This is a genomic window from Streptomyces sp. NBC_01591 (genome assembly GCF_035918155.1).
Classification (GTDB): domain Bacteria; phylum Actinomycetota; class Actinomycetes; order Streptomycetales; family Streptomycetaceae; genus Streptomyces.
Genome location: NZ_CP109328.1, coordinates 286,013 through 342,005 on the forward strand (window position 1 = coordinate 286,013; position 55,993 = coordinate 342,005).

At 68.8% G+C, this 55,993-nt stretch carries 53 protein-coding genes and 3 pseudogenes (2 of these 56 cut by a window edge); 23 read left to right on the forward strand and 33 right to left on the reverse strand.

Going from position 1 to position 55,993, the window contains the following annotated elements:
• Both OG978_RS42260 and OG978_RS42265 read left to right on the forward strand, forming a co-directional pair.
• A protein-coding gene (locus tag OG978_RS42260) for an IS5 family transposase (RefSeq protein WP_442817877.1) occupies positions 1-720 on the forward strand; the annotation gives its coding sequence in 2 pieces (ribosomal slippage) (positions 1-149 and positions 149-720; 933 coding nt in all); it begins 212 nt to the left of the window's first position.
• The gene (locus OG978_RS42265) at positions 717-1,106 is read left to right on the forward strand and encodes a hypothetical protein (protein WP_326770400.1); all 390 of its coding nucleotides are present in this window, start codon (positions 717-719) and stop codon (positions 1,104-1,106) included. The genes OG978_RS42260 and OG978_RS42265 overlap by 4 nt, the downstream gene beginning before the upstream one ends.
• Positions 1,107-1,620: 514 nt before the next feature.
• Here OG978_RS42265 and OG978_RS42270 read toward each other — a convergent pair.
• The 3 genes from OG978_RS42270 to OG978_RS42280 all read right to left on the reverse strand — a co-directional run bounded on the left by OG978_RS42270 (position 1,621) and on the right by OG978_RS42280 (position 5,876).
• On the reverse strand, positions 1,621-4,902 hold the full coding sequence (locus OG978_RS42270) for a hypothetical protein (RefSeq protein WP_326770401.1): 3,282 nt from the start codon (positions 4,900-4,902) through the stop codon (positions 1,621-1,623).
• Positions 4,899-5,357 carry a hypothetical protein gene (locus OG978_RS42275; protein ID WP_326770402.1) on the reverse strand — a complete coding sequence of 153 codons (459 nt, stop codon included), beginning with the start codon at positions 5,355-5,357 and terminating at the stop codon, positions 4,899-4,901. The genes OG978_RS42270 and OG978_RS42275 overlap by 4 nt, the downstream gene beginning before the upstream one ends.
• 282 nt (positions 5,358-5,639) lie before the next feature.
• Positions 5,640-5,876, reverse strand: a complete 237-nt coding sequence (locus OG978_RS42280; protein ID WP_442817905.1) for a transposase — start codon at positions 5,874-5,876, stop codon at positions 5,640-5,642.
• Positions 5,877-6,201: 325 nt separating this feature from the next.
• Between OG978_RS42280 and OG978_RS42285 the strand changes: the two genes are divergently transcribed.
• Positions 6,202-6,564, forward strand: a complete 363-nt coding sequence (locus OG978_RS42285) for a peptidase inhibitor family I36 protein (protein ID WP_326770403.1) — start codon at positions 6,202-6,204, stop codon at positions 6,562-6,564.
• 244 nt (positions 6,565-6,808) lie between these two features.
• On the opposite strand, the gene OG978_RS42290 is transcribed toward OG978_RS42285, so the two are convergent.
• The 3 genes and pseudogenes from OG978_RS42290 to OG978_RS42305 all read right to left on the reverse strand — a co-directional run bounded on the left by OG978_RS42290 (position 6,809) and on the right by OG978_RS42305 (position 9,669).
• Positions 6,809-7,129: a DUF3703 domain-containing protein gene (locus OG978_RS42290; RefSeq protein WP_326770404.1), complete on the reverse strand. Its 321-nt coding sequence runs from the start codon at positions 7,127-7,129 to the stop codon at positions 6,809-6,811.
• Positions 7,130-7,508: 379 nt separating this feature from the next.
• Positions 7,509-7,877: a hypothetical protein gene (locus OG978_RS42300; protein WP_326770405.1), complete on the reverse strand. Its 369-nt coding sequence runs from the start codon at positions 7,875-7,877 to the stop codon at positions 7,509-7,511.
• Between the two features lie 104 nt (positions 7,878-7,981).
• A pseudogene (locus tag OG978_RS42305) lies at positions 7,982-9,669 on the reverse strand (ISAzo13 family transposase).
• A gap of 697 nt (positions 9,670-10,366) precedes the next feature.
• Here OG978_RS42305 and OG978_RS42310 point away from each other — a divergent pair.
• Positions 10,367-10,939, forward strand: coding sequence for a hypothetical protein (locus OG978_RS42310; RefSeq protein ID WP_326770406.1), 573 nt, complete (start codon positions 10,367-10,369; stop codon positions 10,937-10,939).
• A gap of 273 nt (positions 10,940-11,212) precedes the next feature.
• On the opposite strand, the gene OG978_RS42315 is transcribed toward OG978_RS42310, so the two are convergent.
• The 5 genes from OG978_RS42315 to OG978_RS42335 all read right to left on the reverse strand — a co-directional run bounded on the left by OG978_RS42315 (position 11,213) and on the right by OG978_RS42335 (position 15,320).
• A complete protein-coding gene (locus OG978_RS42315) occupies positions 11,213-12,232 on the reverse strand; it encodes a Gfo/Idh/MocA family protein (RefSeq protein ID WP_326770407.1) in 1,020 nt (339 codons plus the stop codon).
• Positions 12,229-13,347, reverse strand: a complete 1,119-nt coding sequence (locus OG978_RS42320) for a DegT/DnrJ/EryC1/StrS family aminotransferase (RefSeq protein ID WP_326770408.1) — start codon at positions 13,345-13,347, stop codon at positions 12,229-12,231. Before OG978_RS42320 ends, OG978_RS42315 begins: the two co-directional genes overlap by 4 nt.
• A 57-nt stretch (positions 13,348-13,404) precedes the next feature.
• Complete coding sequence (locus tag OG978_RS42325; RefSeq protein WP_326770409.1) at positions 13,405-13,914, reverse strand: NUDIX hydrolase; 510 nt, start codon at positions 13,912-13,914, stop codon at positions 13,405-13,407.
• Between the two features lie 84 nt (positions 13,915-13,998).
• On the reverse strand, positions 13,999-14,853 hold the full coding sequence (locus OG978_RS42330) for a phosphopantetheine-binding protein (RefSeq protein WP_326770410.1): 855 nt from the start codon (positions 14,851-14,853) through the stop codon (positions 13,999-14,001).
• A complete protein-coding gene (locus tag OG978_RS42335; protein ID WP_326770411.1) occupies positions 14,850-15,320 on the reverse strand; it encodes an FAD-dependent oxidoreductase in 471 nt (156 codons plus the stop codon). Before OG978_RS42335 ends, OG978_RS42330 begins: the two co-directional genes overlap by 4 nt.
• A gap of 30 nt (positions 15,321-15,350) precedes the next feature.
• Here OG978_RS42335 and OG978_RS42340 point away from each other — a divergent pair.
• Both OG978_RS42340 and OG978_RS42345 read left to right on the forward strand, forming a co-directional pair.
• Positions 15,351-16,171 (forward strand): IS5 family transposase gene (locus tag OG978_RS42340; protein WP_442817906.1). Its coding sequence is split into 2 segments (ribosomal slippage): positions 15,351-15,696 and positions 15,696-16,171, totalling 822 coding nucleotides; the frame shifts between segments, so codons are not numbered across the junction.
• Positions 16,172-16,179: 8 nt separating this feature from the next.
• Positions 16,180-16,503, forward strand: coding sequence for a hypothetical protein (locus tag OG978_RS42345; RefSeq protein ID WP_326770412.1), 324 nt, complete (start codon positions 16,180-16,182; stop codon positions 16,501-16,503).
• A gap of 67 nt (positions 16,504-16,570) precedes the next feature.
• On the opposite strand, the pseudogene OG978_RS42350 reads toward OG978_RS42345, so the two are convergent.
• The 3 genes and pseudogenes from OG978_RS42350 to OG978_RS42360 form a co-directional block, all read right to left on the reverse strand.
• Positions 16,571-17,487: pseudogene (locus tag OG978_RS42350) on the reverse strand (transposase family protein).
• Between the two features lie 115 nt (positions 17,488-17,602).
• On the reverse strand, positions 17,603-18,499 hold the full coding sequence (locus OG978_RS42355) for an IS3 family transposase (RefSeq protein WP_326770413.1): 897 nt from the start codon (positions 18,497-18,499) through the stop codon (positions 17,603-17,605).
• Positions 18,496-18,801: a transposase gene (locus OG978_RS42360; protein WP_326763437.1), complete on the reverse strand. Its 306-nt coding sequence runs from the start codon at positions 18,799-18,801 to the stop codon at positions 18,496-18,498. Before OG978_RS42360 ends, OG978_RS42355 begins: the two co-directional genes overlap by 4 nt.
• Before the next feature lie 85 nt (positions 18,802-18,886).
• Here OG978_RS42360 and OG978_RS42365 point away from each other — a divergent pair, with 85 nt between their 5' ends.
• The gene (locus OG978_RS42365; protein WP_442817878.1) at positions 18,887-19,075 is read left to right on the forward strand and encodes a hypothetical protein; all 189 of its coding nucleotides are present in this window, start codon (positions 18,887-18,889) and stop codon (positions 19,073-19,075) included.
• 933 nt (positions 19,076-20,008) lie between these two features.
• On the opposite strand, the gene OG978_RS42370 is transcribed toward OG978_RS42365, so the two are convergent.
• Complete coding sequence (locus OG978_RS42370) at positions 20,009-20,599, reverse strand: helix-turn-helix domain-containing protein (RefSeq protein ID WP_326770414.1); 591 nt, start codon at positions 20,597-20,599, stop codon at positions 20,009-20,011.
• Positions 20,600-20,709: 110 nt separating this feature from the next.
• Here OG978_RS42370 and OG978_RS42375 point away from each other — a divergent pair, with 110 nt between their 5' ends.
• Together OG978_RS42375 and OG978_RS42380 are read left to right on the forward strand one after the other, a co-directional pair.
• On the forward strand, positions 20,710-21,642 hold the full coding sequence (locus OG978_RS42375) for an alpha/beta hydrolase family protein (RefSeq protein ID WP_326770415.1): 933 nt from the start codon (positions 20,710-20,712) through the stop codon (positions 21,640-21,642).
• 80 nt (positions 21,643-21,722) lie between these two features.
• Positions 21,723-22,370, forward strand: a complete 648-nt coding sequence (locus tag OG978_RS42380) for a class I SAM-dependent methyltransferase (protein ID WP_326770416.1) — start codon at positions 21,723-21,725, stop codon at positions 22,368-22,370.
• A gap of 110 nt (positions 22,371-22,480) precedes the next feature.
• Here OG978_RS42380 and OG978_RS42385 read toward each other — a convergent pair whose 3' ends face one another.
• The 4 genes from OG978_RS42385 to OG978_RS42400 form a co-directional block, all read right to left on the reverse strand.
• On the reverse strand, positions 22,481-22,867 hold the full coding sequence (locus OG978_RS42385) for a DUF6009 family protein (protein ID WP_326770417.1): 387 nt from the start codon (positions 22,865-22,867) through the stop codon (positions 22,481-22,483).
• A gap of 126 nt (positions 22,868-22,993) precedes the next feature.
• A complete protein-coding gene (locus OG978_RS42390) occupies positions 22,994-24,562 on the reverse strand; it encodes a DNA primase family protein (protein ID WP_326770418.1) in 1,569 nt (522 codons plus the stop codon).
• On the reverse strand, positions 24,559-25,635 hold the full coding sequence (locus tag OG978_RS42395) for a bifunctional DNA primase/polymerase (RefSeq protein ID WP_326770419.1): 1,077 nt from the start codon (positions 25,633-25,635) through the stop codon (positions 24,559-24,561). Before OG978_RS42395 ends, OG978_RS42390 begins: the two co-directional genes overlap by 4 nt.
• Positions 25,636-26,331: 696 nt before the next feature.
• Positions 26,332-27,747, reverse strand: coding sequence for an amidase (locus OG978_RS42400; protein ID WP_326770420.1), 1,416 nt, complete (start codon positions 27,745-27,747; stop codon positions 26,332-26,334).
• 126 nt (positions 27,748-27,873) lie between these two features.
• On the opposite strand from OG978_RS42400, the gene OG978_RS42405 reads away from it, so the two are divergent.
• The gene (locus tag OG978_RS42405) at positions 27,874-28,497 is read left to right on the forward strand and encodes a TetR/AcrR family transcriptional regulator (RefSeq protein ID WP_326770421.1); all 624 of its coding nucleotides are present in this window, start codon (positions 27,874-27,876) and stop codon (positions 28,495-28,497) included.
• A gap of 48 nt (positions 28,498-28,545) precedes the next feature.
• On the opposite strand, the gene OG978_RS42410 is transcribed toward OG978_RS42405, so the two are convergent.
• From OG978_RS42410 to OG978_RS42420, 3 genes are all read right to left on the reverse strand, one after another.
• Positions 28,546-30,045, reverse strand: a complete 1,500-nt coding sequence (locus tag OG978_RS42410) for an alpha/beta hydrolase (protein WP_326770422.1) — start codon at positions 30,043-30,045, stop codon at positions 28,546-28,548.
• A gap of 236 nt (positions 30,046-30,281) precedes the next feature.
• Positions 30,282-30,695 carry a hypothetical protein gene (locus OG978_RS42415; RefSeq protein WP_326770423.1) on the reverse strand — a complete coding sequence of 138 codons (414 nt, stop codon included), beginning with the start codon at positions 30,693-30,695 and terminating at the stop codon, positions 30,282-30,284.
• Positions 30,696-30,740: 45 nt separating this feature from the next.
• Positions 30,741-31,376, reverse strand: coding sequence for a hypothetical protein (locus tag OG978_RS42420; RefSeq protein WP_326770424.1), 636 nt, complete (start codon positions 31,374-31,376; stop codon positions 30,741-30,743).
• A gap of 1,092 nt (positions 31,377-32,468) precedes the next feature.
• On the opposite strand from OG978_RS42420, the gene OG978_RS42425 reads away from it, so the two are divergent.
• From OG978_RS42425 to OG978_RS42450, 6 genes are all read left to right on the forward strand, one after another.
• The gene (locus OG978_RS42425; protein ID WP_326770425.1) at positions 32,469-33,719 is read left to right on the forward strand and encodes a ParA family protein; all 1,251 of its coding nucleotides are present in this window, start codon (positions 32,469-32,471) and stop codon (positions 33,717-33,719) included.
• A complete protein-coding gene (locus tag OG978_RS42430; RefSeq protein WP_326770426.1) occupies positions 33,716-34,984 on the forward strand; it encodes a ParB/RepB/Spo0J family partition protein in 1,269 nt (422 codons plus the stop codon). Before OG978_RS42425 ends, OG978_RS42430 begins: the two co-directional genes overlap by 4 nt.
• A gap of 698 nt (positions 34,985-35,682) precedes the next feature.
• Positions 35,683-36,795, forward strand: a complete 1,113-nt coding sequence (locus OG978_RS42435; protein ID WP_326770427.1) for a bifunctional DNA primase/polymerase — start codon at positions 35,683-35,685, stop codon at positions 36,793-36,795.
• Between the two features lie 2 nt (positions 36,796-36,797).
• Positions 36,798-38,324, forward strand: a complete 1,527-nt coding sequence (locus OG978_RS42440) for a DNA primase family protein (RefSeq protein ID WP_326770428.1) — start codon at positions 36,798-36,800, stop codon at positions 38,322-38,324.
• Positions 38,321-38,710: a DUF6009 family protein gene (locus OG978_RS42445; RefSeq protein WP_326770429.1), complete on the forward strand. Its 390-nt coding sequence runs from the start codon at positions 38,321-38,323 to the stop codon at positions 38,708-38,710. Before OG978_RS42440 ends, OG978_RS42445 begins: the two co-directional genes overlap by 4 nt.
• Positions 38,711-38,887: 177 nt before the next feature.
• Complete coding sequence (locus OG978_RS42450) at positions 38,888-40,414, forward strand: FAD-dependent monooxygenase (RefSeq protein ID WP_326770430.1); 1,527 nt, start codon at positions 38,888-38,890, stop codon at positions 40,412-40,414.
• Positions 40,415-40,440: 26 nt separating this feature from the next.
• Here OG978_RS42450 and OG978_RS42455 read toward each other — a convergent pair whose 3' ends face one another.
• Positions 40,441-41,112 carry a ScbR family autoregulator-binding transcription factor gene (locus OG978_RS42455; protein ID WP_326770431.1) on the reverse strand — a complete coding sequence of 224 codons (672 nt, stop codon included), beginning with the start codon at positions 41,110-41,112 and terminating at the stop codon, positions 40,441-40,443.
• Positions 41,113-41,239: 127 nt separating this feature from the next.
• Between OG978_RS42455 and OG978_RS42460 the strand changes: the two genes are divergently transcribed.
• Entirely contained in the window at positions 41,240-42,085 is an 846-nt protein-coding gene (locus tag OG978_RS42460; protein WP_326770432.1) for an NAD(P)H-binding protein, read from the forward strand.
• A 175-nt stretch (positions 42,086-42,260) separates the two neighbouring features.
• Here the strand turns inward: OG978_RS42460 and OG978_RS42465 are convergent, their stop codons facing one another.
• Positions 42,261-43,214 carry a ScbA/BarX family gamma-butyrolactone biosynthesis protein gene (locus tag OG978_RS42465; RefSeq protein WP_326770433.1) on the reverse strand — a complete coding sequence of 318 codons (954 nt, stop codon included), beginning with the start codon at positions 43,212-43,214 and terminating at the stop codon, positions 42,261-42,263.
• Between the two features lie 454 nt (positions 43,215-43,668).
• Here OG978_RS42465 and OG978_RS42470 point away from each other — a divergent pair, with 454 nt between their 5' ends.
• Entirely contained in the window at positions 43,669-44,304 is a 636-nt protein-coding gene (locus tag OG978_RS42470; RefSeq protein ID WP_326770434.1) for a ScbR family autoregulator-binding transcription factor, read from the forward strand.
• Between the two features lie 308 nt (positions 44,305-44,612).
• Positions 44,613-44,816, forward strand: a complete 204-nt coding sequence (locus tag OG978_RS42475) for a hypothetical protein (RefSeq protein ID WP_326770435.1) — start codon at positions 44,613-44,615, stop codon at positions 44,814-44,816.
• Between the two features lie 305 nt (positions 44,817-45,121).
• On the opposite strand, the gene OG978_RS42480 is transcribed toward OG978_RS42475, so the two are convergent.
• From OG978_RS42480 to OG978_RS42490, 3 genes are read right to left on the reverse strand one after another with little or no spacing between them, the layout of a single operon-like run.
• Positions 45,122-46,912, reverse strand: coding sequence for a glycoside hydrolase family 3 protein (locus tag OG978_RS42480; protein WP_326770436.1), 1,791 nt, complete (start codon positions 46,910-46,912; stop codon positions 45,122-45,124).
• A 45-nt stretch (positions 46,913-46,957) separates the two neighbouring features.
• The gene (locus tag OG978_RS42485; protein WP_326770437.1) at positions 46,958-48,283 is read right to left on the reverse strand and encodes an MFS transporter; all 1,326 of its coding nucleotides are present in this window, start codon (positions 48,281-48,283) and stop codon (positions 46,958-46,960) included.
• Entirely contained in the window at positions 48,280-49,191 is a 912-nt protein-coding gene (locus OG978_RS42490) for a tyrosine-protein phosphatase (protein ID WP_326770438.1), read from the reverse strand. Before OG978_RS42490 ends, OG978_RS42485 begins: the two co-directional genes overlap by 4 nt.
• A 189-nt stretch (positions 49,192-49,380) precedes the next feature.
• Here OG978_RS42490 and OG978_RS42495 point away from each other — a divergent pair, with 189 nt between their 5' ends.
• Entirely contained in the window at positions 49,381-50,169 is a 789-nt protein-coding gene (locus OG978_RS42495) for a GntR family transcriptional regulator (protein WP_326770439.1), read from the forward strand.
• A 79-nt stretch (positions 50,170-50,248) separates the two neighbouring features.
• Here the strand turns inward: OG978_RS42495 and OG978_RS42500 are convergent, their stop codons facing one another.
• On the reverse strand, positions 50,249-50,404 hold the full coding sequence (locus OG978_RS42500; RefSeq protein ID WP_442817879.1) for a helix-turn-helix domain-containing protein: 156 nt from the start codon (positions 50,402-50,404) through the stop codon (positions 50,249-50,251).
• 49 nt (positions 50,405-50,453) lie between these two features.
• Here OG978_RS42500 and OG978_RS42505 point away from each other — a divergent pair, with 49 nt between their 5' ends.
• The 3 genes from OG978_RS42505 (at position 50,454) to OG978_RS42515 (ending at position 52,835) form a co-directional block, all read left to right on the forward strand.
• Positions 50,454-50,954 (forward strand): hypothetical protein, encoded by a 501-nt coding sequence (locus tag OG978_RS42505; protein ID WP_326770440.1) that lies wholly within the window; start codon positions 50,454-50,456, stop codon positions 50,952-50,954.
• A 118-nt stretch (positions 50,955-51,072) separates the two neighbouring features.
• The gene (locus OG978_RS42510) at positions 51,073-52,587 is read left to right on the forward strand and encodes an acyl-CoA carboxylase subunit beta (protein WP_326770441.1); all 1,515 of its coding nucleotides are present in this window, start codon (positions 51,073-51,075) and stop codon (positions 52,585-52,587) included.
• Positions 52,584-52,835: an acyl-CoA carboxylase epsilon subunit gene (locus OG978_RS42515; protein WP_326770442.1), complete on the forward strand. Its 252-nt coding sequence runs from the start codon at positions 52,584-52,586 to the stop codon at positions 52,833-52,835. The genes OG978_RS42510 and OG978_RS42515 overlap by 4 nt, the downstream gene beginning before the upstream one ends.
• Here OG978_RS42515 and OG978_RS42520 read toward each other — a convergent pair.
• From OG978_RS42520 to OG978_RS42540, 5 genes and pseudogenes are all read right to left on the reverse strand, one after another.
• Positions 52,807-53,151 carry a hypothetical protein gene (locus OG978_RS42520; RefSeq protein ID WP_326771090.1) on the reverse strand — a complete coding sequence of 115 codons (345 nt, stop codon included), beginning with the start codon at positions 53,149-53,151 and terminating at the stop codon, positions 52,807-52,809. The two genes, OG978_RS42515 and OG978_RS42520, sit on opposite strands and share 29 nt — an antisense overlap.
• A 24-nt stretch (positions 53,152-53,175) precedes the next feature.
• A pseudogene (locus OG978_RS42525) lies at positions 53,176-53,630 on the reverse strand (AfsR/SARP family transcriptional regulator); the annotation flags it as partial.
• Positions 53,537-54,103: a CGNR zinc finger domain-containing protein gene (locus OG978_RS42530; protein ID WP_326770443.1), complete on the reverse strand. Its 567-nt coding sequence runs from the start codon at positions 54,101-54,103 to the stop codon at positions 53,537-53,539. The pseudogene OG978_RS42525 and the gene OG978_RS42530, both read right to left, overlap by 94 nt.
• Positions 54,104-54,131: 28 nt before the next feature.
• Positions 54,132-55,814: an ABC-F family ATP-binding cassette domain-containing protein gene (locus OG978_RS42535; RefSeq protein ID WP_326770444.1), complete on the reverse strand. Its 1,683-nt coding sequence runs from the start codon at positions 55,812-55,814 to the stop codon at positions 54,132-54,134.
• An 83-nt stretch (positions 55,815-55,897) separates the two neighbouring features.
• Positions 55,898-55,993, reverse strand: partial view of an ABC-F family ATP-binding cassette domain-containing protein gene (locus OG978_RS42540; protein ID WP_326770445.1) — the end only. 1,539 nt of this gene lie beyond the right edge of the window; only the last 96 of its 1,635 coding nucleotides appear in the window; the start codon falls outside the window, past its right edge — the gene reads right to left on this strand; it ends in the stop codon at positions 55,898-55,900.

Consider the following 55,993-nt stretch of genomic DNA (forward strand, 5'->3'; position numbering starts at 1 on the left):
CGACGGAACCTGGGACCGGTTGCTTCAGCAGGTGCAGGCCCAGGCCGATGCCACCGGTCGGATCGACTGGGACGTCTCGGTTGACTCCACCTCGATCCGTGCCCACCAGCATGCGGCCGGAGCCCGGAAGGCCCCACCACCCGCCGTGTCAAAAGGGGCGGCGGCAATGAAACACCAGAGCGAAAGAGCATGGGTGAGATTGTGCGCCCGCCTGGTGAAGGTGGTGCAGGAGGTGAGGCGCTCGGTCGCTCCCGAGGAGGCTTCACCACCAAGATCCACCTGAGTGCCGACGGTCGTTGCCGTGTGCTTTCACTGTTGCTGACGGCGGGCCAACGGGCGGACTGCACGCAGTTTGAGCCGGTCATGGAGCGCATTCGGGTGCCTCGCCTCGGGCCGGGCCGCCCGCGCACCACACCGGACAGCGTGAGCGCCGATAAGGCCTACAGCAACCGCCGGACCCGCCGCTACCTGCGGCGGCGAGGCATCCGACACGTCATCCCCGAGAAGAGCGATCAGGCAGTGAACCGCGTACGCCGGGGCCGGGCAGGGGGTCGCCCATCCGGCTTCGACAAGGAGCGGTACAAGAAGCGCAACACCGTGGAACGGGCGATCAACAAGCTCAAGAACCACCGAGCCGTGTCCACGAGGTACGACAAGCGCGCATACGTCTACCTGGGTACCGTCACCGTCGCAGCAACCATCATCTGGCTCCGGACATGATCGACCGGACAGAACCTAGCCCGGGCAACGGGTGGGCTCACTACGAGCGCGCGGTGGCGTTGCACGCCCTGCACGACCCGGACGGCGAGCAAGTCCTCGTGCGTGCCGTTGAGGTCCTGGAGGCCCTGAGAGTGTCATCAGAGGCTCTGCCGCACGTCGTACCGGTGCTGGGCAACCTCTTCCTTGCCCATTGCCTGATGTCCCACCGGGACAAGACGGACTACTACCGGACTGCCTTTCTCGATGCTCAGCCAGCCCCCGGCCAGCTCTCCGAACTCCTCATCGCAATGAACACACTGGTGGACACGCGCCCTGGCATGAACGAGTTCCTAACGCCGTTCCGCCGCCTCCTAGCCGATGCTCTCATCAACGCTGCGGACCGGTAATCCCGCTGCTCCACCACGCTGAACGCTGCGACGTGCGAGCACTCGCAGCAAGCCAGGGGGTCCTGGCCGGCCTGGCCGTGGTCATGCACCGCCTGCCCGCGTTCACCTGGCGCCCGGCCCGACCGGCCGAATACATCCGGTCCAGGCCCTCCAGGTCGGCCCCGGAATCCCAGCATGTCAGGGGACAACTAACCGGCCGGTAGCTAGAGCGAATCGGACGTGAGGCCCCGACCGTCGCATGCCAACCTGCGGAAACGAGCCCTGGGGCCCGGGGATCCCAGGGCCTACAAGGGCCACCCGCTCTACTGCGGGTGGCCCCTGGAGAGAGGGCGCAGCCTGGACCGCCGGAAGGTCGAGCGCGCGTCCGTCGCCGGGCAGCTGCACATGCGGGACGCCGTCGCGAAGATCCTCGGCGTCGGCAGGCTACTACTACTGACGTCGAGCACCTGGTGCGCGCCGGTCTCCTCACCCACGCCGCCACCGCCATGGACTGGCACCGCACCACGGTGCTGCTCTACCGCCAGGGCGACCTGAACCGACTCCTCCACAGCCGACGCATCGACTGGGCCACCGCGCCGTTGCGGGCCTTCAAGGCGAGCATGCGGGCGCGGTGCAAGACGTCGAGGTGGAGGTTGCGCATCGGCCAGGCCGCCTCTCGCGCCAGGGCTGCCGCGCGGTCGCGGGCCCTCAGGGCGCGGATGAAGAAGAAGTCGCCTATCGACTCGATCGCCTCTCGTCTCCGGGAGGCTGCGATTCGTCTCTGGACTGCTGCGTACTCTGCCTCGATTTCCTGTTGGGTGGGCGCTATGGTGGCGGCCTCTTCCGCTTGGCCGGTGGCCGTCAGTTTGTCCGCGAGGCGGTGCAGGGCGATGGCGAGTTGCTCGCGGTGTTCGGCGGCACCGTCCCGGGCGGCGCAGCGCCGCCAGGTTCGGACCGATTCCCGGCCGAAGTCCACGGCTTCCTGCCACCGTCCCGTGTGCCACAGCGCCTCGGACAGGATCTTCGCCGTGACTGCCAGGCCGAGTTCGTGGACGGGGAGTTCGTCCTGCGCGAGGCGGCGATAAGTCTCGGCGATCCGCTCCAGCACACGCACAGCCTCGGGCCGGGCCATTTGATGGTAAGGATCGCCGTCCCAGTCCAGATCGAGGTCGGCGAGCATGGCGGTCATATTGACGAGCACGCTACCCAAGGCCGCATGGAGGGGGTCCGCTCCCTCGGACCAGACTGTCAGGGCCGCTTCGTCGAGGTAGGGCAGGGCTTCCTCCCACCGGCCATTTCTCGCCAGGAGGACGCTTGCGTAAGTCAGCACACCGTTGATATCGGAACGTCCGACGACGTCGTCCCCCACGTACGGGATCTCGTCCGACGTTTTGAGGAGGTGGATGATGGCGCGATACACGGCGAGCAGGTCGTCCGGACGTGCGGACGGATCGATCATGCCGGAGACGGACAGCAGGACTCTCAGTAGCGCGGACGCGCGACCAGAGGTGTCGCCGTAGGCCAGGCGGCTCAGCGCCTGTACGGCCATGCTTCGTCCTGTTGTCACCCCGGTGGCCCGCTCCTGCACCCACACGAAGCTGACCGCCTGGGCCATGACCTCGAACCAGGGATCCTTGTCCTGGTCGGCCTGTGGTCCTCGGCCGCTGAGTTCCGCGGCCTCGCTGAGCGCGTCGATGGCTTCCTCGGCCCGCTCCAGCCTCAGCAGCACCGACCCCTGGGTGGACAACATGAAGAGCAGGTGCTCCATGTGCTTCTCCGGGTCTTCGCGGACCATCCGCCGGGCGATGCCGACCGCCTCGTCGGCCAGAGCCTCTGCCTGCTCGGGGTGTGCTCCGGCCAAGGCAACGGCAGAGGCCGCGAGCGCATAGGACACGTTGAGGTCCTCGTGCGCCAGGTGGCGGACCATGTCGACCGCCTCCAGCGCCGTGGCCACCGCCAGGTCGGACGGTCCCAGCCGCGGCACGAGCAAGGAGGCCATAGACAGCGCCGCGACCAGGTCTTCCTGGTGCTCGGCGGGGTTCTCCGCTGCCAGCCGGCGGAAGATCTCAATGGCGTCCCGGAATGCTGCGGCTGCCTGATCGAGCCGTGCCGCATCGGCCGCGTGCAACTCGTGGAGCTCCCGCACGCGGAATTCCACGTCCGCGAACACCAGAGCCACAGCCAGTTCGAACGATGACTTGGCGAAGACGGATTCGAAGGCCTGTGGGTTCGAGGCGGCGAGCTCGCGATACAGCCGCACGGCTTCCGCGAATGCGGGAGTGGCCTTCTCCGCCCGGCTTGCCTGGTTGAGTCGCTGCCCCAACACGCGATTGATCCGGGCGCGTTCGGCTGGATCTGCGGCCGCCGACAGGCGCTGCGGAGCGAGGCGTTCGGCGAGGTCGGCCGCGGCCGCGGCGAGCTCGTTGGTTGTGCCGACGTCCTCCGGCAGGCGCGTGTCGAGGGTTTCCAACGTGGCCAGCACGTGGGGCCAGCGGTGGCTGGCGGAGACGAGGAAGGTGAGGGCCCGGGGAGCATAGGGCGGCAGGCCGCCGTCGTCGTGCCGGCCGTTGCCGTTTGCCGAGCCGACGGACTCGGCCGCAGGCAGTAGAAGTTCGGGGATGCCGGCGGCCCAGGGATCGGAGGCGTGGTCGGCGAGGTGGTGGCCCGGCAGGGAGAGCGCCAGGAAGTCCTCGGCAAGGCGGTCGGGATAGAGGGGTTCCAGGACGGTGCTGGAGGTGCCGGGGGGATAGCAGTACGCGTGGTCGGTGAGCAGGCGGTCCGTATCGGCACCGAGTCCGGCCGTCGTGAGCGCTCTCTTCGCGTCCCGGTATGGGAGCGGTCCGGTGAGCGCCGCGACGAAGGCGGCGCGGGAGATCTCCGCCGTGGTGGTGCCGAGCGCCCCGGTCTCGTGCAGCGTGTGCCAGTGGCGGCGTTCCCGGTCCAGCAGGTAGGCGGTCAGGGCGGTCATGTCCGCCGCGGTGGCCGCGGTGGCGGCATGGGCGTGGCGGTCCACGGCCACCAGTGCAGCCATGTGGATCGCAAGCGTCAGCCCGAAGTCAGGTCCGCTCAGTTCGTCGGGCGGTTCGACGGCGTACGCGGGCACCCCGTAGAGGGCGGCGAAGGCATCGCGCGCGGCGAGGAACATGCCGAGGCGTTCGCTGTCGCCGATCCGGCGGCCGGTATCGGCCAGTGGCGGCAAGGCGCGCGTCGAGGCGTCGGCCTGAAGGTCGGCGAGAGAGGCGCGTACGGCGGGCCAGGGGTCTCGGCTGCGGGCCACCAGCAGCACTCGTGCCTGGTCGGTGGCCTGGTGCAGGAGCGTGTTGCTGAGCAGCCATGTCAGGTGGGCCGCCGGCCATCGGTCGGCATAGTCGACGACCAGGAGTGCGCCGGCGCGGGTTTCGGTGCGCAGGTCCTGGCTTCCGGGTGGCGGGTGAGTGACGCCGAGGCCACGTGCGGCCGTTGCCACGGTCCAGCCGGCGGCCTCCGACTCCTTCGCGAACTGCGCGGCCAGTCGGCTCTTGCCCTGGCCGCCCGGCGCGTGCAGCCACTGGACCGCCAGCCGTGGACCGTGATCGCGCCAGCGGCGCAGGTCGGCCAGTTCGTTCTCGCGACCAGTGAAGTCGACGACCGCGAAACGCCCGTTCAGCATGCGGCTGGGCAGGTCCAGTAGCCAGGATGGGCTCGGCCGGGCTTCGGGGCGCCATCGCTGAAGGACGTACAGTGGCGCGCCGTCGCCGAAAACGTGGATGTCCGCGCCAATGCAGCCGTAGGCGAAGCCGTTGACCGCATGAACGGTCTGCTGCTGGGCGGGGCTCAACGGCCGTCCGCGGTGGGCGGCGTGTCCCGGTCGTAGTGGACGATGACGCTGCTGCCTGGCCCAATCGCCCCGAAGGCGACCCCCCCGTCGCGCGCCTCAATGCGCTGGACCCACTGCTGCTGGACGGGCGGAAGCTGCTGCCGGATCGCCTCCACGAGCGTTCGCAAATCGGCCTCCGCATCGGGGTGATCGTGCATCAGGTCCTCGAGGTCCTCACGCCAGCGGACGATCTGCGCCTGCCGCACGTTGTCCGGATCAGCGGCGTCCGCGATCCGCGCCGCACTGCGCTCCAGCCGCACCTCGATGCCACCGGACTCCGGCCCTGACTCGGCACCATCGGTCCGCCGAAAGACCCTTGCGACCCCGGCCTTTGTGACCTCCCAGGCGCTGGTCGCCATAGCCGCAACAATCGTCGTCGCCGCGACCATCGCCAGCGCCGCCTCCGGATCTGACATCAAGTCCCCCATATGCAGAATGAGTTACGTACGCCACTTTGATGACGACGATATCGCCCACCCCATACCCGCGAGCCCGACAGCGCACAATGGACACCTGCGAAGCGCGCCAAAAACAGGCCGCCGCAGAGGAGAGCGCACATATGACTTCTACTACGCCGAAATAGAGATGCGCCGTCACGACCGCCACGACACGACCCGCGCTGAGCGCGGGCTGCTGCGGGTGGTGGTGAACTCCGTGATCTTCCGCTGCCCCAACCAGAACCTCACGACCGTCGGCGCCTAAACCGAGATGGGCTCGCATCTGACCGAACCCGTCCTTCTTGGCCTCGCCGCCCTCGCCATCAGCTTCTTCAGGATGCGGGCCCAGGTCCCGTCGATCTGCCAGCGCCGGAAGACCGAGTATGCCGTCTCCCACGGGCCGTATCGCTCCGGCACATCCCGCCAGGGCGAACCGGTCCTGGCTCGCCACCAGATCCCGTCGAACACCTGCCGCCGGTCCCGGGGCTTGCGCCCCATCACCGGCAACTCGGGCAACACCGCCTCCAAGCACACCCATTAGGAGTTCGGCCCCGGCCGGTCCCCGCAACTCAGCCCACCAGAAGCTCACTCCACCTGCTCTGAATGTCATGCACGCGACCCTTCACAATCGCGTCTATCAGGTCAAGGCGTGCGCGCACAGCGGTCGGAACGTGACGGCGAAGCCACCGGCTCGCAGCCGGGGTAACGAGCTGGGCCGGCCTGCCGTGTTCGCGCCCGGCATGCTCCTTCCGCGCTCCGCTGGCGGAGTGAACGCGCAGAAGATCGCCCGCATCCGGCCAGGGCGGCCGGGAAGTCTGGTGCCGTGATCAAAACTGTGAAGCGTGTCGCGGCCTTCGCCGCCCTGGCCCTCATGCCGCTCGCCGCCACCACCGCCACCGCCTCCGCCGCCTCTCCGGCCGGCGGGGTGCGGGCGGCGATCGACTGCCCGTCCGGCTACGTCTGCATCTACCCCGAGATCAACTTCGGCGGCCAGCCCTGGGTACGCCGAGCCGTCGACGGCAGCGTCAAAGACCTGCCCTCCTCGATCCGGGCTGGCCCACCCCGGAGGAGCTCGCGCGCCGTACCCGAGGGATTGAGGGCGCTCAATGTGACGGGGCCCGGACTCTCTGGTCTAGGCCGCAAGGTAGAGCCTCCAACGCTTCGCGTTGCCGCCGTTTGTCGCTGAGCCGGAAGGGGGACCTTGCCAGCAGCGACGTTTCCAATTGGTAGGGGTGGCGGATGCTCGGGATCCTGTTTGCTCTCGTGATCTTGGGCGTCATCTTTGGTGGCGGGGCACTCCTCCTGGTGTCAGAAGCAGGCCGGATCGTCCTTGCATGTACCGCTGGTATTGCAGTCCTCTTGGTGCTGGTCACTGGGTTGGTACTGCTTTGGGACTGGGGAACCTGCTCCCACGTGCTCGTACAGGACTCCTACGTGTTCGACCGGTGCGCCTGATGTTTCGGCTCAGTCGCACATCCTCTGCCAGTGTTGCCTTCGGGGTAGCGGCCGAGGGCTGATCCGGGGGCGGCGACGATGATCCGGATGACCTGGCCGAGGGCCTCGCGCCGGTCACGCTGTCGCAGGGCGAGGCCGAGCATGGCGATGTGGGTGTGGGGCCAGGGCCAGGGCTGGGACAGGATGTGGGCCCGCTCCAGGTGGCGCCATCGGTTGGCAGGGTCCGCAGTAGTGCGGGCGGCCGTCATTTCCGCGGTGTAGGCGGTGCGGACGCCCGCGGGCATGGTGCGAGGCATCGAGGTCTCCGGGGGCGGTGGTCAGTTGCAGCAGGTACAGCCGGGCTTGCAGCCGCAGGTGTCGGTCTCGGCCGCAGCCGTCGGGCGGGCATAGCCGGTCTTTGGCCCTCTCCCCTTCGTTGACAGCTCCTCTATGAGCTTTCGAGCCGTCTCCTGGTCCGCGTCCGCCGTCACGGGCGCGAGCCCCGGCTTCGTACCGTCGGGGTTCTTCAGCGGACTGATCGCCCGTCCGTCCTGCTCGGTCGGTCCGGCTCCCGTCGAAGAGTCACCTTCTCCAAGGCCTTTACACCCTGAGACGAGAACCGCAGCGGTTGCCAACACGATTACGGCCCGGAGGAAACGCGTGCCGGTCCTCACACTCCCGTGCCTCATGTGCCTCTCAGTAAGCACAGGCCACCCCACCCTGCATGAGCTGGACGAACACATCAGTCATCCGGCGCAGCATAGAGATAATACGGGTGTCGCAGCCGTCCTTGTCTGCGTCGACCCACAGGCGGAAGGAGTCACGCTCGTATCCGGTTCGGTCCTCGGTGCCCGCGGGAATCTTCGCGATGGCCTCGGCCAGGGACAGATCGCTGCTGCCTGCAGGAGCACCCGGTGCCGCGGACTCCTTGCCCGGCGCGGAAGCGGGAGCCGACGGCTTGGAGTCGGAATCGGACTTCGCCGCGCTGGGATTGCACCCGGCAAGAGAAACGGCGAGGAGGAGGGTAGCAATCGGGGTGACACGAGCGAGACGACGTGCGGTCACAGGAGTACTCCAGCTGGTCAGGGGCTGATGCGCCCTCATGATCGCAGAAGTGACACCATGGTGACAGATGGTCAAACCTGCAGGTGGTTAGGGCTCGTAAAGAATCAACACGTTGGTTTGGTCTCTGTCGTGAGGGTCGCGCCGTGTGCGGTGGCGTGGACGAGGAGTCCTGCCAGGGTGCTGAGGTGTGCTGCTGGGGGCTGGGGTGTGTGCGTGCTGGTCCATCAGTCGTCGGATCTCGCTGGTGGTGTGGCGGATGGTGTCCTTGCTGACGGCGAAGAGGTGGGCCAGCACGGTAGGCGGCAGAGCGAGGTTTTGTTGCAGCACGGTGGCCAGGACCCGGTCGGCCAGGTCGAGTTTGGCTTTGCGGCCGCCGCCCGGGGCCCGGCGCCGGGTGCCGCCGTCGCGTCGGGTGGCCGGGTCCTGTTTCTGCAGCGCCTGCCAGCCAGGGGTCAGGGTCTCGGTCAGCTCGGCCAGTGCGGTGCAGGTCATGCCGGTCAGCGCGGGATGTGACAGGGCACCGCGGTCGAAGACCGCCGCGGCCCGGGCGTCGGCCTGGTGGGGTCTGCCGGGCTGGCGGGGTGGGGGTGCACGGTGTAGTTCCATTCGCCGTGGAAGGCATGTCCGGTGACCGGCGCCGCGTTCAGCTCGGTGTCGCTGACCTTCACACCGGTGGGATAGGTGCCGGTGTCGAGTTCGGCGTGGACGGTGAGACCGGTGCGGGTGGTGGTCGCGGCGATGGACTGCACGACGACCTCGTGGCTGTTCAGCGCTCTGCCGCGCCAGTTCATGGTGATCGCGGAGAACAGCCGATGCTCCACCTTGTTCCACTTCGATGTGCCCGGCGGCATGTGGCAGACCGTGACGGCCAGGCCGGTCCGGGCGGCGAACGCGGCCAACTCGGTCTTGAAGGCCCGGGTGCGGTAGCCGTTGGAGCCGCCGGCATCGGCAGTGATCAACAGACGTCTGGCCTGCGGGTAGTCGAGGCGTCCTTGCCCGTTCCACCAACGGCGGATCGATTCGACCGCGAAGGCTGCGGTGTCGTGATCCGTACCGACATTCACCCAGCCGGTGTCCGCCGCCAGATCGTAGATGCCATAAGGCAGGGCCTTGCCCAGTGCATCGCTGGGGAAGTCATGGACGTCAACCCGCACGGGTTCACCGGCCGGCCGCCATTGACGTCCCGCATTCTTGAAATCCCCGACGACTTCCTTCTTTTTCGTGTCCACACTGACCACCGGCTCGCCCTCCGCCTGATGGTCCTTGACCTGGTCGTTGATGTACCGGAACTGCGCGTCCCGGTCGGGGTGCTGAGCGCCCTCAAGGGTCTTGGCATTGGCCTGCAGACTGAAACCGTTCTCCCGCAGCAGCCTGCCCACGGTCGGCGCCGACGCGGTATGGCCCTGCCGCGTCAGCTCCCCGGCCAGAGACCGCAGCGACTTGGTCGTCCACCGCAGCGGCGACATCGGATCCCCCGCTCATCCGGCTCGACCAGCGCCAGCAACGCCGGAACGAGCAGCCGGTCAAGCTTCTCGGCGCTCTTGCGACCGCCGCCGTCCCGGCGGACCCGGCCATCGGGCAGTGGGTCCTCACCGCCCTCCAACTCGAAGACACCCTTCCGCACCGTCGTCTCGCTCACCCCTGCGGCACGCGCGACGGCCCGGACCCCACCGTGCCCCAGCAGCCGGGCCTCGGCGGCCAGCGCCAGCCGCTGCTGCCGCTCATTCAGATGAGGGAACAACACTCCGAATCTCAGGGCAAGTTGGTCACGAACCTCACTCGGTATGCGCATACCACACCAACGACAGGGAGACCGTGAAGCAACGTGTTGATTCTTTACGAGCCCTAAGCCGTCGCCGGTCTTCACCTGGCGGGCTGCTACACACGTGGGGCCGGTACGCGGCTCCGCCACAGACCTCGGAGACAGCCTGTTCGGATACGGACCGCACCAGCCCAACAGACGGCGCTCGCTCGGGTACCGCCTGGGAACCTGCCGCACGGAACACCGCCGCGTCCCCGGGCCGTTTAACCGACCACAGTTATCAGGCCAGCCACCTGTACCAACACCATGTGCGACTCTCAGCGCATCGTAGTCAGAGGAAGGACAAGAAGGATGCGTCTGCTCGACGACCTCCAGGACGGCCTTGCGAGGCGGCACCGCCAGATCGTCGGCTCGCGGCGGCAGAACCTGGGCCGGGAAGTGGCATTCGCCGCCAACTGGATCGGCAAGCAGCCGCTCCTCACCGCCATCATCGCCGAAGCCCGTCACGTCGAGAAGCCACCGCCGCAGAAAGAGTGGTTGGCCAAGTGCGAAAACGAGATCGGGATGGTCTGGCCGACCGAGACCGAGGAAGGTCGCGCTGTGCTCAGCTGGAATCTGCTGAGCAGTCTCCACCCCGATCGCGCGGCAGACCTGGCCTTCCGGATCTACAGGCGATCGGGAACGAAGAACAGCGGCTCGCCGGCGAAGCCTTCACCCCGCTGTTCAAGTGGCTCACCGAGCGTCTGCAGTACCGCAGCAGCGTCTCCTCACGCTGCGCCGCTACGTCTACCTCACCGAGCGGTTCAACCGCGTCGCCCTGAACGCGCAGTTCCTGGAGAGGACTGCGACCGGAGAGGAGCTGTACAACGACGACCTGCAGAAGTTCTTGTTCCAGGACGCCCACTATGTAACTCACGCGAAGCCTCGCTCCACGACCGGAGAGCCCGACCTGGTCGGTGAGCTCGACGGCGAAGACCCGATCGTCCTGGACAGCAAGCTGTACAACGGCAGCGTCGCCTACGTCGCCAAGGGCGTCCGGCAGGTGTTCGAGTACGCCCATGACTACGGGAAGAACGTCGCCTACCTCGTGGTCTTCAATCGCACGCCGGAACGCACCTTGGTGGTCAAAAGCGACGGTCCAACCGAATCCTGGCCGCCGTACTTCGAGCTGCCGGGTGTGCGCGTGTACGTGGTCGTCGTACGAGCACTGCCTCCAGCGACCACCGCAAGCAAAATGGGACCGCTGAAGACTGCCGCTCTCACCCGCGGCGACGTGCAGAAAGCTCTGGACGAAGACTGAGCAGAGCAGTCTCTCGCAGCTGGGGACCTCAGTCCTGCCAATACACACTGTGTCTCGGAATCACAGGCGTCCGTCAAGTTCGGCGAACAAGGGCGCCCGTCCGTGAATCCATGCCAGAGGCCGGGGTGAGCACGTATGCAGCAGCTCACCAGGCGGTGAACCACTGCTGCTCGTACGGTCGGGCGTGGGCGCCCTGACAGGACAGTGCTCCTGGTTCGGCCCTGCGGTCACTTCGCACGTTCCGCAGGGCCAACCCCCTCTGTCAGGTGGGGGCTACGGGTGATGGAGTTGTTCTGGGGTGGGGACGGCTGTGGTGGTGCCGGTGCGTGAGGCTTGGAGGGCTGCGTTGGCCACGAGGACGGCGTGCAGTCCGTCGTGGAGGGTCGCGGTGCGCCGGCTGTGGCCGAGGACCAGGTCGCGGAAGGCTTCGTGTTCGGCGATCAGGGGTTCTTGTTTGGGGATTGCGTAGCGGGTGACGTCTCCTTCGGTGACGCCGCGGAATGCGGTGAGTGCTTCCCACTGGGTGCGGGTGGAGCCGTTGGCCCAGTAGGAGAGGTCGGCGGTGAGGGTGTCGGCGACGAGGATGCCGTGGTCGCCGGTGACGACGGTGGTGCGTTCTTTGAGTGGTGAGATCCAGTTGACCTGGTGGTGGGTGATGGTGCCGTCGGTCAGTTGTCCGAGGGCTGCGAGGGGGTCTTCGTGGGGGCGGCCGCTGCGGTGGGCGGTACGGGCGGCGACCGAGGTGTAGCGGGTGCCGGTGATCCATGCGGTGAGGTCGAGGTCGTGGGTGGCGAGGTCGTGGATCACGCCGACGTCGGTGATCCGTACGGGGTAGGGGCCGGTTCGGCGGGTGGCGATGGAGAACACGTCTCCGAGCTGTCCGGCTTCCAGCCGTTGGCGCAGTGCGATCAGGGCGGGGTTGAAGCGTTCGATGTATCCGACGGCGGCGGGGACTTCGGCGGTATGGAAGGCCTCTGCGAGGCGTCTGGCCGAGGCGGGGTCGCCCGCCAGCGGTTTTTCGATGAGGGTGGGGATGCCGGCTGCGGCGAGGGCGGTGCCCAGCGGTTCGTGCAGCAGTGTGGGGCAGGCCAGCACCGCGTAGTCGAGGCCGAGTCGCAGCAGTGCGTCCAGGTCTGCGACCACGGGGATCCCGTCGGCGGCTCGGTAGCGGTCGCCGTGCGGATCGAGTGCGCCGACCAGTTCGGCGCCGCTCAGGGACCGCAGGACCCGGGCGTGGTGGCGGCCCATCCGTCCCAGCCCGATCAGGCCGGCGCGCAGCGTCTGGTTGTTCATGCGGCACGCTCCCGGGCTGGGGCGAGGGCCAGTGTGGTCACGGCCTGGGCGATGTCTTGGATCTGGGCTGTGGTCAGCCCGGGGTGGACCGGCAGGGACAGTACCTGCTCGGCGGCGGTGTCGGTGTGCGGGAGGTCGGCTGCGGTGGCGTAGGCGGGTGAGCGGTGGAGCGGGACGGGGTAGTGGACGCTGGTGCCGGTTCCGGCCTGTTGCAGGTGGTGGGCGAAGGTGTCGCGGTCGCCCAGGGCGGCGCCGATGCGGACGGTGTACTGGTGCCACACGTGTCCGGCTCCTGCCGCTGTGGTGGGCAGGGTCAGTTCTGGCAGGCCGGTGAGGAGTTCGCTGAGCCGGGCGGCGTTCGCGCGGCGGTGTCCGGTCAGGGCGGGGAGCCGGCGGAGCTGGCTGCGGGCGATCGCGGCGTTCACATCGCTCATCCGGGCGTTGGTCCCGACGATCCGGTGGTCGTAGCGCCGTTCCATGCCCTGGTTGCGCAGCAGCCGCAGGGTGCGTGCCAGGGCCGGGTCGGCGGTGACGACCATGCCGCCCTCGATGGACTGCATGTTCTTCGTCGGGTAGAAGCTGAAGCAGCCTGCGGTACCGAAGGTGCCGGCCGGTCGGCCGTTGAGGGTCGCGCCGTGGGCTTGGGCGGCGTCCTCGACCAGTGCGAGGTGGTGTGCGTGTGCGAGGGCGGTGAACTCGTTCATCGCGGCGGGGTGTCCGAAGAGGTGAACGGGGATCACTGCCGCGGTGCGTGCGGTGATCGCGGCGCGTACGGCGTCGGGGTCCAGGCAGAAGGTGTCCGGGGTGATGTCGGCGAAGACCGGGGTGGCTCGGGTGAGGCGGACAGCGGCGGCCGTGGCGGCGAAGGTGAAGGAGGGCACGATCACTTCGTCGCCGGGGCCGATGCCCAGTGCGAGGAGGGTCAGCCACAGGGCGGAGGTTCCGGAGTTGACCGCGATGCAGGAGTGGCCGTCGGCCAGGTCCGCGAACTCGTCCTCGAAGGCGGCGACCTCGGGGCTCTGGACGAGCCGGCCGGATTCGAGGACGCGGACCGCGGCGGCGATGTCGGCCGCGTCCAGGCGCGGTGCGGCGGCCGGGATTGGTGGTGTGTTCACGGCGGTGTTCCTTCCGGTGGACGCCGGGCGCCGCCGGCCGGAAGGGGCGGCGGGGCGTCAGGTGTGGTGTCGGGTGGGGTCGAATCCGTGGTGCAGGTAGAGAGTGGTGTCGTGGGTCAGGGCGCGGGCGCAGGCGTGGAGGCGGCGGGCCATGTGCGGTGGGAGGAGGGTGTGCCACTCCTCGGGTGCCGCGAGCTTCCACTCGGTCAGTTCGCCGGTGTCGAGGCGCACCTGCTGCTGGGCCTGTTCCTGCGTGGTCAGGCCGCCGTCGAAGATGAAGTTGACGAGCGGGGGGCGGCCGTCGGGCTGTTCGGGCACCCAGTCGACGACCAGCAGCCGGCCCGGGGTGAGGTCGAGGCCCAGCTCTTCCTTGATTTCGCGCTGAAACGCTCGCCTCGGGTCCTCGCCCAGGTCCAGCCCGCCGCCGGGGACCTCCCAGTAGTCGCGGTAGGACGGTTTCACCAGAAGGAACCGTCCGGCCTTGTCGCGGATGGCCGCTCCAGCCCCACCAATGATCTTGGGGAGGGTGGCGTAGTACTCGGCGGGAGGCAGATGCACGGTGCTCATGGAGCGGGACGCTATCCGTGCCGCTCGCACCACCCGGAGAGCATCATCTGCCTGGCACAAAACAGTGACAAACCGGTGTGATTCTCACTCCAGTGGCACGGGCTGGTGGTCGGCGGCCAGTTCGTCGCCGTCGCGCCGGTAGGTACGCGGGCAGTCGGTGCAGCGCAGTGCGGCGTCCAGGGTGTGGCCGCACCGGCATACCCAGCCGACCTGTCGGGCGGGGTTTCCGATCACCAGTCCGTGGGCGGGGACGTCGCGCATGACGACTGCGCCGAGCGCGACCAGGGCGTGCGGGCCGACGGTGACGCCGGGCGCGATGACGGCCGCGGCCCCGATCGTGGCCCCGGTACCGATGGTGACGGGGTGACGGGTCCAGTCCTCGGGGCCCTTTCGTCGCCCGTCGGGGGTGGTTGACCGCGGGGCCGGATCCTCCAGGACGAGCACGCCCGGGCAGATCATCGCCTCGTCGCCCACGTCCGCACCGAACACGTTGGCGTAGTTCCCGATCTTCACGCGGTCGCCGATGGTGCTGCCGGCACCAATGAAGGAGCCCTTGCCCAAGGTGCAGTCGGTGCCGACCACCGCGCCGTCGGTGACCTGGGACTGATGCCACAGACGTGTGCCTTCTCCGACGCTCGCTCCGGCGTCGGACCAGCCCGGTTCCGGAGTGTCGCCACGGTGTTCCTGATGCACGGGAGCGCTCCTGTCGGCGGTGGGCAGGCGGCCGACCAGGTCGGCGGGGGTGGCGGCGTCGGAGAGGGCCGGGCCGGGGACGGCCAGGCCAGTGGCCCGTTCGACGGCCATCGCCAGGGTGAGCCGGTCCAGGGAATCCAGCCCGAGGTCGCGGAAGTCGGTGTCCGGCCCCGGGGCGGTGCCGGGGCGGATGTGCCGGACCGCGTCCAGGACCTGCTCCACGAGGCTCTGGTCGGCGGCGGTCACCGCAGTGCCTCCATGCGGCGGGCGAGCGCGAACAGCGATGGGACGGCCTCGATGACCGGGGCCTGGTCCCACAGCCGCCGCATCGCGGCCCCGGCCTGCGAGTCCTCGCCCAGCAGGGCGCGCAGCGCGAGGCTGGTGAAGGCGGCGAACTCGGCCTGCTGGGAGAGCGAGAGATGCCCGCCCGCCTGCAGCAGGTGTTCCAGCATTCCCTGGGCGGCTCCTTGGGCGAGGACGTCGTCGATGTGCGGGGCCGGCATCGGCCGCTGTGCCCGGTAGGGGTGGGTGGTGAGACTGCCCGGTGCGGTGATCTCGTCGGCGACCAGTTGGGCCAGGCGCGGGGCCAGCAGCACCCCGCACCGGTAGGTGGCTGTCGCCAGCAGGATGGACGGTTCGCCGGTACGGCCGATGAGCGGCAGGTGGTCCAGGGTGTAGGGGCGCAGCCCCGTTCGTGTGTCCTTAGAGGTCATCTCATATGGCTGGGTAGGCTGTTCGCCGTGGTGGAGATAGTTGAGCGGCTGGTGCCCGACGAATTATGGGAGTTGTTCCAGCGGGTGGTGCCGGAGGCGCCGTCGCGGCCGCAGGGTGGTGGCCGACGTCGACATGGCGATCGGAAGGTTCTGGCGGCGATCGTGTTCGTAGCGACGTCGGGCTGCACGTGGCAGCAGCTGCCCGCGGCGTCGTTCGGACCGTCCGGTGCGACGGCCCACCGCCGGTTCACCGAGTGGACGAAGGCCAGGGTGTGGGCCAAGCTCCACCGCCTGGTCCTTGACGAACTCGGTGCCCGCGGCGACCTGGACTGGTCCCGTTGCGCGATCGACTCGGTGAACATGCGGGCCCTGAAAAGGGGGACCTGACAGGTCCGAATCCTGTAGACCGGGGCAAATACGGCTCGAAGATCCATCTGATCACCGAGCGGACCGGTCTGCCCCTGTCTGTCGGCATCTCCGGCGCCAACGTCCACGACAGCCAGGCCCTGATCCCGCTCGTAAAGGGCATACCTCCGATCCGGTCCCGCCGACGCAAGCCCGGCAAGCTCCACGCCGACAAGGGCTATGACTACCGCCACCTGCGGCAATGGCTGGCACAGCGAGGGATTGGGCATCGCATCGCCCGCAAGGGCGTGGAGACGCCACAGCGGCTCGGACGACACCGCTGGACCATCGAACGGACCATGGCCTGGCTCGCCGGCTGCCGCCGACTCCACCGCCGCTACGAACGCAAGGCCGAGCACTTCCTCGCCTTCACCAGCCTCGCGTGCACCCTCATCTGCTACCGCAGACTCAAGACGACTTCATGCGTTGTGAAAGCTGCGCCATGATGGCCCGCGTGAGCGAAGAAACTGCGTTTGAGGCCGTGTCACGCCTGTACCAAGAGTTCATGAAGTTGCCCTTTCCTCCCAGATTGGGCGGCGCGGACCGGGCCGGCTTCGACCTGGTGATGCTGGACTCGGACACCGCGGGCTGGGTCTTCACCTGGGTCAAGAACGGAGGCGAGCTCGAAGCGCGAGGCCGAAGCGGTCTGCTTCGTTGCATCGCCCGCCTGGACCGGGTCATACCTGTACTCAGCGAAGCGGACGACCCTGAGTACTGGCACCGCCTGCACGAGATGGCTCGACTTGTCGCGGATTCCCCACACGTAGCCACCAAATGAGATGACTTCTTACGAGTTGGTGCGTGATAGCGGGTGAGGCTGTGGTGGCCTGGTCCCGGGTGGTCGTTCAGGTGGTGGCGGTGCGGTCGGAGACGAGGCCGGCGATGGCGCGGTAGGTGTCGGGCAGCCGGTCTCGACGGTGGGTCCAGCGGATGAGTTGTCTCCATCGTTTGTGGTCGGCGAGGGCGTGTTCGACGGTGATGCGGTCGGATGAGTGCCAGTGTCGGTCGCGTTCCCAGCGTTCGTGGACGTCGGGCAGTGCGCTCTTGTTCGGCTTCCTGGGTGGTGTGATCGCCTGGCCTGGGTGATCACGTCTGAGGCCGAGGTAGCCGTCGTCCAGGAGGACCTCCACGTCGGGGAAGTGCTGGAAGCAAACGGCGATGCCCTCGTTGCGTGCCGCGGTCGCATCATGCATCCGCCCAGGTCGCAGGGCATCGGCCCATAACGTGCGACCTCGGTGGTCGGCAACGACTTCATGGTGTTCTGTTTCTTCTTGCCCGAGACGAACGCACGGCGTCCGCCGCGGCTGGCCGGGGGCCGGCGAACCTGGATCTCGGTGGCGTCCAGGCGGAGCTCGATGCCCTCGGCCTGGGCGTAGGCGAATACGTCCGCCAGTGTCTTCAGACGCAGGGTGGGCTGGCCGGGGACCGCGCAGCCCCGCTCGGCCAAGAGGGTGCGGATCTCGCCGACGGCTCGGGTGATGGTGGAACGGTCGACACCGAACAGCAGCCCCAGCACCGAGTGCGGCAAGTCGTGCCGCAGGTGGATGAGCGTGGCCACCAGCCGGTCGACGAAGACCAACTGGTGCCGAGCGCCGGCACCCGCGGCCCGCTTTCTCGCCCCGCCTCGTACTTCATGACGGCGGCCTTCGACTGTGGCCTGCCACGGCTGGGCCAACTCCTGTGCCAGACAGCTCAGATGACGCCGGGAGATCCCGGTGAAGAGCCGATGCGCGAAGACCGCCCGATTGACCTTGATCGTCACAGGTGGATCATGTCATCCATCAGCGCGGACGCTTCACCCGCTATCACGCACCAACTCGTTAGCCGCGTGGACATGGAGGGAGTGAAGTTTCCCCGTGATCTTGGACACGTCGCCGTTACGCCGCGAGGGCCTGATCCTGCTGGTAGCGCAGGCGTGTCTCGTGGGGTGTGAGGTAGCCCCAGTGGACGTGCTTGCGCAGGCGGCGTCTGTTGTAGAAGGTCTCGATGAAGTCGAAGATGCCGGCGCGGGCGGTCGCGCGGTCGGGCCAGAAGTGGGTGCCGATCTCCTCTTTGAGCACAGCCCAGAAGCTCTCCGCGGCGGCGTTGTCGAAGCAGCTCCCGGTCCGGCCCATGCTTTGCCTGTGCTCCAACAGGCCGATTCTGTCGCGCAGTTGGCGGGAGGTGTATTCCGATCCGCGGTCGCTGTGGATCACGCAGCCGGGTTCCAGGCGGCCCAGCGCGGCGGCCATGTCGAGCGCGTCGACGACGAGTTCGGTGCGGTGGTGGTTGGCCATCGAGTAGCCGATGACCTCGCGCGTGGCCAGGTCCAGCCACGCGGCGAGGTAGAGCCAGCCCTCGGCGGTGGGGATGTAGGTGATGTCCCCGACGATCTTCGTGCCGGGGCGGGTGGCGGTGAAGTCCCGGCCAATCAGGTCCGGCGACGGGGCGGCTTTGGTGTCGGCCCTGGTCAGGCTGCGGCGTCCGGTGCGCCGGCTGTTCCCGGCGATGCCGTGCTCCCGCATGACCCGTTCCACCCGCTTGCGGTTGACCGGCCGGCCCCGCCGACGCAGTTCGGCGGTGACGCGCGGGACGCCGTAGTTCCGCCGGGACGCGAGGTGGATCACCGTGATCTCGTGCGCCAGGGCCTCATCGGCCCGCCGCCGCGCTGCGCGGGCTTCCCGTCCGGCCACCCACGCGTAGTACGTGGAACGGGCGGTCTTCGTCACCTTGCACAGCAGCGTGACCGGGTAGTTCGCCTTCTCCGCGTGGATGAACCGGCATATCTCGCTCACCGGTCGCTCTCCTTCGCGAAGAAGGCCGTCGCTTTTTTCAGGATCTCGATTGTTTTCGCCTGCTCGCCGGTCAGCTTCCGCAGCCTCTTCAGTTCCTCGTCCCGGTCGTCGGCTCGCCCGGCGGCGGGACCGGATCCGGTGTCCTGAGCGGCACGGGCCTTCTTCACCCAGCCCCGCAGGGACTCCGAGCTGACCCCGAGCTCCCGGGCGACCTCGGTCACCGTCCGGCCCGACGACCGCACGAGCTCGATCGCGTCCCGCTTGTACTCGTCCGAGTACCGCTTCGTGTACTTGCTTCCCACCTGGCACTGCTTCCTCTGGGCTCTCACGGCCCAGTCTCCAGGTGTCCACGATCAAGGGGAAGCTTCAGTCCGCATCGTCCCCCCGATGCCGGCCTTCTACGACATCCCGAACAGCATCAGCGACCTCGTGGATCACATCGTCATGCGGATCCTCGACCAGTTCGATCTCCCCGTGGGCACCGCGGACATCGCGGAGCGGTGGCAGGGCCTGGTCCATACGCGCAGCCACGGACCCATGTCAGGAACGGATCGGCTGCAGCAGCGCAGCCCATGACCGCACCCAGGGCACGGCGGGCGTCCGGTGCGAACAGGGATGGCGCGAGTCCGGCCTCGGGGCAGCCGATCTCGGTCTCGTCCTCGACGGCGAGCTGGGGCAGCACCATGGTGTCGAGAACGTGACGGGCGCCGCAAAGTCGCTCGGGGGGCGACGTAGCCTGCGGCGTCGATGTTCAACCATTCATGCTCGGTGGTGTCGGGGTCATCGTCCCGCGCCGTGGCAGCGATGTCCGGCAACAGTTTCCATCCCGGAGATCTGTTCTCGCCTGGCGGCTGCCAGGCGGGCGCAGACGGTCGCGGGCTCGGCGCGGGCGGTCGGCAAGCCAGAGGTCACGTACGGACTCCGCATAGAAATCCACGTCGGCTTCCCGGCCCGCTTCGCCAACCCGCAGCCCCACAAACAGTGGTGCCATGCGTTCGGCGCAGTCGGCTACGTACAGACGGACCGTCTCTCCGTTCCCGCCGCGAAGTGTCCCCGTGACAGCCTCGTCCACCGACGTCTCCACGGCTCCACCTCTCCTGTAAGCCGTCCCTAACGGCGACATGCTCGCAGGGCGGCCGCGGTCCAGCACCTGGGGCACCAACACCGCAACTGACTAACGCTCACGGGCCATCTACGGCGCTCAGTCACACCAGATCGCTCAGGCTTCGATGAGATTCACTCAGCCTTCGGTGAGACAGGACACGCACACCCCATATCCAGCAGTAAAGACCCATGACGCCCATCACATTTGCCTCGACATGCTGCGCTCAGATCTCGGAGCCTTCCCAGGGAAGCCAACCAGAGGACGGCTTTGCTGGCCGACTCCGTGAGCCGCGCGCTGCTCGTAGTGGCTGATTACGACTCCGGAGTTCTGCGACAGGCCCCGGGGTGATCGCGTTTCCACAGGTCGCCATTCGCAAGAGCCCTGGGGGCAGTGGGGGAATTTGCTCAGCTATCGGGTCTCGGGCTCGGGCTGCCCGCGGCGGTGTGATCGGCGCCGGTGTCGGCCGGAGGTGCTTCGACGGGGAAGAGGATCGGGCTGATCAGGTACTGCGTGCGGTCGGGTGACGGCTCGTTGGCCAGTTGGGGGGCGATCGCCTCCCGCATCCCTTCGATCATCCCGCGCAGTTCCCCAGGGCTGAGCCAGACGGCATGCTGCCGGTAGCCGACCAGGTCGGCTACCGGGTCGGCCGTGTCGCGGTCGAGATACGCGGTGAATTCGGCGGCCAGGGCCGCCAGAGCGGTGGCGAAGGCACTGCGATGGTCGTCGAGCGAGAGTGAATTGACCGCGTCCGTATCGATCCCCGCGCGGTCGCGGCGCAGCCGGTAGCGGCGCTCGACCGCGCCGCGCACGCGTCGCTCCAGGGCGACTTCCAGGACCCCACCGGCTGCGAGCAGGTCGACGTGCCGGTAGACCGTGGCCTTCGAGACGTCCCGAATGCGGTCGCACAGCTCGGCGGTGGTCAGCTCCCTGCCGCCGGACATCGCGTGCACCACCCGCAACCGCACCGGGTGTGCCAAGAGTTCGAAAGCGTCCATCCCTCAATAGTCTCATGCCATGCTACCGTTCGCATCTATTGAGAAAGGTTGTGATGGGGATGCCTGATGACGCCGCGACAGAGTCCACGACCGGCTCAGCCCTCGTTTGGATGCCACCGCCCTATGCCGAGCCTGGCCGCTTCAGCGAGCGCCAAGTCACCGTCGGCACCGGCCCACTCGCCGTGCCAGGCACGGTGAGCGTCCCCCGTGGGCAGACTCCCGGCCCCGGCGTGGTGCTGCTCGCCGGCGGCGGGCCGTTCGACCGCGACGAGACCAACGGGCCGAACAAACCGCTCAAGGACCTGGCCTGGGGGCTCGCCAGCCGCGGAATCACGGTGCTGCGCTTCGACAAGGCGACGTACGCCCACCGCGATGTCGCCGCGGCATCGGACCTGACCATGACGCAGGAATACGTGCCGCACGCCGTCGACGCGGTCGACCTGCTCCGGCGGCACCGATCGGTGGACCCCGAGCGGGTCTTCGTCCTCGGCCACAGCATGGGCGGCAAGGTCGCCCCGGCCGTCGCCGCCGCAGCACCCGCAGTCGCGGGCCTGGTGATCATGGCCGGTGACACGCAGCCGATGCACCACGCTGCCGTCCGCGTCGTCAGCTACCTCGCCACCGTCGTCCCCGACCAGGTTCCGCCCGCTGTCATCGAGACCTTCCAGCGACAGGCCACGCTCGTCGACAGCGCGGAGCTGACACCCTCGACCCCCGCAGTGGATCTGCCGTTCGGCCTGCCCGCGCCGTACTGGCTCGAACTGCGCGACTACGATCCGGTCGCGATCGCGGCCGGACTCGGCAAGCCGATGCTCATCCTCCAAGGAGGACGCGACTACCAGGTCACCGTCGCCGACGACCTGGTTCGGTGGCAGGCGGGCCTGGCCGACCGCCCGGAAGCCGACATCCGTGTCCACGAAGCCGACAACCACCTGTTCTTCCCCGGCACAGGACCATCCACCCCGGCCGAATACGGAACCCCGCAGCACGTCGACCCCGCCGTCATCGCCGACATCACCGACTGGCTCCACGGCAAGGCATGAACGCTCGTACCGCCTGTGAACCAGAGGGGAGATCGTGATTCTCTCGGCTCGCCTCAGTGCCAGGTACTACTGTCGCAAGCATGGTCGAACACGATGCCCTCAGCGCCACCCGCGAGGCCTACGACGCTGCTGCCCACACCTATGTGCAGCTGTTCCGCGACTCGCTGCGTGACAGTCCCCTGGACCGTGCGATCTTGGGTGCTTTCGCCGAGGTCGTGCGTGCGAGTGGGGACGGTCAGGTCGCGGACCTGGGGTGTGGGCCTGGCCATATCACCGCTTATCTGGATGAGCTGGGGCTGGCGGCGTTTGGTGTTGATGCCTCTCCTACGATGATCAAGTTGGCTCGGGAGGCCTATCCGGGGCTGCGGTTCGACGTGGGCTCGATGGCCGCGTTGAACATCGCTGACGGCGCGCTGGGCGGCGTACTCTCGCGTTGGTCCATCATCCACACTCCGCCGCAGGAACTCCCTGTCATCCTGGCGGAGTTCCATCGTGTGCTGGCACCTGGCGGACACCTTCTGGTCGGCTTTTCGGCAAGCGAAGATCCGTCTCACCCGACGCAGGTCTTCGATCACGCAGTCACGCCGGCCTATCGGTGGTCGCCTGATCACCTCGCCGCGATGCTACGCAAGGCCGGGTTGGCCGAGGTAGCCCGGATGGTTCGCGAGCCTCAGCCCACCGACCGACGGCAGTTCCAGGAGATTCAACTGCTCGCCCGCAAAGCCTAGAACGCTTGAAGGCGCTCGATCGGCCAGGCGCTCATTCCGTCGGTGCCGTAGTCGCGGGCGGCAGTGGGACAGACGTCCGTCCAGCCAGCTACGGTTCTGGACGCGCAGGTTCAGGTGCTGGGGGCTGCTATCGCTGCGGCGGGGCCGCGTTGGGAGCGGGGGGTTTTGTCGCCCACGCGCCTGGGTTCGATGGTGCGGGGATCGACGGCTTCGCCCGGGGCGCCTTCGTGGTAGGGCCCGTCGGGGTTGGCGTCACGGTCGTGTGGGAGGAGGAAGAAGACGCGCCGGAGCTGGAGGCCGCTGTCGGGGTCGGCTTCGGCGTGGGCGTCGAGTTCGGTGTAGCCGACCATACGTCCGTCCCGTTCGTAGCGGGGCTTACCGCGGCGGCGGGCGGTCTTGTCGAGCGCCTGGCGTACGTAGTCAAGGTTGTCCGGATTCTCCAGCCACACCACGGCGCTCTCGTGGCGGAGGTCGCTCTCGTTCAGCAGCGAGCTCATGGCTGCAGCCCCTTTTCGTTGTCAGCGGCCGGTTGCGGGCCTGAGTGGATGTGGTGAGCACGATCCCTGGTGGGGGCACCGCACCCATGGTAGGCCGGGTTGGCGGGTGTGTGTCCGGTGCTCCGGTCAGGCATGGCCGGCCTGGGGGTCGTCGTCGGTGAGAAGTCCGAGGCCGGGGTAGTACTTCTTACCGCTGGACTTCATCATGTCGGCGGGTGAGGCGAGGGAGAGTTCCTGACGCACGCGGGTGGCGAAGGCGCGGGCGGTGGCGGGACGGATGCCTTCACCGGCGCTGCACCAGCTGCTGTACGTGGCGTACAGCAGGCCTTGTTCAACGCGGAGGTCGCCCGGGGCACGATCGCTGGCGCGGTCGCCGTTGTCGGTGGTGCAGCATTCGGCGAGGAAGCGGCCGATGTGGTCTTCAGTGGTGGCGTAGGCCTCGGTGGCGCTGCGGACGGTTGCGGGTCCGGCGAGAGGGTCGCGGGTGTCGAGGTAGAGCTGGGCGCCTTCGATGAGCCACTGCAGAATGCCGGGGCCTTCGCTCTGGACGAGTTCCTTGGCCAGGTTGTCGATCTTGCGAGCGGCGGGAACGACGCGTTCGAAGGGGATCAGGCGGATCCGGCGCCAGAAGGCGTGGCCGCCGGTGCCGACTTCAGGACGGTGGTTGCCGAGCAGCCAGAGTTTGTGGGTGGGGTTGAAGCTGAAGTAGTCCTGGCGCATGCGGCGGGCCATGATGCGGTCGCCGCCGGTCAAGAGCTTGACCCGGGATTCGTCGAACTTGTCGTTGGGTTTCAGTTCGGAGCAGACGACGATGCGACGGCCGTGGAGTTCGGTGAGTTCGGTGGAGTGCTCGGAAAACTTGCCCTTCTCCATGAGGAAGCCGGGCGGGGCGGCCTGGGCGTAGTCGCCGAGGATCTGGGTCATGACGTCGAGCAGCACGGACTTGCCGTTGGCGCCGGTGCCGTAAAGGAAGGGCAGGACCTGGGCGCCGACGTCGCCGGTGACGGAGTAGCCGAGGAGCAGGTGGAGGAAGTGGATGGTCTCCTCGCCCTTGGCGTCGTCGCCGAAGGTGTCGTGGAGGAAGCGGTGCCAGCGAGGGGTGGGCATCGTCTCGGGGGCGACGCTGGTGGCCCGGGAGTGCATGTCGGCTTCGGGGTCGGGCTTGTGGAGGTTGCCGGTATGGAGGTCGACGACGCCGGCTGGGGTGCACAGGGCGTAGGGGTCACCGTCCAGGACGTCGGGGTCCAGGGCGAGTGCCGGAGAGGCTTTGGCCTGGGTGAGCATGGCTTTGATACCCGGGGTCGACATGGAGCGCCGGCGGTGGGAAGCGAGTTCGCGGTCGGTGAACTGGCCGGTCGGGTCGGTGGCGGGCATCTGCTCGGCCAGATCGCCCGCCGCCCATACTGCGGCCTTCTCGCCTCCCGTGCGCTTCCAGCGGTACTGGTTCCAGTGGTACCAGCCGAGGCCTTCGACGTGGCGGAACTGGTCGCCGAACATCACCGCGAACAGCTTGGCGTTGCCGCGGTCTGTGAGCAGCCCAGGGAGCCGGCCCGAATACGTTGGTGGCTCGTGGACGGCCGCGGTGGCGGCCCTCTGTTGGGCGGGCAGGCTGGGGTGTTCCTCCTGGACTTCGAGATCGAGCATCTGCTGCGCTGCGGCAGTGGCGTCGAAGCGTGGGCTGTCGGCGCTGCTCATGGGCGTCCTTTGAAATGGAGCGGCCGGCTTGCGCCGGCGGACAGGGCAGAGGTGATGACGGCGAGGCTGTGACGGCTGCGATGCGGCCGAGCAGCGTCGGCGGCCGCGGTCAGCAGGTCGCGTGCTTGGCTGTCGGTGAGGTGGCCGGAGGCGATCAGGCCGCCGGCGGTGTAGGCGGCTCGGTTGAGTTTCTCGGTAAAAGCGGTGCCCTCAGGGGCCAAAGCGCAGTCCTTCACCTGGTCGAGCAGCGGTTCCAGGAGCTGGTGGGCGCGCTGACGTGCTGGGCGCAGGGGGCCGGGGCGTGGTGACGGAACTTGGGCGGGCCGGTGGTCGACCGGGTGGCCTGTGCGCTGGAGTTCGGTGGCGAGCCAGTCGGGCAGGACGGCGGGGAACCGGGCTGCGCCGACCGGGCTGTACGTGCCGGCGGAAGTGCGGGTAGCAGGGGTCACGATGTAGCCGCCGGTGGACCGGACATCGACCTGCCAGGCGAGGGCCGCCTTGGGGCTGGAGCCCACCGAGGAGCGGTAGCGCGGGCCTTCAGGGGGTGTCCGGTACCAGACGTGCAGTCCGCCCGACGGGGTTCGCACGCGCAGGGTGGAATCGTCGTCTGCGGGGCTTTGCCTCCTGCGGAGGGCGGCCAGGAGGGCGAGGGTGTCGAACCCAGAAGCAAGGCCTGCCAGGTTGACGCTCTCGTGGATCGGGATGCCGGGCAGGAGCCGGTTCCGGTCGGGGACTTCGGCGCTATGAGCATCGATGTCGAGGACGACAAGACCTGCCACCCCGCAGGAGACTCCGACTCCGAGCGTGGGGTGCCTGCCCCACCAGGCGTCCAGGAGAGCGGGGTTCGTGGTTGCTGCGTGGAAGCTGTGGCACCACCGGCCTGCGGGGTGGCAGGGGCAGTCCTGAGGGCTGTGGGGCTCGTCGCGGCACGCCGGGCAGTTGGCGGCCGGGGTCTTGCGGCCCGGGGCCAGCGGGTGGACGGGCCAGCCGTTTCCGGCACACCAGCGGGCAACGTCGTAGGGACTGGCGGTTCCCGTGGAGCGGGGACCGCTCGTCTCACTTTGACGCGGCACGCTGATCGTCCTTGCCGAGGAGCTAATAGCCTGTTCAGTCCCTGCGGTAAAAGACCAGGTCACAGCGCTGCTACCGACAGGAAAGGGACCGAAGGGACTGAGTTTTCCAATGAGGTCAGAGCCTACATCAGCCGCCTGGGCGGGGGTGTAGCCGTTTCCCGGTTTGGGTCCCTTCAGTCCCTTCGCCACCTGGGGAGTTGGGCTATCTACTCCTGGACAAGCAGCTGATCAAGCCAGTCGGCCGGGCGTGTCAGGTCCTGGCGGGGAGGGACCGGGCGGGGAGGGACTGAAGGCCGGGACGCATCTTGGCCCCTGTTCAGTCCCTCATGTAAAAGCGCAGGTCACAGGGCATTCAGGGCTTGACCGAGGGACTGAAGGGACTGAAAGTCTCAGTTATGAGCTGTTCACGATAAGGACCCCTGTACTTACGCGTACGCATACACGCGCACCCGTAATGACTGGAACAGGGATTTTCAGTCCCTTCAGTCCCTTGAGTCCCCTGTCGAGGCAGAGCAGATGCCTCTGACCTGCGGTTTTATCGAGGGACTGAAGCAGGGACTCAAACGAGACCGATCAAAGACGGCCAGGCACCGGAACGGCTGCCCCTGGCCGTGCAGCGCCCCGTGCCAGGCTTTGCGCTCAGCGAGGGCGCGGGGCGCGCGCCCTCGCTGGCCAAAGGGCTCAATCAGCCCGGCCTCACACTCGCGGGTCGACCGGTGTGAAAACTCCGAGTCGGTCCTCGATCGCCTGAGCCGCGCCCAGGCACAGGTCCTCCCGGAACGCACGTCCGACGATCTGCACCCCGGAGGGGAGCCTGTCGACCGTCCCGGTCGGGACGGCCACACCGGGTACGCCCACGAAGCTGGTCACGGTGCACAGGCGCATTCCCGACCCGACCCGGTCCCTGCCTGCCCTGTCACGTGACTCCAGTCCCGGCTCGACCGGGGGCTCGGTGAAGACCGGGCCGAGCAACAGCGGGTACTCGTCGAGGAATTCGGCCCATGAGCGGCGGATGCTCATCCAGGTACCCATCAGTTTCATGAGCTCGTCCGCGCTTGCGGGCGGGGTCTGCTCCATAGCCATCCCGATATAGCGATCTCCGCCCTTACCGAGCAGTTTGCGCACCATCGGCCAGTTCGGGGCGAATTCGGTCACGGTGATCCGGCCGTACGCTTCGAGGGCCTCGTCCATCCGCGGTACGTCTGCTACTTCGCGAATGTCGTATCCGGCATCGCGAAGCACGTCGGCCGCGGTCGCGATGGCTCTGCGGACTGTGGGGTGGACGCCGTACCCGCCAGGGTCCACCACGACCGCGACCTTTACCGGCCCGGCGAGCGGTTCGCCGTAGGCGGGCACCGGCACGGCCCGTGGGTCTCGCGGGTCGGTCCCGGCCAGCACCTCGTAGGCAAGCCGAAGATCGCCCACGCTCCGGGCCAGCGGGCCGTCGGTGACCAGGTTCTGGGACGCCGGGCCGGGGTCGTCCGGGCCGAGAATACGGTGGTCGGCGGGGAACCGGCCCGTGGACGGCTTCAGCCCGGCCACGCCGCAGAACTGGGCCGGGATGCGCACTGATCCGCCGGAGTCGTTGCCGAGCCCGAGTGCCGCCATGCCCGTGGCGACGGCCACGGCGTCGCCACCGCTGCTGCCGCCCGGGGTCCGGCTGCTGTCCCACGGGTTGACCGTGTCGCCGAACAGTTCGCTGCGCGTGTGCACCCCCGCCAGGATCAGGGTGGGGATGTTGCTGTGCCCAATGGGGATGGCCCCGGCCGCGCGTAGCCGGGCCACCGGGGGCGCGTCGGCCGACGCCACCAGATCACGGAAGCGTTCCGTGCCGAACGTGGTCGGCACGCCTTCGATGGCAGTGCTCTCCTTTACCGTGAAGGGCACGCCCGCGAGCGGTCCCAGCGTTTCGCCGGCGGCCCGCCGACGGTCCATCTCTGCCGCGGCCTCACGTGCGCGCCCGGCCAGGAGCTGCGTGACCGCGTTCACCCGTGGGTTGACCTCGGCGATGCGATCCAGGTGACTGTCGACCAGTTCGACAGCTGAGACTTCTGCGCTGCGTACGGCCTCCGCCTGCGCGGCGGCCGACATCTTCCACAGGGTGTCCTGCATGCGTCTCCCCTCCTTGGCCACGTACCAATGCGATTGCATCGGAACCGTACCTCTGGAACCGATGCAAGCGCATCGCATAAAGTGCACTGTGAAGCAGAGCACTGTGAAACAAGGAGGCGACCGGGCATGCCCAGGCAGGTGGATCATGTGAGTCGACGCCGCCTCATCGCCGAGGCCGTGTGCCACCTCGCCGACGAACGCGGGCTGGAGGGTGTGACCCTTCGCGATGTCGCCGCCCGCGCGCAGGTGTCGATGGGCGCGGTTCAGCGGTGCTTCCGTACCAAGGAAGAGATGCTCGTGTTCGCTCTCGGGCACATCAGCGAGCAGGTCAACGAGCGCGTACGGGCCCGCCTCGTCAGGAGCCCGGCCCAGTCGGCAGGCACCGCCCTGGGCCACGCGGCCGCCGAAGTCTCACTGCTCCGGGAAGAGCACCGAGCCGAGGCCAGGGTCTGGCTCGCATTCGTCGCACAGGCGGCTGTCAGCGAGGCGCTCGCAAAGACGCTCAAGGCGAACTACGCAACCCTGCAAGAGGCGTTCACCCACCTCATCACGGAAGCCGGGAAGGACGCCGACTGCTCCGTGCCCATCGATCCGCAGTTCGAGGCCCGAACCCTCCTCGCCCTTGCGGACGGCCTCACCACGCACGTCCTCATCGGCCATCTCACGCCGCAAGAGGCACACAACGTCCTCCACGCGCACCTGGCCGGTCTCTGGGAGCAACGGGTCCGGGCTCCTCACGCCGCTGGTTGACCGAAGCGGAGGGTGGAGCCCTCATCCAGAACCTTGCCACCGGGGCTCTCAGCCCTTCGGGCTGGTGAGGTATGTATCGATCACTCGCATTGCCTTCTCCGTCCCGCCTCGGCGGTAGAGCCAGTGGCCCACTACGTCCATCGTGAACAGGGACGCCTGCGGGAAGGAGCGGGCCATGCGCTGTGCGCCCGGCAGGGGGGTTGCCAGGTCATGCGTGGCGTTGGCCAAGAGGACGGGCGGGAGGTCGCCCTTCACCAGGGCGGGGCGGGGCTTTGGCGGCATGGTCCAGCCCTGGCAGCCGAGGATGACGTCCAGGGCCTGGGCGTTGTAGCGCACGTGCGGGGCGGCCTTCGCGACCCTCTTGCGGATGGCCTGGTACTGGGCGTAGTCGCGGATCCGGAAGTCGTAGTCCCGGCACAGGACGAGCCGCGAGACCGGATCGGTGCCGGTGGGGGTCCAGTAGACCTCGCCCTTTCCTGTGTGCAGGGCGGCCAGTTGCCGTGCCGTCTCCTCCTGGCTCCCCTTGCCGAGCGCGAAGGTGAGGAAGTCGGACAGCTGGTCGGCGTCGACCTTGGTCCGCGTCGGTCCGTTCGGGCCCGGGTCTCGCAGTGTGCCGGCGTCGGCACGGGCGAACAGCTTGTCCGTGACGGCCGTCAGGTCCTTGCCCTTGAGCGCGCAGGCCATGTCCTTCTCGCACCAGGCCGCGAGCCGCTTCAGGGTGTTGTCGATGGTGACGCTGCCGTCGGTGAGGTAGCGCTCGGCGTTCGGCCGGTCCGGGTCCATCGCGCTGTCGAGGGCCAGCGCGCGGAGGTTGCCCGGGAACAGCCGCGCGTAGCGTTCGCCGAGGAACGTGCCGTAGGAGTGGCCGAGGAAGCTGATCCTGCGTTCGCCGAGGGCGGCACGGATCGAGTCCATGTCGCGGGCCACGCTCTCGCCGTCCATATGGGCGGCGAGAGGGCCCGTCTGTTTCAGGCAGCTGTCCGCCAGTCGGCCGTTCAGGGTACGCAGTCGCTCGAACTCGGCCGCGCTGCGGGGGCGGGCCGGGATCGAGTCGAGGATGGCCTCGTCGCAGCCGGCGTTCTGGCTGCGGCCGATGCCGCGCGGGTCGAAGCCGATCATGTCGAAGCGCTGGAGCATGGCAGGGGCATAGCCCCCGATGGGGTCGTCCGCGTACAACGCATCATCGGCCCCGCCTGCCCCTGGGCCGCCCGGGTTCGACATCAGGACGCCGATCCGCCGCGCGGGGTCGGTGGCCCGGTAGCGGGCGACGAAGAGGCCGATCTCCGGGCCCTTCGGCTTCGACCAGTCCAGCGGCACCTTGACCGTCGCGCACTGCGCCTTCGGGCTGGGGTCGGGGTAGGGCGGCTCGGCCTTGGGACAGGCGCCCCAACGGATCGGTGGGACAGTGGCGGTGGGGCCGGACGACTCCTGGGCGGCCGCCGCACCGGGGACAACCAGGGTGGCGGCGGAGGCGGACAGGGCCAGGAGTACGGAGACAACCCGCCGTCTTGTGTTCGGGTTCGGGTTCACACGCATGCTCGTGTTCATCCGCGTCACTGTTCCGACCCCGTATGACGGCACCTCCATGGGCACATGGTGAGAACGTAACAAGGAGTTCCGAGCTCGCTGTCGGAGGCCGGTTGCACCAGTGCGGGCAAGCTCGGCGGGTGTCGACGGCGGCGCCTCGCCGACTGTCGCGCGTACCGGTATAGTGAGGCGCACAACTTGTTGTTCAGGCACAGAGGCCCCGCCATCGACGATGGCGGGGCCTCTGTTTTGTCGGGTCAGGCGATACGGAGGTCGGGGCGGCCCTCGGCCGGCGGTGCCGACCGGTATTCCGGCAGGTGGATGGTCGGCAGCTTGCCGCTCTTCATCTCTTCGAGGGCGTGCGCGAAGGCGGCTTCCATGTCCGTCACGCTCTCGTACTTGGCGGCGAGTGGGTGGAGCCGATAGCGGTTGCCCCCTCGGCCTTCGGCGCGGGAGCGCAGCACGAGGTTCAGCTCGAACAGCGGCTCCATCAGCGCGCTGACGGTGGGCGGCTTCACCTTGTACTCCACCGCCATCTCGCGCTGGCTCGGCAGTGCGCCACCGTTCTCGCTCCGGAAGACCAGGTACTGAAGGAACTTCACCGGGGCAGCTCCGATGGGCAAGGCCCAGATGCGCTCAGCAACGAGCGGCGACATGACTGCAACGGCCATCGGTGCCTTCCTCCGTATCGAATCGGCTTGTCGTGGTAGCGGGCATCACCCTGTGCGCTTCCTTCTGACAGGCTCGGGCACTTCGCCATCCAGGTTAAGGTCCAGCGCCTCCTGGTGGTGAACCATCTCGGGACCAATGCTGTGCGGAAACGCGGTGGGGTCGTTGTCGTGGTCCGCGGCGATCTGGGCGAGTACCTCGTGCTGAGCTGCGCTGTTGCCCTGGAACCAGAGCGTCACGTTGAGGCGGATCCGTCCGTTCCCCGCCGATTCGAGCCACTTGTACTCGCAGAGGGTTCGGACTGCGCGGTTGACGGTGGGCCTCGTGATCTTCTTGGCGCCGGGCTTCTTGGCCGCGAGTCCGTTCAGGCCGTCGGTGATCTCCTGCTGGGTGTACTCCGCGATCCCGGTGCCGGGCCTCTGCCCGCCCGCTACATACAGGAACACGCACAGCTGGCTCTTCGTGATGCCGTTGGCGATGAAGAGCTGGGGCAGCAGCTGTGTGAACCAGTTGCTGGCGAGGCTGTAGCCGGCGCCTCCGGCGAAGCTGTGAACGGATCGAGGGTCGCTCTCGTACTCGAAGGTGACGCCCTTGAGCTTGCGCTTCCCTGTCCTGGAGGGGGTTGTCTCCTGGGTGGTCGTGCCGAGTTGCTCCCCCAGCAGGTTCAGGATGTCGTCGTACACGGCGTTGCTCTCCGGCGAGGACGCAGGAGAAGGCACTGCTCGGGGCCGACGCGGCTGGCGCGACGGCGTTTCAGATGTCACTGGACCCTCCTTGTTGCTCAGGCGGTCCGAGGCTATCCCAAAAGTTCGGCTGAGCCTTACTTTTGACGGCTCGACACGCTCTGAGTCACAGGGGTCGGCACGCCCACCTCAAAAGTTCGGCTGAGCCGAAGTTCTATTGCATGGAAGTGCCGAAAGTTCGGCTGACTCTAACTTTTGGTGTCAATATTGCGGCACATCTTGTTCGGATCGGTTCGGATCGATGCCACGGGGCGGCGCGTTCGCCCGGAACCGGCACTCCCCTGACCTGCGGTTTCTCCGGCGTGCCCAGGCGGTTTGAAAAGTTAGGCTGAGCCTTACTTTTCGGGTCAAATGTGCTGGCCAGGTTAACATTTCGACCTGCCAAATGTGTCGGCCAGAGCATGATCAACTTCGAATATGTGCAGGTCAGAGCTGTGCGGGGGCTCGGCGCCTCTTGTAAAAGAAGACCCGCACTCGACGTATGGCCCCTGCGCAAAGCCGGTGTGCATACCTGTGTCGGCCCGGTGTCATCGCGGGCGTCAGCCACTGTTCCTGAGCTGGTGTCACCGGCTGAGCCCTCTACTCGCCGTACTGAACCTCAGCCGACGAAAGCCAGCCCCGACGATAGGTTCATGGACTCTGCGGCAGGAGTGCCCACCCGAGCCACCCACTGTGCTCAGCCACTGCACCGTCTTTTCCGGCCCGGGGTTTCGTGAGCCCTGATGACCGCGATGGCTCGTGAGTTGAGTTCCGGCCGACTCGGCACCCGCCATGGACGAGATGCCCTGTAGGGCATCCAGTTGCTGCTGTTTTTGAGCCTGGGGAAGTGGGGTGATGCCAGTGAACCAAAAGGTCGCGGATTGTAGCCGAAGCCTGTGGATTGAGCCACTCCCCCGGCCGATGCAACGCTTCGGCGCTTCGTCAGCCGGTTGGTGAGCTATCACGCCGTGATAGCTCACCAACCGAAAAAAGACGATACAGCTAACGTTTCGTGCGCTCAATTGATCTACGGCGTTAGTAGAGTGACGGACTATGACGACACCCGACACAAGGGGCGACCGAGAGAAGGTCGTCTCGAAGCTGCCCTCCTGGCTCCGCCAGGAACTCAAGGTCCGCGCCGTTCAACACGGCATCGACATGCAGGACGCCGTCGAAGCCGGCATCACGACATGGCGCGGTCTCGGTTCCAACCTCTCCCCCATCGACACTTCTGGGGCGGAGTCCTTTGCTACGTTCCTGCCCTCCCAGCTGTGGACCGGATTCCGCTCGGACTGCAAGCGCCGCGGGGTTTCCCTCATCCAGGGCCTGGCCCAGTCCGTACGGGTCTGGCTGGACAGCCATCCCGCTCCCGCGGTGAAGCGCCCCGACATCGTCCGACGCGTCGTCATCTGCAATCAGAAGGGCGGGGTCGGCAAGACCGCCGTCACCGCCGGAACCGGCGAAGCTCTCGCGGAAGACCCCACCGCCCTGGTGCCGGTCCGTGTCTCCAAGCACTTCGCCGCACTCCTCGAAGAGGACGAGGAGGCTGCCAATGATCCGCTCGCTCTGGAGGATCTGCCGGGGCTCGGACAGCGCGTCCTGCTCGTCGACTTCGACCCTCAGGGGCATCTCACCAAACAGCTTGGCCATGCTCCCCTGCCGATGGACGGGGACTCCCTCACCAATCACATGGCCGGTGACGGCAAGAGTTCGCTGAGCGATCTCATCGTGTCGATCGACGAGGACCGGTTCGGTGGGCGTCTGCATCTGCTGCCCGCGTGCACCGACGCCTTTCTTCTCGACGTACGTCTCGCATCCGTCCGTGCCCGCGAGTCCGCTCTTGAGCGAGCCCTTGCTGCGGTCGAGCCCGACTACGACGTCATCCTGATCGACTGCCCGCCCAGCCTCGGGCTCAGCATGGACGCCGCCACCTACTACGGGCGCCGCCGTCCGCAGGAAGTGCCGGGCAACTCCGGCGTTCTCATCGTTGTCCAAGCCGAGGACAGCAGTGCCGACGCCTACGAACTGCTCACCTCCCAGATCGAGGACATGCGCAATGACCTTGCTCTCGACGTCGACTACCTCGGCCTGGTCGTCAACCACTACGACGCTCGCCGCGGCTACATCGCCACATCCTCGCTCCAGTCCTGGATGGCCATAAAGGATCCGCGTGTCGTAGGCGTCATCGGAGATCTCAAGGAGCAGAAGGAAGCCGTCCGCGCCAAGCGACCGCTGCTTGCCTACGCACCCCGCTGCGAACAGTCCGTCGCCCTCCGCGCCCTCGCCCGGGAGATCAGCAAGTGAGTAAGGCCAAGAACCTCGGAGCCGGTGCCTCCTTCGCACAGGCCCGACCCATCAGCGCCCGCCGGGCCGCGATCGGTGCTGCTACGGGAGTACCAACGGCCGGCGTACCCGACCCGACCGAGCTCGCTCTGAACCTCATCAGCCAGAATCCCGACAACCCCCGCGAGGAGCTCCGCGATCTCCAGGGGCTGGCGGAGAGCATTGCGGAGATCGGCCTCGTCAACGCTGTCACGGTGGCCTCCATCGAGGCCTATCTGGCAGAGCGGCCGCACCGTGCGGCTGACCTCGACGAGGGCACCCGGTACATCGTTGTCGACGGCCACCGCCGCCTTGCCGCAGCACGTCTCGCCGGAGCCGCAACGATTCGCGTCAGCGTCGACAACGCCCTGGTCTCCACCGACCAGGCGCTTCTCGAAGCGGCCTTCGTCGCCAACGTCCACCGTGACGACATGAATCCCCTGGAGCAGGCCCAGGCGCTTCGCACGCTGGTCGACTTCTATGGCTCTCAGACCAAGGCCGCCAAGAGGCTCGGCATTGCCCAGTCGACCATCTCGTCAAAGCTCTCCGTTCTGGACCTCGATCCTCAACTGCAGGCGGACCTGGTGGAGGGGCGCCGCAAGATCGAGCACGTACGGAATCTCTCCAAGCTGCCGCCCGACGAGCAGCGTCAGCAGGCGGACGCGCGGGCCGCCGCGGGTGATCAGAGGCGTTCGGCGGTGCGTGAACTATCACGGCGTGATAGCCCGGCGGGCGAGGGAGTGGCGGAGATCGAGGCCGGCGCCGACGCTTCCGATGGCCCGGATGCTCCGGGCAGCTCGGGGGAGCAGCGCACGGGGGCATCACGGCGTGATAATCCGGGGGAGCGGCAGGCTGGGCTATCACGGCGTGATAACTCGGAGGAGCAGCAGGCAGAACTATCACGGCGTGATAACTCGGGGGAGCGGCAGGCTGGGCTATCACGCCGTGATAGCCCAGGGGAGGGCCAAGCCGAGCTATCACGGCGTGATAGCCCCGGGGCTCCGGAATCGGTATCGCCTACGCACGAGGAAGTGCCCGGGCAGCGGTCGGAGCACGCCGAGCGTCAGGTGGCACCGACACAGCTTGCCCCGGGGGAGTCGGGCATCGTCGCCCTCGGGAAAGTCACCAAGATGCCCTGGCACGACGGCCATCAGGTTGCCGATCTCGTGCTGAGGAAGATGGACGAAGCGCAGCGAAAGATCCTCGTCGACAGGATCCTCGCCGAGGACACCAACTCGGTTCGGTGAATGGCCCGATGAGTTCGGGGGCGGGGGTCGGGGGCGGGGGTCGGGGGACTGGCATTGGTCCCCCGACCCTGCCCGATCCTGCCCGGTGTCGCGGTGAGACCCGGAACTGCTGGGCGCCGCAGGGGAGTTGGCTGCCTGTGCGACGGAACTCCGGTTCTCGGCCCGCAGGTTTGTGTCCTTCGGTGGGCGCGATTGGCGGGTATGCGCTGGTGGGAGCGGTTGTGATGGGGAAGCCGCTTGAGCCTGGATCCAAACGGACTTGAGCGGTTCGCGCAGTGGGGGAGCGGGCTCAGCGACTGAATGTGAGCGACTGAATGAGTGTTGGGTCGCTTCCATCGCAGACGTAAAACCGCAGGTCAGAGGCGCTTGTAGGGGAGAACAGCGACTGAAGCGACTCAAGTTTCAGGTATATGGAGACATTCATGCGTGTGCGTGTGAGCGCGTGCATGCGTCATATATAGCGAACTTGAGTCGCTTCAGTCGCTGTTTTGTGTTGCATACGCCTCTGACCTGGTGTTCTGTGTGCCTGTTGGCCAGCGACTGAGCGGCCGTCAGCCTCTGGGTACTCAGTTGCTCGGTCGCTGGGGCGCCTTGCAGATGCGTACACCTGTTCTGCCCCATGTGCCTCTCCTCTCCCTCAGATTTCGCTAATCTGATTTTGGGAGTTGAGTCGCTTCAGTCGCTGATGGGGGAAGTGAATGGCAGCTGAGCTGCAGGTTTCGCGCAGCGACCCACGGCAGTTCGTGAGATCTGCATCGGTCGCTTCGCAGCCTCTGACAACTGCCTCCTGGTGTGCGCGCCAGGGGTGGCCGGTTCATCCTCTTGCTCCGGGCCGTAAAACGCCTGTGGGTAACTGTGAGGTGTGCCGTGTCCAGGGTCATGCCCGAGGGGGGTGCGACTGTATTCGTGAGGGCCGCTGGTGTCATGGGTTTCATGCGGCCACGCTTGATTTCGACCGGATCCAGCAGTGGTGGGGTTCCCGCCCCGATCTCGGGGTGGGCGTTGCTACCGGTCCTGCCGGCCTCGTTGTCATCGACATCGACGCGCATGCGTGTGAACTCCCTGACCGGGACCGGCTGCTGCCGGGTGTCGGGATCTCCGCCGGGGTCGACCTGACCGGGCTGGCCAATGGCTTTCACACGCTGGGTGTGCTGGCCGCCCTGCGGGGCGCGGCCAGCCCGGCGGACGACGAGTCGACGCTGCGTGTCCGTACACCGTCCGGGGGGCTCCACGTGTGGTACCGCAACGACGGCGGGCACCGGTGGCAGTGCTCCTCCGGATCGGGCGGCGGTCGCGCCCTCGCCTGGCAGGTCGACGTCCGGGCGCACGGCGGGTACATCGTGGCGCCCGGGACCGTGACCCCCGCGGGTGTCTACCGGCCCGTGGGAGCCGTGCGGGTGCCCGCTCCGCTGCCCGCCTGGCTGGCCAGGGAGTTGGAGCGCACCGGGCATCTGCCGTCCGCTTTCGTGCCGGGAACCCGGCCCGTGCCGCCCCGTGCCCGGCAGGCGGTTCTCGCGGCCGGTGGCGGACGTGGTGCGGGGGAGCGGGTACTGACGGGCGTTCTCGCCGAGGTCTCCGCGTGCGCGGCTGTACCCGAAGGCGCCGCGTTCTCCGAGAAGTTGAACCGGGCCGCGTACACCGCCGGTGGTCTGGTCGCAGCGGGGCATGTCACCGAGGCCGAGGCCACGCGTGCGTTGCAGAATGCGGCCGAGCAGGCCCGCCCGGGGCAGCAACGGCGTTGTCTGGCCATCATCCGGGGCGGGCTGAACGCAGGTCTGGCACGCCCGCTGTCCCTCGGGGGGCGTGTGTGAGTGTGGACGAGGAGAGAGTCCTGTCCGCCTTCGACGTCCAGGCCGTGGCCGCGCAGATCCTTGCGCAGCCCGTCCCGGCGCCCCGGCAGAGCGAGGAGTCCGCGCGGTACACCGCCACTGCCGCACCGGAGGGGGACGGGGAGGCGACGGCGGACGGGCTGCTGCCCGACACGTTGACCGACCGCGGAAACGCCAAGTTGTTCGTCAAGCTCTACTGCAACGACTACCGGCACGTTCCTGGGATCGGCTGGTACCGGTGGGACGGCACCCGGTGGCAGATCGACGAGGACGACACCGTGATGTGGTCGGCGGGCGATCTGGCGGAGTCCATTGCCACCACCGATCCGCGGGGCGTCTACACCCCGGCCGCGTTGCAGCAGCACCGCCGCCGCACGCTGAGCACCAGCGGGATGAATGCGATGCTGACGCAGGCGAAGTCGGCCCCGGGAATGGTGCTCAACGCGGCGCGGCTGGACGCGGATCCGTACGCGCTGTGCACGCCCGCGGGCGTTGTCGACCTGCGCACCGGGCGCATCCGCCCCGCCGAGCCCACGAAGGACTTCCACTCCCGTTCCACCTCGGCCGCGCCGGAGCCGATGCCGACGCCGCGCTGGAACCGCTTCCTGACGGACACCTTCGGCGAGGGGCCGGACGGTGCGGAGATGATCGACTTCCTTCAGCTGCTGCTCGGCTACTCCGTCACCGGGGATGTCGGCGCCCAGGTCATGCCGTTCCTGTTCGGCTCCGGGAAGAACGGCAAGTCCGTACTGCTGGACGTCCTGATGAAGCTTCTCGGGGACTACGCGGACGCGGCGCCTCCCGGGTTCCTGATGTCGCGTCCGTACGAGGGCCATCCCACCGATTTGGCCGAACTGCACGGCCGGCGTGTGATCGTGTGCAGCGAAGTCAAGCCGGGGGACCGTTTCGACGAGGCCCGCGTCAAGCTGCTGACGGGTGGCGACCGGATCAAGGCACGCCGGATGCGGCAGGACTTCTTCAGCTTCGAGCCGACGCACAAGATGTGGCTGCTCGGTAACCACCGGCCCGAAGTGGGCACGGGTGGCTTCGCGTTCTGGCGGCGTATGCGGCTGATTCCGTTCGAGCGGGTCGTCTCCGACGACCGCAAGATCGACAACCTGGCGGACATCCTCGTCACCCAGGAGGGTCCGGGCATCCTCAACTGGCTCATCGGCGGTGCCCGTCGCTACCTCGGGGGAGACAAGGACCTCTCAGGCCCCGAGCGCGTCCGCATCGCGACCACGGCGTATGCCGAGACCGAGGACCACACCGGACGCTTCGTCCACGAGACCTGTCGGCTTGAGGCCGATCTGCGCGCAGAGCAGTCGCAGCTCTACGCGACCTACAGGAGCTGGTGCCAGAATGAGGGAGCTCCGGCGATCTCATCCCGGGCCTTCGCGGCACGTGTCCGCGAGGTGGTGGGATTGGCGTCACCGAAGGAAATGATCCTTTCCAACCAGCGCAAGTACTACCCGGGCATCGGCCTGCTCGCGGACGAGGAGACAGTATGAGTGCCCTCATCGCAGAGGACGAGATCGTCGACGAAATGGACCTCGTCTGGCTCGAGGACATCAGTCGGCTCGACTATGTCCGTCAGAGCCTGGACCGGTTGCCCACCCGACGCGGTAGACCCGCTTACCACCGCGACGGCCGGATGGTCGGGTACGCCCTCCTGGGGCCGAAGGCCAAGCCGTCCCGCTCCTCGGGCACGTTCAGGCGACGGGTGTTCTGGCTGCTTCCGCACGACCGGGACACCGAGCCCGACGGGCTGTACGCCAGGGGAGCGCCGGCGGAGGCCGTGGATGTGCGGACGCTGGCGCCGGGCAGCAAGGGGCACAAGACCGAGCGCTCGGAGGGCGGACCGATGTCGTCCGCGACTCGGGAGCTGCAGCCATAGTCTCAACCTCAGCCTGAGCTTCAGCTGTAGCTTCCGTACCAGTGCCGGTGTCGTTGCCACTGCCGGGCAGCGGCGTGCGCGGGACCGGCAGCTTGTCTTCCTCGGTAGATGGATTAGAAACAGTCCGTCCGGTATATTTCCATCAGCGATGGACTGCAGCCAGGGGGAGGTGTCGCTGTGCAGGGGGAGCGCTCGGTACGGGCACAGGTCGTGGTGGTCGGTGGGGGCCCCGTCGGCATGCTCGTCGCCGCCGAACTGGCCGGGTACGGGGTCGACACCGTGCTCCTGGAGTGCCGGGCCGATGTGTCCGAGCAGCCCAAAGCAACCACGCTGCACGCCCGGGCGGTGCAGACCCTGGCCCGTCGCGGTCACCTGCCGGGGCAGGGGTATCCGTACACCGACGGCGCGGCAGACAGTACTTTCCACTTCGCGGGCCTGCCCGGACTGGTCATCACGGCTCCCGCGCGGGAACCCGAGCCGATCCTCAAGTGCCCCCAGGCGGAGCTGGAGCGGCACTTCGAGGAGCGGGGGCGGGCGGCCGGCGTACGGATCCTGCGCGAGCACCGGGTGACCGAGGTCGTCCAGGAGGACGGCGGGGTACGGGTCACGGCCGATGGACCGCAGGGGACCGCGGTCTGCTTCGCCGAGTACGTGGTGGGGGCGGACGGAGCCCGCAGCACGGTCCGCGACCAGGCGGGCATCGCCTCCGACACCCATCCGGCGACGGTGTCCGCGCTCATGGGAACCGTCACGCTCGCGCAGCCGGACGCGCTCACCAAGGGCTGGCACCGCACCCCGCGAGGCTGGATCGTGGCCAAGCGCGATGCGGAGGGCAGGACACACATCCGGACGCTGAACTGCACCGGTGCTCACGCGGACCGGCAGCTGCCGCCCACTCTGGAGGAGCTGCACCAGGAGGTGTCCTGGATCGCCGGCCGGGACATCGCGATGGACGAACCGCGCTGGCTCAGCAGATTCAGCGACTTCGCGCGGCTGGCCCGGACCTACCGCGCGGGGCGGATTTTCCTGGTGGGGGACGCGGCGCATGTGCACTTCCCGATCGGTGGACAGGGCCTCAGCACCGGGGTGCTCGACGCCCTGAACCTGGGCTGGAAGCTGGCGCTGGCGCTGGCGGTGCACGGATCGGCGGACGCCGGTCTGCTCGACACCTATGACGTGGAGCGCCGTCCCGTCGCCCGGCAGGTCATCGACCACACCCAGGCTCAGCTCGCCCTGATGCGGCCAGGGCCCGAACTCGACGCACTGCGCAGGGTGTTCACCGGGATTCTGTCGGCGGACCGCGAGCACGGGCACCTGGGCGACCTGATCAGCGCACAGGACACGGTGCTCCCGGACCACACCGATGTTTCCTGCCGGGCAACGGGAACGTTTCTCCGTAACGCGGTACTCAGCACGGCAGACGGCGAGACAGATGTGATCGGGCTGCTGCACGAAGGCAGGCCGCTGCTGCTGCTCTTCGGCGAGGGAGACAGCGGCCACCGGGAGGCGGCACGGGAGTGGGAGGGGATCCTGAACGTGGTCCGCGCCCGGCCCACCGCCGAGGTGCCGCACGACGCGCTGCTGGTGCGGCCCGACGGTTACATCGCCTGGGCGCCGGGCGGCCGTGACCTGACGGAGGTGCTGTCGGCCTACTTCGTCAAGGGCGTCGTTCCCAAGGGCGTCGTTCCTGCGGGGCATCCTTGAAGGTGCACCGCAGGAACGACCGGCGCTCAGCCTGCCGCTTCGACGAGGTCCCGCATCTCGGCCGCCTTCACGGCCTCGGCGTAGACCGTGGCTCCCCGGCTCTCGGAGAGGTCGAGCGAGGCGAGGACGGAGGGCACCACCGCACTGGGCAGCACGTGACGCATCAGGGCGGAGACCCGCCCCACCAGGTCGCGGTACTCGCAGACGGCCTGCGACATGGACTGGATGCCGGCGAAGGAGCCCACGATGACATCGGCCGTCTCGGACGGCGAGATGTGGGGCAGCAACTCGCCCTGGGCCTGCGCCCGTTGGAGCAGATCGTGGCCGACCTCGGCCCAGCGCAGGAACGGGCCGCTGCGGTCGAGGCTCTGCGCCAGCTGGTCCATCGACAGCCGCACGCCGGCGCGCACCATGGGGTCGGTCTGCAGCCGGTGGGCCTGCAGCATCACGACGTCCACGATCTCCTGCACCTTGGAGGCGCGGAGCGGGACGATGATCCGCTGGTCCTGCTCCGCGAGGACGCCCTGAGCCAGGTCTTCCTTCGAGTGGAAGTGGAAGTACAGGGCGCCCTTGGTCACTCCCGCCTCGGTGAGGATCTGGGAGATCGTGGCCGCTTGGTACCCGTGTTCCTCGAAGATCTTGGCCGCCGCCGAAAGAATCGTCTGACGGGTACGGATGGCGCGTAGCTGCTCAGCCACTCTGCCTCCTCCCTCCTCAGGGTGGTCGAACGTCGGGAGACCGGTAAAGAAACCGTCCAGTTCGTATCTTACAGACCGCTTCCTCGTGTGTACCGGCTGGGGAAATGTCAGGCAGAGAGGGAAATCCATGATTCTTGTCACCGGTGCCACAGGGACCATCGGTCGGGAAGTGGTCCGCAGGATCCCTGCTGACCTGGCAGTTCGCATCATGGCCAGGGATCCGGGGCGGGTCACGGGTGCGGCTGCGGCGGCTGAGATCGTCCCCGGGGACTTTTCTGATCCGTCCTCGCTGGTGGGTGTTCTGCGTGGGGTTCGCACCGTTTTTCTGGTGACCAACCCCGGCGGGGGCGACGACGAGTGCTTCATCCGGACGGCGCGGTCGGCGGGGGTGCGGCATGTGGTGAAGCTGTCCGCCGCCGCGGTCGCGGACAGCCGGTCCGAGGACCTGATCACCCGGTGGCAGCGCCACAACGAAGACCTGCTGCGCGGATCAGGCATGGAGTGGACTCTGCTGCGTCCCCGCGCCTTCATGTCCAACGCGTTCTCCTGGGCGGGATCCATCCGCTCGGACAACGTGGTGCGGGCCCTGTACGGGGCGTCGGCCAACGCCTGCGTCGATCCGCGTGACGTGGCGGAGGCGGCGGTACGTGCCCTCACCGAGGACGGCCACGCGGGCAGGATCCACACGCTGACCGGGCCGGAGGCGATCACCGCGGTCGAACAGACGGCCCAGCTCGCCGAACTGCTGCGCCGTCCGCTCCGTTTCGAGGAACTGGGCCCGGAGCAGGCGCGTAGCGCACTGGGCGCACGCTATCCGGCGGACATCGTCGAGGCGCTGCTGGAAAGCGCGGAGCGCGGCCGCGAGGGTTCGAAGGCGGAGGTGGACGGCACGGTCACCGGTCTGCTCGACCGGCCGGCCGGAACCTTCCGCGGATGGGCGAGCGATCATCTGAGTGCCTTCGGGAATCGGTGAGGAATGAGGGCAGCGGCTGCCCAGTGAAGGCATAAGCACGATGGCTGTCCGATGAGGGCATAAGCACGGTGGCTGCCCGATGAGGGCATGAGTACGGCGGCTGCCCGGTGGGACAGCCACCGTCCGTCATGAGTAATTCACCGTTCGGCACAGGTCGGATGCCGTTCGTCAGGGGTCAGATGCCGTGCGACCCTGCGGTCACCGTGGAGTTGAAGACGAGCACACCGTCCTGATGGGCGGTCACCAGGACGCTCTGTTCGCCTTCGGGGCCCGTGCCGGGCAACAGGGACGCCTCGATCACGCACGGGGAGTCCAGCTCGACGTACCGCTTGAACTCATTGGCGATGCCGAGCGGGAGGTAGGAGGAACGGCCGAGGGCCGCCGCCGTGGCCTGGCGGGCGGCTTCGGCCAGCACCATGCCCGGCACATGGTCGACCGCGTGCTCGAAGAGCACGGGGTGCCGCGTGTCCACCCGCAGCTGCCAGCGGTTCCGCTCGCCCGTGGGGGAGAGCACGACGTCCATGGGCGACATGCGCCCGACGCTCTGCGGAGCCGCCGGGCTGATCAGCGGCAGCTGGTACGAGTTGCCGCCGGGCATGTGCTCGCCGCGCACCCGCCGGTAGACCGCAGGCGCCATGCAGGAAAACGAGCCGCCTCCGGTCGCGACGACGTTTCCGTCGCGGTGGAAGACCGCTTCGAAGCGCAGCCCCGACAGGTTCCTGCCACGCCGGTTGATCTCCGTGCAGTCGACGTCGATGCTGAGCGCAGCGGGCTCGTACCCCATCCGCAGATGCTGCGGACGTACGGCGATGTCGAGGTCCCAGACGAGGAACTGGTGGCCGAAGGGCACGCCGAACTCCGCGTGCCCCAGGAGTATGCCGATCTGGCGGAGCGTCTCGCAGCCTATGAGCGGATCGTGGTAGCCGTCCGCGACCGGGGTGAAGAAGCTGTGGCCGCGTGGCCATTGGGCGGACATGACGAAGTGGGTGTCGTCCACCCGCTCCCAGTCGGTGAGCATGACCTCCGCGACAGCGGACCGGTGTACGAGTTCCTTGGGGACGGTAGTGGTAAGAGTGGTGGGGTAGAAGCCGCCGGGCTTGATCGTGGAAGCCTTGGCGCCTCTTGTCATTTCTCTGTCGAACGCTGTTCGCTCGACCTGAAACGTGCTCGCAGACATTGCTCCCCCTGGGCTGGTGCGAGAGGTGTGGTCGGGGCTCTTCCTTGGCCGAAAGTACATACCAACCGGTTTAATTTCTAGTGCCTCTGACTGCTTGTCATCGAAAAACAGCGGAGGTGTTCATTCCGATTTGCCTGTTCTTGGAGATGTGGCCAGGTCGGCGCGTTCCGGTGCCGAGTCGGCGTCCGTTTCCGGTCCGGCATGGGTCAAATTCCGGTTCGACATGGCTCAAGCGTGACACGAGTCGCGCTTGAGTGGGGTGACTCAAGGTGCGCCCGCAGCGTTCTGGTGGGTGGATCGGGTCCCGGTGCCGGTGTTTGACGGCTGAGCACGAAATCTTTCAGAAACCGCACGCGCGGTTTGTTATAGTCGGTCTGCCCTTCGGCAAGCACGGCAACCCCCGGCAGTGACGGAGCAGTTGATGGTCAAACAGGAACGCGCGGCGCGTACGCGTGAAACCCTGATCCGGTCCGCGGCCGAGGTCTTCGACCATGACGGCTTCTCGGCGGCTTCGCTCACCTCGATCAGCTCGCGGGCGGGGGTGAGCAACGGGGCGCTGCACTTCCACTTCGCGAGCAAGGCCGTCCTGGTGGACGTCGTCGAGGAGGCGGCGCTGACCAGGCTGCTGGCCGTCACGAACGGCGCGCTGTCGCTCGGGGTGAGTCATGTGCAGATCCTCGTCGACGTCACCCATGCGCTCGCCGGCGAACTGTGTGGCGATGTGGTGCTGCGGGTCGGCTTCGCGCTGAGCGGCGACACGTCCCGCCCGAGCCGGATGGATCTGCGGGGGCGCTGGCGGTGCTGGGTCGAGGAGACGCTGAAACAGGCCGAGGCCGAAGGCGAACTGCGCCGGGGCGTGACGGTCCAGGACGTGGTGACCGCCGTGGTGGCCGCGACCGTGGGATTCGAAGTGCTCGGGGTGCGGGACTCGACGTGGCTCTCGGCGTCGACGGTGGCGCGGTTCTGGCGGCTTCTGCTGCCGACGCTCGTGCCGGCGGTGCGTCTCGACGGAATCGAGGCCGGGGGAACCCGGCGTCCGTAGGCGGTGGTCGTGACGGAGTCCCGGTCTATTGCCACGGAGCCCAGTGCCTTTTGCCGCGGAGCCCCAGTCTTTCGCCATGGAGCCCCGGTCCTTCGCGCCCTGCGAAGGGCCGGGGCTCCATGGCCGGTTGTGGTCGAGGTGGGTCGGCCGGTCGCCGATCAAGGAGAAGACCTGGCGGTTTGTTTTGGCGGGTTCTCTCTGTTCCGGATGAAGGATGGGTTGGCTCTCCAGTGGGCCTCCGTACCCTCGCTGCACGGTAACTGCGCGTCTCAGAGTGGGTATTTGAGGGTCGTCAGGAGCGCGTCCCGATGGACGAGAAGGAAGTCCTGACCCGGTTCAAGAACGGCCATCTGGACCGGGCCCAGGCGGTCGCGCTGCCGACCGGCGCGACCGGTGCCGCCGCCACCGGCCCGGCGCCCGTCGTTCTCCACCTGCCAGACGCCTGGCCGGAGCGGGAGCGGGAGCAGGAGCGGGGCGCCGACGCCGTCGGCGGATCCGCCGCGCCCACATGACCGGGCTGCGGCCCGACGGGGTGGAGATGGCCGCCGCGATCACCGCCGCACTCGACGAGGCGCGGCTGCTGCCCACGGACATCGACTACATCGTTCGGCTGTTACTCGGGCGGCGGCGCCCTCGCCAACGAGGTCGCCCAGCACATCGCCAAGCACGGCTGGCTTCCGCCGCCGGTGGCCATCGCAGGCACCGCCGCGGCCACCGAAGCCTGCGCGGCCGCACTCTCCCGCACCCTCGCCGCGGTGGCCGGCATCCGCTGACCGGCGGCCCCGGGGCGTGTCCGCGAGGTCCGGCAGCGACGGCGTCAGTGCGCGACCGCGCTGTGCCCGCAGCTGAACAGCGGTTCGGAGGTGTCGAACGGGACGTCCTCGCGGGAGTCCTCGACGGCCCGCATGGAGGACGGGAGGTCGAAGGGAAGGCTTCCCCCGGCTGCCGCCCGGTCGAAGGCCACATCGAGGACGATGTCGTCGTCGGCGCCGAAGCTGCCCAGGAGCAGGGCCGCCTCGGTGGCGAGCCCGGTGAGGATCGCGGGCCGGTCGAGATGCACGTCGATGACGGTGGGGACGCTCGCGCACAGCGCCCGCAGCCGGGCCAGTTCGGCGGCGGGAAAATCGAGGGACCCGGCGTGGAAGTGCTGCTCCAGGAATCCTTCCCGCTTCTCGTACGGGGCGGTCAGACGCAGCACCGCGAGGTCGGCCTCTTCGGGGCGGTCGACGAGGCGGCCGTACCGGGCGGCCGTCTCGGGGGCGATGTTCTCCACGTAGAGGGCCGGCACCTCGGGCAGTGTCCTCAGTGCCTCCGCGCGGCCGGTGAGCTGGACGAGGGACCGCAGCTGGACCCGGCGCCCCAGGAGACGGGTCTCGGCCGCGCCGACCAGGGCGCTTGCCGCGTCGGTGTCGACATAGGGGTCGTCGAAGAGGCCGAGGCGGAACTTGTCGCGCAGGATGCGGCGTACGGAGGTGTCGATGCGGCCTTCGCCGACGGCGCCGGAGCGGACGGCGTCGACGATCCAGTCGGGGCGGGTCTCACCGCCGAGCTGGTCGACGCCGGCATCGAGCTGCATGAGGACCTGCTCGGCGAGGGAGAGGTGTTCGACTCCCCAGTTCCGGGGCGGGAGTTGGACGAGTCCGGGGATCTCCATGCCGGTGAGGGAGTTGAAGTCGGTGCACACGACGCCGTCGAAGCCGTATCGGCCGCGGAGCAGCCCGTTGATCACTTCGCGGTTGAAGTTGGCGGCGACCTCGGGCAGGCCGCTGCCGGTGGGGATCGAGTAGCAGGGCATGACCTGGGCGGTGCCGGCGGCGAACGCCGCTTCCCAGGGCCTGAGGTGGTATTCGAGGTTGTCGCCGGGGAACGCCTGGTACTTGCCGTAGGCGAAGTGGGGGTCCTCCCCGCCCGCCTGCGGGCCGTGGCCGGGGAAGTGCTTGGTCATGCAGGCCACGCTGTCCGGGCCCAGGGTGTTGCCCTGCATTCCGCGGATGTAGGCGCCGAGCATCCGCGCGGCGCGGTCGGCGTCCTCGCCGAAGGTGCCGCCGATGCGGGCCCAGCGCGGTTCGGTGGCCAGATCGGCCATCGGATGGATGGCCACGCGGATCCCGACGGAGCGCAGTTCCCGGGCGGCGGCCGCGGCGAACTCCTCGACGAGTGCCGGATCGTCGGTCGCGGCCAGGCCGATCGGTTCGGGGCCCGGACTGAATCCGCCGTCGGTGTGGGCCGTCATGGGGTTGGCGGTGAATCCGTGACGGGGGTCGGAGGAGAGGGTCACCGGGATACCGAGGCGGGTGGCGGCGGCGAGGTCCTGGACGTGGTTGTTCCACGCGGCCATGGTGCCGGCGGAGGGGACCTGGATCATCGCGAAGTGGGTGATGTGCCGCTCGGCTATGAGGCCGGCGCCGGACGGCATGAAGGAGTTGTCGCCGGCGGCCATCCGGCCGTGGCACATCTGACCGGCCTTCTCCTCCAGGGTCATCCGGCCCAGGAGGTCCTCGACGCGGTCGTCGACCGGCAGGCGGGGGTCCTCGTACGGCTCCATGGTGCCGTTGTGGTTGAGGTCGCGGAACGGTGTGCCGTCTGGGTGGCGGAGGCGGGAGGTCACAGTCGTGCCTTTCGTCGGATGGCGCGGGATGCGGTGCGGCGGGTGTCAGCCGCGGGTGAGGCGGGGGTGCCGGATCAGCGGGGTGAGGGCCACGGCCGCGAGCGCGGCGAGGGTTCCGCCGAGGTAGAGCGCGAAGTAGTTCTTGTCGTCGGTCGCCGGTCCGATCGGGTCCGTGCCGAGGCCCAGGAGGAGTGGGGCGAGCAGGGGGGCGATGGACTGCGGCAGGGATTTGGCGATGTTGAACACGCCGAGCCAGCGGGCGGCGTCGGTGCTGGTGGGCATGACGCGCAGGACCAGGGCCATGTCGACGGCGTAGAAGGCGCCGAGACCGATGGCGGCGACGGTGGTGGCCAGGTAGATCGGCCACACGGACGCGGACAGCATCTTGATGGTCATGGCGGCAGCCATCAGCAGGCCGGAGGTGACGACGAAGGCGCGGTAGGCGCCGGTGCGGGAGGCCAGCTTCCCGAACACCGCCGCGGCGACGACGTTGCCGACGACGGAGAGCATGCCGGTGGTCGCGACGAGGGCGGCGGCCTCGGCCGTCGACATCTCCAGGCGGGACATCAGGTAGTAGAGGCCGAACGTGCCGATCAGGGCGTTGGCGCCCTGGAGCAGGAAGCGCTGCAGCCAGACCGCGGTGAAGGCCGGGGAGGTGCGCGGGTCGAACAGCAGGCTGGTGAAGACCGAGCGCAGGCTCACCGGGGTCCGCTCCCCGGCGGGGACGGCCTTCTCGCCGCGCAGCAGGGTCCACGAAACGGCGGCGCCCGCGGCACCGGCGATGCCGGGGACCAGCAGCAGGGCCGTGGTGTTGTCGGGTATGAGGCCGACGAGGAAGAAGGCGGGGAAGACGGAGGCGAACTGGGCGGCTCCGAACAGGCCGGACACGGTGGCCTGTTGTGCGGCCGGCACCCGGTCGGCGATCACGGCCGCGAGCGCGGCGAGCGCCGCGTTGTACGCGGCCTGGGCGAGGACCCAGCCCAGCATCAGCTGGGCGGGCGAGGACGCCGTGGCCATCACCACGGCGGCCGGCAGCCCGGCGGCGAGACCGCCGAGAATCCACGGCCTGCGTCTGCCGAAGCGCCCGGCGGTGCGGTCCGACAGATGGCCGAAGACCGGGTTGAGGACGAACGCGGCGATGGCCCCGGCCGCCATGACGGAGCTCAGCACGCTCTCCTTGTCGTCCGGTGCGATCTCATTGACCTTCAGGCCGAGAGAGGCGACCAGCGGCATGGCGAACCCGATCCCGATCAGGAGCTCGGTGAAGACCAGCCCGGCGATGACCCGGCGCGGAGCCGGGGCCTCGTCCCCGGGAAGGCGGTCGGAGGGTGGCGGCTCGGGGGCGGGGGTCTTGCGCAGCATGTCGGTCATGAGCGGGGTTCTCCTGCGGGGCGGGAGGGCGACGGGGAGGCGGAGGGGGCGGGCCGAGGAGCCGCGGTGACAGAGAGGGCGGGCCGAGGAGCCGCGGTGACAGAGAGGGCGGGCCGAGGAGCCGCGGCGGCGGTCGCGGGCAGGGCGGCATCGGCGGCGGCCTTGGCGCGGAAGCCGTCGATGGCCGCCGCCTCGACCCCGCAGCCCAGCAGGAACCCCTCGGCGCTGCCGTGACGGGCCCGCATGGTCTCCAGGAAGACCTCGATCGCCTCCCGCGGGGCCTGGAGCAGCGGCGCGGGAACGACCGGCCGTCCCGGTGCCCCGTCCCCCTCGTTGCCGAACGCGCCGTCGTTCAGGGCGATGTGGTGCCGGGTGGCGAGAGCGGCGAGGATCTCCGGGAGCGCCGTGGCCGTACGGACGTAGTCGTCGGCGATCTTGTCGTCGGGCACTCCCGCGAGTTCCAGCAGCAGTGCCACCAGGAGACCGGTGCGGTCCTTCCCCGCTGCGCAGTGCAGGAGTGCCGCGCCCGGTCCGGCGGCGGCCCGGACCGCGTCGGCCACGGCCGTGGGGGCGGACGCGGCGAGGTCGGCGTAGAACCGGCCCAGATCGGCGGAGGTCCGCAGGGAAGCGATGCCCGGGCCGGCGATGGCGTCCGTGTCGTCCGGAACGATGGGCGCCCGGACGATGGTGATGCCCGCCTCTTCGGCGGCTGCCCAGTCGTCGTCCCCGCGCTCGTCGGGACTGCGCAGGTCCACGACGACGTGGATGCCGTGGGCGTGCAGCTCCCCGACGGTATCGACGTCCGCGACGGGATCGGGCTGGGCTGAGCGGAACAGGATTCCCGGGCGGATACGGTCGCCCTGGGGGTCGGCGACGGAGGCCGGGTCGCGGAAGTTCAGCAGCGGCATGGGAGCCTTCCTGAGTCGGGCACTTCACAGAGTCGAGCAAGACATCTAGATGTCTACATGTCCTCGGTGGGGTGCTATGTCGAGCCCAGTCGTCGCTCTGCTGAACCTTGGATGAACGGGCGGTTCGTCGGGCACCCTTCGTGCGTGATCGCGCAGGTCGCACCCCATTGCGGCTCGTAGGATCCAGGGGTGTCGAACCACAGAAGAACCGCCCCGATCTACCTGCAGCTCGCCCGGAAGATCCAGGACCGGATCGACTCCGGCGACCTCCCGGCCGGCTCCCGGCTGCCCAGCGAGCCGGAACTGTGTGCGGAGTTCGACGTCAACCGGCTGACGATCCGCCAGGCCGTCGCCGAACTCGAACGCGCCGCTTCCGTCGAGATCCGCAGGGGGGTGGGAACGTTCGTCCGCGTCCCGATCGCGCGCGTCTCGATCGCGGTCGACCCGCGAAGCCAGCGCTTCGACCTGGGCAGCCTCACCACTGCCGTCCCTCGCGGGACGGCGGCCGACGCCGGTGACGTCGCGGACGGCGGCGAGCGGATCACCGCCGTCACCCCCGCGCCCGGCACCCCGGCCGACGTCGGGGCCGCGGGCCACCTGCGGTGCGATCCCGCCGAGCTCTCACGTCTGGAGAGCGTCATCGTCATCGGCGCCGAACCGTGGGGCGTCAGCAGCTACTGGCTGAAGTCCTCTCTCCTGCCCGAGGAGTTGTCCGCCCCCGGGCGAGTGGACAACGTGGTCCGTGTCCTGGCCCAGAGCGCCGGCATCGTCCTGGAATACGACTGGCGGGCCTTCAGCGCCATCGGAGCCGACATCGGCGACGCCGACCTGCTCGGCGTCCCGGCGGGCACCCCGCTCCTCGTCCGCGAAGGCGTGAGCTGCACCCCGGACGGAGAGCCCGTGCTGTTCGTGCGACGCCGCATCAACGGCGAACGCGCCCGCTTCGTCCTCAACTTCCGCCCGGACGGGGAGGGCTGAGGGACGAAGCGGGGTTGTCCGGACATTTTTGAGGCCCAGGGCGAAGGCGGTCCGCCCCTCAGGCGCGGACCGGGGCGCCCTAGGCGAGCTCCAGGTCGAGCGGGAGGTCGCCCCGGGAGGTGATCCGGAGTTTGCGGTAGACCCGCGTCAGGTGCTGTTCGACCGTGCTCACCGTCAGGAAGAGCCGGGCCGAGATCTCCCGGTTGGTCAGGCCCTGCGCGGCCAGGGTGGCCACGTGCTGCTCGGAACCGCTCAGCCTGGCCGCGGTGGTACCGGGCCGGCCCTTGTCCGCCTTCCCTGCCTGGCCCGGCCGGGCCGGCGCCCGCCGCCGTCACCAGCGGTGCGTCGGGAAGGATCTCCTGGCACAGGGGCGCCGCGCCCGTGTCCTTCGCGAGCTGCCACGCCGAACGGATCATCACGCCGCCCTTCGACGAGGAGCCGTCCTGCTGGAGCGCCCGGCCCAGATCCGCCATCGCACGGGCCGTCTCCACGCGGTCGCCGGAGCGGTGCAGCTCGTCGATCGCCTGGGCGAGGACCGTCGGCCGCCGCTGGGAATCCCCGGCCAGCGCCCACATGCGCAGGGCGAGACCGCGTACGTGCGGGCGCTGCGCGTCGGGCATCGCGAGCCGGCGCAGGGCGAACTGCTCAGCCCGGTGGTCCTCCCCGAGGCACAGCAGGGCCCGCGCCGCATCCGTGCGCCAGGGCAGGAACGCCGGCCGGCCCACCCCCAGCTCTCCATCAGCCGGCCGATCTCGAGGAAGTCGGCCAGTGCCGCGTGCGGCTGATGGAGAGCCAGGTGGTGCAGTCCGCGGGCACGCAGATACGCCAGCCCATGCATGCTCATCAGCTGCCGGCGCGGCAACTGCCGACCGGTCAGGCGGGACGCCTCGGTGCACTGGCCCATTGCAGACGCTGGCCGAATCCGGCCCCGGAGAGCGGGCCACCGCCGCACAGCACGCCAAGGGCAAACTGACCGCCCGGGAACGCATCGCCCTGTTCTTCGACGAGGGCACGTTCAACGAGGTCGAGGGATTGCGCAGACACCGCGCCACCGGCTTCGGCCTGGAGGACAAGAAACCCCACACCGACGGCGTCGTCATCGGCTGGGGCAAGGTCCACGGCCGCACCGTCTTCACCTACGCCCACGACTTCCGCATCTTCGGCGGGGCACTGGGCGAGGCCCACGCCGAGAAGATCCACAAACTGATGGACCTGGCCGAGGCCGCGGGCGCCCCCGTCGTGGGCCTCTGCGACGGCGCGGGCGCCCGCATCCAGGAGGGCGTGACCGCGCTCGCCGGATACGGCGGCATCTTCCAGCGCAACGTCCGCAACTCCGGTGTCATCCCGCAGATCTCCGTCATCCTCGGCCCCTGCGCCGGCGGCGCCGCGTACTCCCCGGCGCTCACGGACTTCGTCTTCATGGTGCGCGGCACCTCGCAGATGTTCATCACCGGTCCCGACGTCGTCCAGGCGGTCACCGGTGAAGCCGTCAGCATGGAGCACCTCGGCGGCGCCGACAGCCACGCCGAGTCCTCGGGCGTCGCGGCCTTCGCCTACGACGACGAGGAGAGCTGCCTGGAGGACGTACGGCACCTGCTGTCCCTCCTGCCGCAGAACAACCGCGAACTCGCCCCCGCCGGCGACCTCGACGACCCCGCCGACCGCCGCAACGACAGCCTGCTGGACCTGGTGCCGGCCCAGCCGAACCGCTCGTACGACATGCGTGACCTGATCGAGGAGATCGCCGACCACGGCGACTACTTCGAGGTGCACAGCCAGTGGGCGCAGAACATCGTGTGCGCCCTGGCCCGGCTCGGCGGCCAGGTCGTCGGCATCGTGGCCAACCAGCCTGCCTGCCTCGCGGGCGTCCTGGACATCCACGCCTCCGAGAAGGCCGCGCGATTCGTGCAGTTCTGCGACTCGTTCAGCATCCCGCTGGTCACCCTGATCGACGTACCCGGCTTCCTGCCCGGCGTCGACCAGGAACACAACGGCATCATCCGGCACGGCGCCAAACTGCTGTACGCGTACTGCAACGCGACGGTGCCGCGCATCTCGCTGGTGGTGCGCAAGGCCTACGGCGGCGCGTACATCGTCATGGACTCCCGTTCCATCGGCGCCGACATCGCCCTGGCCTGGCCCTCGAACGAGATCGCCGTCATGGGAGCCGAGGGCGCCGCGAACGTCATCTTCCGCCGGGAGATCAACGCCTCCGACAACCCGGAGGAGACCCGCCGACAGAAGATCAAGGAGTACCAGACCGAGCTGATGCACCCGTACTACGCGGCCGAACGCGGCCTCGTCGACGACGTCATCGACCCGGCCGACACCCGCGCCCGGCTGATCTCCACCCTGGACATGCTCCGTACGAAATATGCCGAGCAGCCCAGCCGCAAGCACGGAAACCTGCCGCTGTGACCGCCCCCGGGAACGAGACGCCGGCCGCCGGGCTCACCTCCGCCGCCGTCCATGTCTCCAAGGGAAACCCGACGGCCGAGGAGGTCGCCGCCCTCGCCGTGCTGCTCACGGCCCGGATCCGGCTGGCGAACGAGGCGCTGGCGAACGAGGCGCGGGAACAGGCACGGACCTCCTGCGTCGCGCCGCTCCGGGCGCTCCGTCACCGCGGGCCCGTCCCGTTCACGCCGCCGGGGGCATGGGCCTCGTGATCACGGGCCCGGTCTCCTGTTCGACGAGGGAGTTCCGGGCCGCCCGCCGGGCCGATCCGCCGTACTCCCGGCACTGCGCGCCGCCGCTGCCCGCGGCGGCCGCGAGCTCGTCGATCCGGCGCAGCAGGGTGCCCTGCGCGCGGGAGAGCTCGTCGACGCGCTCCCGAAGCCGGGCGACCGTACCGCCGAGGTCGAGCAGAGCCGCCGCGTCCGACATGCCGCCTGACAGCCCGTTGCCCGGCAGCACGCCGTCCGCGAACGGCGCGTGCCGGATCGTCGACTCCATCCGGGCGCGCAGCGCCGGGCCCGGCTCCACACCGAGCGTGTGGACCAGGAGCTTGCGCGCACGCTCGTATACCCCGAGCGCCTCGGCGGGCCGGCCCGCCAGGCACAGACCATCGACAGGTCGTAGAAGCGCTCCCGCAGTGGATGCTCGTACGTCAGCCGCTCCAGCTCGCCCGTGACGTCCTCGTGCGGTGCCGAGCGCAACCGTGTCTCGTACAGCTTCTCCAGGGCCGCCAGCCGGTGCTCCTCGAGACGCTCGGCCTCCGCCGCGCACAGCGGCCCGTGCAGACAGTCCTGCAGCGCCGGGCCGCGCCACACCGCCAGCGCGCGCCCCAGCAGTTCGGTGGCGTGCGCTGGGTCGCCCAGCCCCGCGAGTCGCCTGCCTCCCTGCCCACCTGAGGACCGATACTGCGCGGCTACTGCGCGGCCGCCGCGGTGTGTGCGCCCTTCTTGCGTGCGCGGTAGGCGGCTGCCTTGATCTTGTTCCCGCAGGACTCCATGCCGCACCACTGCCGCCGCATCCCCCGGGAGCGGTCGATGTAGACACGGGTGCACTCGGGATTGCCGCACTCCTTGAGCAGGGGCACGTCCGGCCCGCTCAGGAGCTCGACCGCATGGCGCGCCACGGTGGACAGGGCTTCGTCCGGCGTCGCTTCCGTCCAGCGTCCCGAGGCGGTGAGCTGCGGTGCCGCGGGTGGCTTGCGTGCCGCGCCGTTCAGCACTTCCAGCGCCTCGTCGGCGTACTCCTCACCGAGCCGACGGGCCGTGATCAGCCGGTAGACGGCCTCCCGTACGGCCGTCGCGCGATCGACGTCGTCCTGGTCGCCGGGGGAGACCGCGTCGACGATGCCGGATTCCAGGTACCACGCCCGCAGCCGCTCCGGCGTCACGAACATCTCGAACCGCACCGAGCGCCGTGCCCGGAGTGTCGCGGCGAAGTCGAGCGCCGGATTTCCGCATACGAAGACATGATCCAGATTCACATCACCATTCTGGCAGGTGACTATCGGGTCAGCAAGGCTCGTCACCTGCTGGGCCGGTGGTCGTCCCCGTGTTGCCACCCGTGCTGTCGCCCAGCCGGACTTCGCGGCCCTGCCAGCGTCTGCGCAGCCAGCGGTCGTGGCTGGCCAGGACGATCGCGCCGGGCCCGGTGCCCAGCGCGGCCTCCAGCTCGTCGCACAACCGCGGGGACAAGTGGTTCGTGGGCTCGTCGAGCAGCAGCAGCTCCGGCGGACGCGCCACCAGGAGCGCCAGCGCGAGCCGGCGGCGCTGACCGACCGACAGCCGGCCGACCGGCTTGTCCAGATCTGCCTCGTGCAGCAGACCCAGCGAGCGCAGCGGGACCGTCTCCGCCCGCTCGGCGCCGAGCGAGCGCTCGTAGGTCTCCAGCCCGGTCCGGTCGGGCCGGCCGAACACGGTGTCCTGGGCCAGCAGACCCACCGTCAGCCCCCGCCGCCGTCGTACGTCGCCCTCGGCCGCGAGCCGCCCGGCGAGCACGGACAGCAGCGTCGACTTGCCCGCGCCGTTGCCTCCCGTGACGAGGATGCGCTCGGTCGCCGGTACGTCCAGGTGCGCGACGGTCAGCCGGCCCGGCACCCGCACGTCGCGCAGCGAGACGAGGGCGTCGTCCGCCGACTCCTCCCCTGGTGCGGTGACGGCGAGTGCGGTGCCGTGGAAACGCAACGGCTGCGGCGGCTCACCGATCTGCCCGCGCTCCAGCCCGTCCAGCCTGCGGGTGGCGTTGCGCACCCGCCGCGAGATCTGGCTCTGCACCCGGCCGCCCCGGTGGCCGTAACCCATCTTTTCGTTGTCGCGCCGCTCCCGGTCGGGCGCTACGCGGTGCGCGGTCACCCCGGCCGAGTGGCGCAGCGCCGCCAGCTCCTCCTGTTCCTCGGCGTACCGCCGTTCCCAGCGCTCCCGCTCGGCATGCTTCTCGGCCAGGTAGGCGCTGTAGTTGCCGCCGTAGCGGACCGGGCCGTCCATGGCCGGGTCGAGGTCGATCAGATCCGTGCAGACGGCGTCGAGGAACGCCCGGTCGTGGCTGGCCACCACGACGACCCCGGGCAGGCCGCGCACCTGCTCCTCCAGGAACGCGGCGGCGCCGTCGTCGAGGTGGTTCGTCGGCTCGTCCAGCAGCAGCGCCGAGGGGCGCCGGACCAGCAGAGCGGCCAGCGCCAGACGGCCGCGCTGCCCGCCGGAGAGGGAGCCGAGCGCCCGGTCGTGCCGGAACGCGCCGAGGCCGAGCCCGTCGAGCACGATCGCGGCACGCCGGTCGGCGTCCCAGACCTCCCGCTCCTGGGCCTGTTCCAGCCGCCGTCCGTACGCGTCGAGCAGCTCGGCGTAGCCGGGGGAGTCCTGCGGTACGTGGGCGAGCCGCTCGGTGAGACGTTCGAGCTCGGCCAGGTCGTCGCGGGCCTCGCGCAGGGCTTCGTCCAGCACGTCGGCGATCGTCGACGCGTCGTCGAACGGCATCTCCTGGTGCAGGAAGCCGAGGTCGGCCGGGCGCGTGATGCTCCCGGCATCGGGTTCGTCCACTCCGGCGAGCAGGCGAAGCAGCGTCGACTTGCCGACGCCGTTCTCCCCGATCAGCCCGATGCGGTGGCCGGGGGAGGCGGTGAGGGAGACGCCGTCGAGGACCCTCTTGGTCCCCAGGGTGCGGACGACGTCGTATGCGAGCAGGGCCGGTCGAGACATGGTGGTCCACCTGACGTGATCAGTGCTCGGCCCGCCGGGTGGTGACCCACCTCGGGCGCGGGCCCGGTCGGCACATCAGCGGCTCACACCTCCGGCGCTCCCGTCTCCGCCAGCTCACCGCCGGCCAGCCTCAGCCACCGGTCCACGCCGATCCGGGCGAGAAAACGCTCGTCGTGGCT

What these genes read in the sequence shown, in the direction of transcription:
- OG978_RS42265 (WP_326770400.1), top strand. Translation starts at nt 717, where the DNA reads ATGATCGACCGGACAGAACCTAGCCCGGGCAACGGGTGGGCTCACTAC.
- OG978_RS42275 (WP_326770402.1), bottom strand. Translation starts at nt 5,357, where the DNA reads ATGTCAGATCCGGAGGCGGCGCTGGCGATGGTCGCGGCGACGACGATT.
- OG978_RS42280 (WP_442817905.1), bottom strand. Translation starts at nt 5,876, where the DNA reads ATGGGGCGCAAGCCCCGGGACCGGCGGCAGGTGTTCGACGGGATCTGG.
- OG978_RS42290 (WP_326770404.1), bottom strand. Translation starts at nt 7,129, where the DNA reads ATGCCTCGCACCATGCCCGCGGGCGTCCGCACCGCCTACACCGCGGAA.
- OG978_RS42315 (WP_326770407.1), bottom strand. Translation starts at nt 12,232, where the DNA reads ATGAACAACCAGACGCTGCGCGCCGGCCTGATCGGGCTGGGACGGATG.
- OG978_RS42325 (WP_326770409.1), bottom strand. Translation starts at nt 13,914, where the DNA reads ATGAGCACCGTGCATCTGCCTCCCGCCGAGTACTACGCCACCCTCCCC.
- OG978_RS42335 (WP_326770411.1), bottom strand. Translation starts at nt 15,320, where the DNA reads ATGACCTCTAAGGACACACGAACGGGGCTGCGCCCCTACACCCTGGAC.
- OG978_RS42365 (WP_442817878.1), top strand. Translation starts at nt 18,887, where the DNA reads ATGCCGGCCTTCTACGACATCCCGAACAGCATCAGCGACCTCGTGGAT.
- OG978_RS42370 (WP_326770414.1), bottom strand. Translation starts at nt 20,599, where the DNA reads ATGGACGCTTTCGAACTCTTGGCACACCCGGTGCGGTTGCGGGTGGTG.
- OG978_RS42375 (WP_326770415.1), top strand. Translation starts at nt 20,710, where the DNA reads ATGCCACCGCCCTATGCCGAGCCTGGCCGCTTCAGCGAGCGCCAAGTC.
- OG978_RS42380 (WP_326770416.1), top strand. Translation starts at nt 21,723, where the DNA reads ATGGTCGAACACGATGCCCTCAGCGCCACCCGCGAGGCCTACGACGCT.
- OG978_RS42385 (WP_326770417.1), bottom strand. Translation starts at nt 22,867, where the DNA reads ATGAGCTCGCTGCTGAACGAGAGCGACCTCCGCCACGAGAGCGCCGTG.
- OG978_RS42390 (WP_326770418.1), bottom strand. Translation starts at nt 24,562, where the DNA reads ATGAGCAGCGCCGACAGCCCACGCTTCGACGCCACTGCCGCAGCGCAG.
- OG978_RS42400 (WP_326770420.1), bottom strand. Translation starts at nt 27,747, where the DNA reads ATGCAGGACACCCTGTGGAAGATGTCGGCCGCCGCGCAGGCGGAGGCC.
- OG978_RS42405 (WP_326770421.1), top strand. Translation starts at nt 27,874, where the DNA reads ATGCCCAGGCAGGTGGATCATGTGAGTCGACGCCGCCTCATCGCCGAG.
- OG978_RS42410 (WP_326770422.1), bottom strand. Translation starts at nt 30,045, where the DNA reads ATGAACACGAGCATGCGTGTGAACCCGAACCCGAACACAAGACGGCGG.
- OG978_RS42415 (WP_326770423.1), bottom strand. Translation starts at nt 30,695, where the DNA reads ATGGCCGTTGCAGTCATGTCGCCGCTCGTTGCTGAGCGCATCTGGGCC.
- OG978_RS42425 (WP_326770425.1), top strand. Translation starts at nt 32,469, where the DNA reads ATGACGACACCCGACACAAGGGGCGACCGAGAGAAGGTCGTCTCGAAG.
- OG978_RS42435 (WP_326770427.1), top strand. Translation starts at nt 35,683, where the DNA reads ATGGCAGCTGAGCTGCAGGTTTCGCGCAGCGACCCACGGCAGTTCGTG.
- OG978_RS42445 (WP_326770429.1), top strand. Translation starts at nt 38,321, where the DNA reads ATGAGTGCCCTCATCGCAGAGGACGAGATCGTCGACGAAATGGACCTC.
- OG978_RS42460 (WP_326770432.1), top strand. Translation starts at nt 41,240, where the DNA reads ATGATTCTTGTCACCGGTGCCACAGGGACCATCGGTCGGGAAGTGGTC.
- OG978_RS42465 (WP_326770433.1), bottom strand. Translation starts at nt 43,214, where the DNA reads ATGACAAGAGGCGCCAAGGCTTCCACGATCAAGCCCGGCGGCTTCTAC.
- OG978_RS42475 (WP_326770435.1), top strand. Translation starts at nt 44,613, where the DNA reads ATGGACGAGAAGGAAGTCCTGACCCGGTTCAAGAACGGCCATCTGGAC.
- OG978_RS42485 (WP_326770437.1), bottom strand. Translation starts at nt 48,283, where the DNA reads ATGACCGACATGCTGCGCAAGACCCCCGCCCCCGAGCCGCCACCCTCC.
- OG978_RS42490 (WP_326770438.1), bottom strand. Translation starts at nt 49,191, where the DNA reads ATGCCGCTGCTGAACTTCCGCGACCCGGCCTCCGTCGCCGACCCCCAG.
- OG978_RS42535 (WP_326770444.1), bottom strand. Translation starts at nt 55,814, where the DNA reads ATGTCTCGACCGGCCCTGCTCGCATACGACGTCGTCCGCACCCTGGGG.